Consider the following 54,245-nt stretch of genomic DNA (forward strand, 5'->3'; position numbering starts at 1 on the left):
TTTGCCGAAATCTCAAGCCTGTGCCATGGTGGCCAGGTCCAACTTGCCGCTGGATTTTAACGTCAGGGCCGGACCACCGATCCCAAGCGCGTCAATATAGTCTGGCGCAGGCTTCTTCGGCGGCTCGCCGAAGGACAGCAGATGCACCTCGCCAAGAGCCGCAGCGAATTCGAGGGTCTGCGCAATCATTCGCTGACGCCCCATTTCGACCGGCCACGGCCAGCGTGTCGCTATATAAAGTACCTTCAAAATTGTCCCCAAATTACCGGAGCGCGTCCCACCACAACTCCGCAAAGTCCCATCCTCTGAAGCCCGAAAACTGCGTGCTTCAGAACTGCGTTAACCCAGAAACACACACAAACACGGCGAAAAGGTGGTCATTCCGCCGCTTCGTCGAGCGGTCTGAGATCGGCTTCACTCGCGCGCGGCAGGATCACCTCTGCCTTGGTTCCCCGGCCCGGTTTCGAACTCAGGCGCAGCTCACCGCCGTGCAGCTCTGCAAACCGGCGCACGACCGACAGGCCGAGCCCGGTTCCGGCCTTGGCGCCGGTTGCCTGCATAAAAGGCTGGGTGAGGCGGGCAAGATCGCCGGCGGGAATGCCCGCGCCCCTGTCCTGGACGCTGAGGATCGCCGCCCCCCCTTCGATCCGGGCTTCCAGGGTAACGGTCTTGCCGTTGCCGGAATACTTGATCGCGTTGGAGACGAGGTTCTGCCAGATCTGGCGCACAGCGCGTGCATCAGCCTCGGCCCAGGCCTCGCCTTGCGACTTCAGCTTCAGCGTCACCCCGGCGCGGTCAGCATGGCCCTTCAACTGGCGCATGACGGATTCTGCCGACGCTGACAGATCCACAGGCTCAGGATCAAGGCGGGGCTGGCCAGCCTCGGCGCGGGCAAGGTCGAGTATGTCATCGACCAGCAGCAGCAGGTCCGTGCCGCTCTCATGGATGATTGCCGGATAATCCGCATACACCTCTGGCATCGGCCCCATGAGTTCGGCCTGCATGATCTCGGCATAGCCCAGAATGGCGTGCAGGGGCGTGCGCAGATCATGCCCCAGAGAGGCAAAGAAGGCCGTGCGCCGTTTCAGTTCTTCCTCGAAGTCCGCGCGCGCGTCCTCCTGAGGGCCGGGCAGCCCGGCCGGCAGCGCGAAGAGGAGAATGGCGGCGCCGCCAGAACTGGTCTCGGCGGCAAACAGAACCCGCTGACCCGAAATCAGCGTGGCCTCCCCGGTCACGCGCGCGCCCGGCTGAGCAATGTCGCGAAGGAACCCGCCTGGCTCGAAAAGCGAGGCCAGCGCCGCGCCCGGCCTCATCGCGCGCAGCCCGAACGTGTCCCCGGCCGCGCCGCGCAGGCGGCCTTCCGGCGTCACATCCAGCAGCGCGGCGCCATGACCGGGCAGAGGCGGCACCGGCGGGCGGGAGGGGGTGGTCGTATGGTTGGAGGTTTCCGGCAGCGCAGCGGCGTCTGGTTGGAGTTTCTGTTGGAGTTTTTCCGCCAAGCCGGAATGCACCAGCATCCACACCATCAGCGCGGAAACGACGAGCCCGGAGAAGGCGAACGGCACCGCCACGGCCCCTGCCCATCCGGCAGGCTGAGGCACCCAACCGAGCGCTGCGCCAACCAGCACCAGGAACAGGGCAAGGGTCGCAAACACGCCCGCTTCGGCGGCCATCCGGCGGGCGCCGGCCAGAAGCCCGGCCAGCGGCGCCGCCAGCAACAATATGGTTAAGGGAGAAGCGCCCCCACCGGTCAGAATCAGTCCGGCAAGGGCCACCGCCGTCCAGGCAATCACGACCAGTCCGCGCCAGGCCGAATCACCTGCCGGAACCAGGATTCCCGCAATTCCGGGCACGCTTGCGGTAACCATGATCGCAAGCACCGGCCACAGGGGCGCACCTGCGATCAGGCCCGCAAGCCCGCTGCCGCCGCACAATGCGAGCCAGGCAACGTGGACAAACTGTAATCGCTTCTGCGACATAAGGGGGTCCAAGCGTTAACACCCCAGAGAGATTTATTAGGCATTTTCTGCCAGAACGATCACCTGCTGTATTTGTAATGTTGCAAACAGACAAGGCGAGGTTCCCCCGTCAGGGAAGTTAAGGCATCACTATCGCGTGTCGCGTGAGGGAGAGAGAAACATGGCTGCATTGCGGGTTTTCGCAGCGGTTCTGGCAGTAGCTGGGCTTGCCGGCGTATCGATAGCTCAGGGGAATGACCCGGTCTCGGAAAAGGCCGCTGTCTATATGACCTACCAGTCCGACGCAGACAAAGTCGGCGGTAAACCTTTCAAATCTTCGGGCGACATTGATGCCGCCCTTGAAACGCTCGGCTCCTACAATGCCGACCAGCTGACTCGGGGCTGGATTTCCTACTCTGCTCTCGTCGCCTCGCAGGATCCCGATTTCCGCGCCAACGTGCGCGACATCGAGGCTTTTTACGGCCGTGACCGTGTGGTCAACAGCTTCGCCACCGGCGGGGGCTATGCCCGCTCGCTCAAAGGCGGTGACGATGCGGTCGGCTCCGCCATCGCGGTGACCGATGAAGACCTGGCGCGGCTTTATTCCAACGCTGCCATCGTCAAGGAGCAGGGTTATTCCCTTCAGGGCTATGGCTGGGCCAAGTCGCGCATCCGCGATGGCAGCCGGCGCGCGGAAAACGTCAAAGTGCTGCAAGGCAAAGGCCAGGCGGCGGACAATCTTATCCTCGCTGCCCTCGTCGCGCCCAGCGCCACACCGCTTTCCGACACCAATGCAGCCGGCGTGACCACAGCCGTTGCGACCGCATCTGATGTGGCAACGGCCGTCCGCCTGCCCACCTTCCTCACCGGTGGCTTCACCGGCGGCAAGAAGAAGGTGAAGTATGGCAAGGAGCCGGTGGCAAACCAGATCGCTTCGGTGGCTGCGCTGCGCATTCTGGGCGCCGACGCGGTTGAAGAAGCCAGGCTCAGCCGTGTGATGCTGGAGCCCAGCGTCCAGAGCTGCATGAAGATGCAGAACCTTCAACTGCAAGGCTGCGTCGCCGGCGTGGGTCAGGAATTTGAGGTTCCCCACTGCATCAGCCAGCACGCGCTGGCCGAAATCGCGGACTGCCTCGGCGCCGTTTACAAATAGGCGCGCGCTACAGATTTCCATTAAGCCCCGGCGCAGCGCCTGCGCCGGGGTTTATTTTTTGCCCCGCTTGCCCCAGATGACGCCGATGAGCATTCAAGACGCCGCCGCCGACATCCGTGAAGAATTCTCCTGGCTGGAGGATTGGGAGGCTCGCTACGCCCACATCATTGATTTGGGAAAGCAGAACCCGCCGCTAAACGCCGATGAACGCACCGAGGAAAACAAGGTGCGCGGCTGCGCCTCGCAGGTCTGGATGGTCACCGGTATCGAGAATGGCCAGATCACGGTGCGGGCCGAATCCGATGCGATGATCGTTTCCGGGCTGATTGCCCTGCTCGTCCGGCTGTATTCAGGATCGGACCTGAAGGAAGCGGCGGCCTTCGATGCCGAAAGCTTTCTCGACGAGATCGGCGTCAAAGGCGCGCTGACGGCGCAACGCTCGAACGGGCTCGCCTCGATGCTGGCGCGCATCCGGCGCGATGCCGGGGCCGCGCTGGCAGGCTAGCGCCTTCAGCGGGCCGCCCTGACTGCCAGATCATAAGCCTCCGTCAGCGCCATCAGCGCAGAGAGGGCCGTCTTGTAGGCCTCCGCCTCCGCCAGCCCCGCCTCCCGCGCAAAGGCTTTCGCCGTGCCTGGATGGACCAGCAGGCTTTCAAGCTGACGAAACCGGTCCAACCCGATGGCGGCTTCCAGAGCCGTCAGGCGCGAGAGGGCCGTCTCCGGCCCTGCGCCGGGCGGCCTGCGTTCCCCGGGCCGGGACGGACGCGCAGACGCCTGGCGCGTATCGGCCAGGAAACGCTGACTTGCGGCCTTGAGCCTTGCCAGGTCGCCGGGCTTGCTGATGAAATCAGCCATAATCGTCTCGAACAGGGAAACCGGTTTCTGAGCGCTGCGCGCCCCCTCCAGCAATCTGGCGGGCGGAGAAATGGCGGCGTGCGCAGGGGCGCGCCGCTGGATGGCAAGAAAGCGCCGCGGCTTTTGCGGATCAGCATGGACCACGCCTTCGGCCTGCAGCCGCCCGGCGATCAGCGGAGACAGGCTGCCAGCCGCCGACAGCCGGGCATCCTGGCTCCGATAGGCAAGCCACTGCCCGCCGCTCTCGATCAGCATGCCACCGGCCGCCAGCACGCGGCGAACCTGCGTTTCGCTCAAGGCGCGCAATCTGGCCCGGCTCATACCGCCGCCTCCGCAGCTCGCAGCAGGACAACCGACTGGATGCCGCTGGAAAGCTGGTCGATCCAGATGTCGAAATCGGCGTCTTCCCGGTAGTCCTCAATGATCCGGCAGGCATGGGAAATGGTGGAGCGGTCCCGGCCGAAGGCGCGGGCGACACGCGCCAGGCTCATTCCGCAGGCCGTGTGGGTCAGATACATGGCAATATGCCGGGCGCGCGCGTGCACCGGATTTCCACGCTCCTCCGACAGGACCGCTTCGGCCTTCAGGCCAAGGGCGTAGGCCACCAGCGCGCCTGCCAGATAGGCCCTGTCTTCATCTCTTTGGGGATTGAACTCCGCCATTCACCACTCCTCTTCGGTTATGAGAAGATCATACCCGAGATGGAGAGGTGTAGGATAACTTTCCTATTCCAGCAAGCAAGTGCCCGGAAAATGCTGGGGATCAGGCGGCAAAGCGTGATCTGGGATGTTGGATAAGCCGGTCATCCTTGGGGATGGTCCGGAGCAACCGGCGGCTTGGCAGCAGCTCATCATGGCACAGAACCTGGCTGAGCTCGCCCTCATCGCCGACCAGCGGCAGGCGGAGCCAGGCATGGATCCTTCCACCGGCCTCGATGATGCCGCCCACCGGCTCGCCCCGCTCCAGCGCGGCAGACAGTCCGAGGGCGTAACACTCGCCATGGGCACCGGCGATTTCCGTCAGGCGCATGCCCCGCACCTCGACACCAAAAATCTCGCGCAGCCTCGAGCCGGCGATCCGGAACCGGCATTCCCCGGCCTCATCCACTTCGACGATCGAAATACAGGCCAGCGCGCTGCGCAGGGCGCCGGGATCGATATTGTCCCTCGCGACCCGGCCCTTGCCATCACGGCGCGATTGCCAGTGCTGGATCAGCACTTCCTGAGCATCGGTGATGCCTGCAAAAACATTCTGTTGACGCATGACTGCCGCCCCCGCGGTGATTCGATAAGAATCACCTATCGCGCGAGTAGACTCCGGGATCAAGAGTCAATGAAGGAATTTGTTAACATAGATTAGCGAAATATTTCATTTCGATTTCGCAACGACCCATGTTTTCTTGCGCTATGCTTAGCGTTCTTGCCGGCCAAGGCCCATTTTCTTGGCCAGTTTTGAACGTTGCGCGGAATAACCTGGCGCCACCATGGGATAGTCCGCCGGCAGCCCCCATTTCTCGCGATACTCATCCGGCGACATGTCGTATTTTGACCGCAGGTGCCGCTTCAGAGATTTGAACTTCAGCCCGTCTTCCAGGCAGACCAGATAGTCGTGCTGGATGGATTTTTTCACTGAAACGGCTGGTTTCAGCCGCTCCGGTTCGCTTACAGGGTCGCCAAGCTCCACCAGGGAGCGGTGAACATTGCGAATCAAGTCCGGAAGTTCAGTCGTTTGCACCGCATTATTCCGGACATATGCAGCCACGATTTCTGTAGCATATACAACGAAATCGTTCGACCTGACCGATACGTTCTCTTCTTCCGGCATACCCAGCACCCCATCGATTACTTGGAAATCGTATGTCACCTCTGACAAACGTCAAATACAGAAATTCCGACACTGGCTGCCGGACCGCTTCCATTGAGGCTTTATTGCACCAGTGAGGGGGTAGGCTCAGGTGGAAAAAATCGGCCAGCAAGATGAACCGGCTGGCCGTTTTGCTATCCCGCTATGCCGACAGGAAAGACATCAGCAGTACGGCCGCCAGAATAACGGCGGTCCAGATTGATGCGCCGCCGGACAGACCGCCCCGTGCGATCTCGCCTCGCGGACTGAAGGCAGATTCCAGCCGCTTGTAGGCCCGCTCGGACAACCGCGTGAACAAAGTGGCCGTCGCCGGCCCCATCTTGCCCCAGACAGTGCCCGACCATTGGACAAAGCCATAGCCGGCCTTGCGGTAGAACCAGTCGGTATCAAGGATCGTACCGGGCTTCTCGGCCGGGTAGAGCGCGAAACGCTTGAGCAGGATGAAGGCAAAGGTGGCCAGCACCAGAAGCTGCATCTGTGTCAGGATATGTTCCAGCGTGAAGGGCTGGTAGCTCGACGCCTCGATCGGATATGGCAGCAGGCTGTAGAGCCATTGATAGCCAAAGCCCGGAATGATCGCCGGCAGGCCGACGGCGATACACAGGAACGCCGCCATACCCATGGCCAGAAGCATGTTGAACGGCGCTTCCTTCACCCGCTTGCCGCTGTCATGGCCGAAGAAGGCGAAATACGGGATCTTGATACCTGAATGCTCCAGCACACCGGCGGAGGCAAAGAGCAGCATCAGCCAGACAACCACCATGCCGGGATCCGACACGCCTTCATAGGCCACCGCGCTCATCGTCAGCGACTTGGCCACGAAGCCGGAGAAGAGCGGGAAGGCCGAGATCGACAAGCCGCCGATGATACAGAACAGCGTCGTCCACGGCATGGAGCGGTAAAGCCCGCCCAGTTCCGATGCTTTGGTCGTTCCGGTCCGGTAAAGCACCGCGCCCATGCTCATGAACAGCAGGGCCTTGTAGATGATGTGGGCAAACGCATGCGCGCTGGCGCCATTGAGGGCGAGGGCGTTGCCAACCCCGGCTGTGCCCACGCCGATGGCGCAGATCATGAAGCCCACCTGGTTGTTCAGCGAATAGGCCAGAACCCGGCGCAGATCGTTTTCGATGACCGCGAAGAAAACCGGGAAGACGGTCATGATCGCCCCGATCCAGATCAGCGCATCGAAACCAGGGAACAGCCGCGCGAAACCATAAACCGCAAGCTTCGTGGTGAAGGCAGACAGAACCACTGCGCCGACCACGGATGCCTTGGGATAGGAATCCTGCAGCCAGTTATGCATGAAGGGGAAGGCCGCCTTGATGCCGAGCGCGATGAAAATGTAGATCGCGCCAGGATCGCTGAAGCTCTGGAACGCCTCAAGCGACAGCGTGCCATTGTACCGCCAGACATAGGACAGGCCATCCAGAAGGATCACACCCGACAGGATCTGGATCACCAGATAGCGCATCGACGCGAAATAGGCCGCGCGCGTGCCTGCCTGCAGCACCAGGAACACCGATGTGATGGCGGTGATTTCCCAGAAGATGAACAGCGTCATCAGGTCGCCAGCGAAACTGGCCGAAACGGCCGCGCCGGCATAGGCAAGCGCCATACCGTCCTGACGGGGATTGTTCGTGTGCAGCGCATAGATGGCGTTCAGCAGCGACGCGATGAGGAAAGCGAGGCCGAAGATGAAGTTCAGGCTGTCGACGCGGTAGAAGCTGAAGGTGATGTCGAGCGCCTCGGCAGTCAGCAGATCCACTTCATGCGGCGCCATCACGAGCAGCGCAATCGCGGCGATGGGCGTGCCGACAGTGAGTACCTGACGGACCTGGCGGTATGGGATGAACAGGGCGGCGAGACCCACAAGGATCATCAGCCAGCCGGGATTGAGGGCAGCAAGCCAAGCCGGCATCATTCTTCTCCCTCAAAGGCTTTGGGTTCGCCCGCATTCAGGCGGTCCGCAATCGCCGGATCGATATCGGCGGGCGGGCCGCTGAGATCGCCATAATAGTTTTCGTCGCGGCGCAGCAGCTTGCCGAGCGGCCAGCCCATCAGCACAACGAAGGAAAAGGCCGCAAAGCCCCAGAGCGCGTAGAAGCCCACTGCATTTGCGATACCAATCTTCTCGTGCCGGTGCACAACCAGGTCCAGCAGAACCAGAATGATCGACAGGGCCGCCATGCCCCAGAAGATGATCCCGCCGATGCCCTTTTTCTCGGTCCATCCGAAAAGCACGCGCGACATCGGATGGATGCCGTTTTCCGGGGTCCGGCTCATGGCGTTGACCTTTTCGGCCGCCGTTTTCACGAAGCGGCCGGACGTATCCCGGACGGGAGGGGTCGTGTCGTTGCTCATGGCAGCGCGGCCTCCTGAACTGTTGTTGTGGCCGCATCGAGCGCAGGGGCCAGGAAGTCACCCATCGGATCGACCAGCAGGAAGAGGATGAGGCAGAGGAAGGCCGTGAACAGCGGCGCCGCCACCGTCAATGCGGGCGCCCCGCCCGGCCGCTTGAACTCCTTCGCCGGAGCTTCCGGCGGCGGCGGCATCAGCGCCAGGATCGGGATCGGCAGCAGATAGGCAATGTTGAGCACCGACGATGCGATCAGGATGAACGGCACCCAATCTGCCCCGCGGTCGACCGCGCCCTGCATCAGCTCATATTTCGGCCAGTCGCCAGCAAAGGGCGGCACCCCGATGATCGACAGGGACGCCATGAAGAAGGCGATGAAGATCAGCGGCATCTTCCGGCCCAGGCCGCGCATGTCGGAGATGTTGGTGAGCCCTGTGGCCACATAGATGGCCCCGGCGCACATGAAGAGTGTGATCTTGGCGGCGGCGTGAGCGGCAATCTGCAGCGAGCCGCCCATGAAGCCCGCCTTGTCTGCCAGCATGGCCCCGAGCGTGACATAGGCCAGCTGCGCCACCGTTGAATAGGCCAGGCGTGCCTTGAGATTGTCCTTGGTCAGCGCAATCAGCGACGCCACCACAATGGTGATACACGCCACATCCATCAGGAATTCGCGGGAGGGGGTCGCGTTCAGCAAATCTGCGCCGAAGATGTACATCGACACCTTCAGCACCGTGAACACCCCTGCCTTCACGACTGCCACCGCATGCAGCAGCGCCGAGACCGGCGTTGGCGCAACCATCGCGTTGGGCAGCCAGAAATGGAACGGCATCAGCGCCGCCTTGCCGATGCCGAACACGAACAGCAGCAGCAGCGCGCTGGCCACGGCCGGCGAGATCTGGACATTCGCCAGAAGGCCGCCATCGACAAAATCCAGGCGCTGGCCGGCCACGAACCAGGTCCACATGATCGCCGTCAGGAAGAAGCCGATAGAGGTGCCAAGCAGGGTCAGCAGGTAAATGCGGGCGCCGCGCTGGGCTGCGGCATCTCCCTTGTGCGCGACCAGCGGATAGGTCGACAGCGTCAGCACTTCATAGAAGATGAAGAGGGTGAACAGATTGCCCGCAGAGGCAACGCCCATCGCGCCGCAGATGGCGATGGCAAAGCAGATGTAGAAGCGCGTCTGGTTGCGCTCGCGGTTCCCGCGCATGTAGCCGATGGAATAGAACGAGTTCACGATCCAGAGACCGCTGGCCACGATCGCGAACAGGGCGCCGAGCGGCTCCAGCTTGAATGCAATCTCAAGCCCAGGCGCTGCCTGGCCGACGAACAGTTCCGGGCGCACGCCGGACGACACCAGCGCCGCCAGCTGGATCACCACCGCAAACAGGGCAATCGATCCAAGAATTGTGACGCCTTCCCGGATGTTCGGGAACTTGCCCATGGCGGCAATACCCGCCGCGATCAGCAGCGGCAGGATGATGACCGCCGCAATGAGGGTTTCCGGGTTCATCGGAACGCCTCCACACCAAGGGCAGCCACCGCCCCGTCGCGGGCAAGACCCAGCGGGAAGTCGGCGGCGATGCCGAAATAAAGATTGGCGAGCGCCAGTATCCAGAGCGGCACAAGGATAAGCAGCGGCGCCTCCTTATGGGTTTTGCGCGGGTTGATCGGCGGTTGGAAGAAGGCCGCCTGCAGAATACGGCCGACATAGAAGACAGCCAGGAAGCTGGAGAAAACGACGAGCAGCACAGCCCACCACCAGCCCTCGGCAAACAGTGCGTAGCCCAGTTGCAGCTTGGACATGAAGCCCGCCGTCAGCGGCACGCCGATCAGCGAAAGCCCGGCAATGGCAAAAGCCGTCATCGTCCACGGCGCCGTGCGGCCAAGGCCGGCAAAGTCCCGGATCGTCGTGCCCTGATTGGTCATCACGATCCCCGCAATGGCCATGAACAGCGCGCCCTTCATCAGGGCGTGATTGAAGAGGTGAAGCAGGCCCGACGCCACACCCGGCGCGGTGGCCAGCGACACGCCCAGAAGCATGTAGCCAACCTGCGCAACGGAAGAATAGGCCAGTACACGGCGCACATCGGTCTGGAACACAGCCTGGAAGCTGCAGATCACCATCGCAGCAATACCCAGCGGCGCGAGCAGCCAGGAGAAGCTTGCCAGTTCGAAACTGTATTCCGGGCGGAAGACGGTGAACAGGAACCGGATCAGCGCATAGAGCGCCACCTTGGTGGCCGTTGCCGACAGAAAGACGGTGACGAAGCTCGGGCTGTAGGAATAGGCGTTGGGCAGCCACTGGTGGAGCGGCCACATCGCCGCTTTCAGGCCGAGCCCCACAATGATGAAGGCAAAGCCGACCTGGACCGAACGATTGTCAGTCAGCGCGGGCAGACGATCTGCAATATCGGCCATGTTCAGCGTACCGGTGGCCGCATAGAGGAAGCCGATACCGATGATGTAGAAGCTGGCGCCCAGCGTCCCCATGATCAGATAGTTGAAGGCCGCCGGCAGCGCGCGCCGGTCACGCCGCGCGCCCATGGCAACCATCACATAGGTCGCCAGCGAACTGATCTCGAGGAAGACGAAGAGGTTGAAGGCGTCTCCCGTAGACGCCACGCCCAGCAGGCCGGCCATACAGAGCAGGAAGGCCGCATAGAACATGCCCAGCTTGTTGCGATTGCTGAGTTCGGAAGTGACCGTCGGCCAGGAAAATACCGATGCCAGGAAACCGATACCGGTCACCAGCAGAAGGATCATCGCATTCAGCGCATCGGTCCGGAATTCGATGCCGATGGGCGGCGGCCAGCGGCCGATTTCATAGGACAGGATGCCCGTCGGCGAGGATTGCACCAATCCCAGCGTGACGATGGCCAGATAGAAGGAAACGCCCGCCGTCAGCACGGATATAAGCCAGGCTGCGCGCCCGTTGGGCAAGATCGCCACGAGCGGCGCGATCAGCATCGGCACCGCGACGATCAGCACCGGCGCGTGCGCAAGCGCCCAGGCGGGCGCGGAGGTCAGCACGGATTCCAGCGTCATGCCGAAGCCTCTTTGATGTCTTTGTCTGCTTCGAGTTCCTGGGCGAGCGCGGTCTGCATGTCGATCTCGCGAACCTCATCGGCTTCGATGGTGCCGTAAGCTTCCCGGATACGGACGATCAGCGCGAGGCCAAGCGACAGCGTGGCGACCCCGACGACGATGGCTGTCAGCATCAGTACATGCGGCAACGGGTTGGAATAGACGTGATGCAGGTCTGCAAACCGCTCGCCAGTCGCCGCCAGCAGGGAGTCTGGGCCGTTCACACCGTCATGCACGGGGTCGGAATGATAAGGGGTGTCTTCGGGCAGAAGAATCGGCGCCGTTCCCCCGCTGACCTTGCCGAGCGACACATAGAAAAGGCAGATCGTCGTCTGGAAGATCGACAGACCGACAAGGCGCTTGATGAGGTTTTCTGCGGAAAAGGCAATGTAAAGGCCAATCATCATGAGACAGATGATTGCCCAGTAGCCTGCGCGTTCGAGAACAAATTCGACCATGGCTTACCAGTCCTCGTCGCGGATTTCAGCCACGCGGCCGGCCAGCGCGTAGAAGATGGTGATCATCGCGCCGGTGACCGCAAACAGCACACCCAGCTCGACGATGATGATGCCTGCATGCTGGCCGTCATGACCGCCCGGAGGCTCGCCAAACAGCGCCTGGTATTCGAGGAACAGGCCTCCCTGCATCATCGACCAGAAACCGACGCCGACATAGATCAGCACACCGACGGCCGCCAGCGTGCGGGCAAATACCGGCGGCACCGCCTGCATGGTATTGGTCAGGCCGAAGATCAGGGCGTTCAGGATGATGGCAACCGCCAGAACCACGCCGGCCTGGAAGGCGCCGCCCGGTCCCACTTCGCCGTGGAACTGGACATAGAACCCGTAGATCACAATCAGCGGGATGAAGCATTTTCCGATGACGCGCAAAATCACGTGATGATCACTCTTCATGATGCATCGCCCTCTTTACCCTTGCGCTTCTTGTTCCGCAGCGTTTCGGCGAGAGACCGCTCGCCAAAGCCCAGCAGCATGGCAACGGCCAGACCGGCAACAAAGACCACGACCGTCTCGCCCATCGTGTCAAAGCCACGATAGCTCGCCAGAACCGAGGTCACGACGTTCGGAACGCCGGTATCGAACCAGTTCACATGCACATAGGTCATGCCCGGTCCGGTATTGGCGGGAGAGTTGGGATCGCCGAGCCCCGGCAGATCGACGGTTGCGTAGATCAGCATGGCAGCGGTGGCGCCGCAGACCAGGAACGGGCCGAGTTTCGACAGTGGCTTCTCGGGCTTGGCAGTGCGCGCCGTCAGCAGCATCGCCCCCAGAAGCACCGCTGTGGACATGCCCGCCCCGACCGCCGCTTCGGTGTAGCCCACATCGACCGCATCCACCGCGATGTACCAGGCAGCAGAGACAAGCGAATAGACGCCCGACAGCATAACGATCGCAAACAGGCTGCGCAGCCTTGCGATGGCAAGCGCCACAATAAACAGGATGGCCAGAAGCGTGATGTTGATCAGCAGCGGGCCGGCATCTGCCGTAAACAGGTCCCTCATGCTTCGTCCTCCGGATTAGCGGCGCCCACTGGGCCAATCCGCGGCTGCAGGCCAGCGACATGCGCGGCATTCACCAGCGCATGCGAGGCTGCAGGGCTGGTGAGGAACAGGAAAATGAAGATGCAGAGCAGCTTGACCAGCACGAGCCAGTTGGGCGCCATCAGCGCCATGCCGATCAACAGCAGCGCAGCGCCGGATGTGTCGGTCACGCTGGCCGCGTGAAGGCGGGTGTAGAAGTCGGGAAAGCGCAGCACGCCGATGGCGCTGATAATGCAAAGAAACCCGCCGGCAAGGCATGCCAGCCCGCCGAGGGGATAGCGCAGGAACTCCCAGAAATTTCCAATGTTCGCAAGGAATTCGCCCATGTCATTCACCGCCTTTGGCAGGGTCAACCCGCCGGGCAAGAGGCACCTGGAAAGAACGGTAGCGGAAGAATTTCAAGATCGCGATCGTGGTGACGAAGTTGATCAGCGTGTAGATCATTGCGATGTCCAGGAAGTCGGGCCGGCCCATCACATAGCCGAGCAGCCCGATGACGAGCACGGTTTTAGTGCCGAAGGCGTTGACCGCCAGAATGCGGTCATAGAGCGTCGGCCCCATCAGCGCGCGCACGAGCAGCAACACCATTCCGATCAGAATGGCGATCAGAGCAGCAGCGGTCATGCGCGGCCCTCCTTGGGGTCGCAGGCGGCGGCACAACGTTTATCCATCTCGATGAACCCCTCCGGCTCCGTGCCGGACTCGTAGAGCCCGTGAACGAGGAGCTTGTCCCCTTCGATCTCCACGGTCACCGTGCCCGGCGTCATGGTGATCGAGTTGGCGAATGTCACTCTGGCGAGGTCGGTCTTGCAGGTGGTTTTGATCTTCGTGAGCGTCGGGGTGATGTCGAGATCAGCGCGCAGGCACGCGCGGATCACAACCCAGTTCGACTTCACGACTTCGACCGCCAGCCAGGGATAATACTTCATCAGCTGAGGCAGCCGCACATAGGGCGCGCCTTCGCGATCGATGATGTCCAGCCGGTAGGCTAGTATCATCGTCAGCAGCACCGAGGCGCCGCCAAATCCGAGCATCAGCGGCTTGTAGTGGCCCGAATTACCGAGCCAGAAAGCCACCAAGGCCGCCAGTAGTCCCAAGAAATACGCCACAGCGCCCCTCAGCTCCGACCGATCCCAATTTGGTGAACGACCCACCTAAAGGGCGCGGGCCCGCTTGAAAAGCCCGTTCGCCCCGAAAAAGACACTAACGCCCGAAGACGAGGCGGGCGGTGCGTTGTGCGGTAGAGAATTCAGCCTCTTCATTGGCGGGCTCTCCCAGGGATTGGGCGTGGCGTAGCGCCGCAGGCGAGTAAGCCGAGGACAAAGCCCAGTTCCAATAGCGCAGTGTTGTCTGCGCTTTGAGCACCGAAAGGACCTCGTATGTTTCCGCAACCAGCTGGAATTGCGGATGCGGCACGCCGGGGTCTAGCTCCAGCGGCCGGCGCAAGGCGGTCCAGAGCATGCCGAGATATTCCCGCTTGAGGCCGGTCGCCTTGCAAAGCACTGCCAGGGCTTCCCCGCCCGGATCAGACAGTATCTTGGCGGCCGTCACTGGCTTGATGCCCGAGAGATACCCGATCTCCTGGGCGATCTTTGCTTCCATGCCCTCGCTGGCCGCAGCATGGACCGCGTCTTCGAGGCTGTCATACGGGCTGCGCTCAATGGCGGCCCGGTTGCGCTGACGCCGTTCGATCAGTTGCAGCGCCTTGCGCGTGACGGGATCCTGCCACCCTTCGGCCGCCGCCATTTCGAACACGTCCGAGCAGAGGGAGATCATTTCCTGACGCTCGGCCGCATGGCGCGTCAGGATCTTCCGGCGCGTGGCGGCATCTGCCCACCAGAACATTGCCATCGCATGGGAAGGCTTGAGTTCAATCCGGTCGGCCAGCAGCGGGCAATAACCAGGCTCGTCCCGGGAAGCAGCGATCAGCCTGTCCATGGTCGTCTCGGCGAAGGCTGCCGTCCGGTTTGCCAACAGCTCCCGCACGACATGGGGCTCACCAACGTCTGAAAGGGCAGCGGTGACAGATACCGAAAGATTACGCCGCCGGGCGACCGTCAGCCGGTGTTCGGGTGTGGTCTGCCGGACGATCTCCGCAAGGTCGCAATCATCGAACGCCTCGCTTTCTTCCAGCAGAGGCCGGGCCACCGCATAGTTCGACTGGGCAAGATACCGCAGGAGACGCCGGGGCGCTTCGCGGCTGCCCGCCAGGCGCGCGGAACACATCACGCGCTCGCGCTCACCGGCATGAAACAGCATATCGAGCAGAATGTCCCCGGCCATCTGCCGGTCCTGAGGCGGAATGCGGGACGCCGGCATTGAGACAACATCCAGTATCCGGCGGAGAAGCGCTTCCTGAGCAGCTCCTGCCGGCAGATGTGTCCTGGATTCTGTGGCGTCAGCCATGCGCAAACCTCGGGCAGCGCCGGGCAGATTTGCATCAATTGATTAATGAGAAATGGAGCCAGGTTTACGCTTGCCGCCAGTATTGAGCAGGCGTCAGCACCCGGCTGGTGCGCGACCGCCCCGGATGCACGACCAGCAGCAACAGGCTCAGCGCCAGCAGGATGACCGCCACCAGAAAATGGGTTCCGCCGTCGAGCGTCCCATCCGCAAGGGCAATCTCCCGCCCCAGCCAGGGTGAAAGATGCAGCGCAACCCCAGTGCCATAAATCAGCACGGCAATCACGGCTCCCAGCCGGCGGCTGAAGGGCAAAAGGATCAGGATGGCTGCCACAAGCTCCAGCAACCCGGCAACAAACCGGCCTGCCGGCTCGAACAGCGTTATCCCTGATTTCTCGGCCAGCGCGGCAAACACCACGTGCTGGCCCGGCGGATCGAAGAATTTCACGTCCCCTGCAACCGGTGCCGGCCAGGGATGCAGCGTCAGATGGAGGAACATCGCCGCCAGGGCCAGGGCGATCCCCCAGCTGACCGCGTACCGGAACGTCCGCATCGGAAGAGACCTCACCCACATGGTTTTCAAGTCTTAAAAAACCTATCGGCACAGTCCTGGCTTTGCAACCATGCCCGGCTGCTGCTAGCGGTTCGGGTTCCATTATCGGCAGGTTTGTATGAGTATGCGCCGCGTGGGGACCAATCAGTGACAGAAGACGCCGGAAAAGACGCCGAAGAAACGCGCGCTCAGGAAACCAGCCCGGCCGCCGTCGATGCGACCGTGAACGTGACGTCACCGGTCAGCGGCGTCAGCGAAGCGATTACGGCCGGCGCGTCCTTTCTGGTAACCGCCACCAATTGGCGGGCGAGGAAACTGCGCCGCGGCGTGAGGATCGAACTGCCGGCCTATCTCAGCGTCCAGTGCAGCTGGTTCATGGCGTTCGGCCTCCAGCTTGTCCTTTTTCCGTATCTGATCACCGGGCGAAACCACCTGCATCTGGACGGCCTTGCGCTCGGGCTGGCCAACATGGCCCTGTCAGCCCCGTCGGTGGTGTTCCTTCTGATTGGCGGCGTGGTGGCCGAGCGCGCCGATGGCCGCCGCCTGCTCATCCTGCTTCATCTTCTGGCTTCGGTGCCGTCCCTCTTTCTCGCTTTCGCTGTGTCGCGCGGAGAGCTGAGCTATCTGGCTATGATCTTCTACGCGCTGGCCATCGGCACCATCGGCGCCTTCATAATGCCTGCGCGCGACGCCATCGTGAATGAAGTGGTCGAACGGCGGATGCGCGTCGGCTCAAGCGTGACCCTGCAGCTAGGGGTGACGCTCGCCACCATGGCGCAGTTTTTAGCCCAGATCGGAGGGCTCGTCCTGGCCGGCTATGCCGACAAGGCCACCCGGATGCCGCCCTGGCTTGGCGGCTTCTCGGTCGGCCCGATTTCGGCCAGCACCCTGCTGATTGTTCAGGGCGTTGCGCTCGCCTGCGGCGCAGGCTTTGCCCTCTTCATGGCCCGCGGGCGCCAGGTGCGCACCGGCCGCAAGGGGCTCGGCGCGGCCGTTGGAGACATCCTTGAGGGCGTGAAAGCCGTGCGCAGCGACGCAAAGCTCTCGGCCATGACGATGCTGATGTTCGGTGTCGGCGTGTTCGTGATCGGGTCTTTCCTGGTCGTGCTGCCGATCATCAACCGGGATGTCTACCATTTCGGCTCCTCCGGCATCCGGGACATGTTCGTCACCTTCTGGATGGGCGCCTTTGCCTCGTCCGTCGTGCTGGCGATCTTCCGCCGCATCAAGCGCCAGGGCCGCCTGCTGTTGACCGCCCAGTTCATCGCATCTGCCGGCATGATCCCGATGCTCTGGGTGGTGCCGCACTGGGCATTCCTGATGATCGTGTTCATCTGGGGCAATGCGGCGGGCATCTCCATCGCCATGAGCCGGTCGATCGTCCAGGACGCAGCCCCGAAAGAGAAACTCGCGCGCGTCCTTTCCATTTACCAGCTCGGCTTCATGGCAGGGGCCCCTTTCGGCGCCGCGCTGATGGGGCTGCTGGTGGACCTTTTCGGCCCCCAGAAGATCGCCGTGGTACCTGCCGGCGGCATGATCCTGTTGATTCTGTGGATGGTGTTCTTCACCCCTGTCTGGAACATGAAGGGGTCTGCCTGGGTCGCCCATCATGAAGGCGGCAAGTAGCAGGCGGGCAGGATGACAAGGCGCTGAAACTCGCCTAGCGATGGGCCCATGAGCCACATGCCCCGCGCCACAGTCCTGACCGGTAATATTGCCGACAATTGGAGGACGCTTGATGCCCTGCATCCGGGCGCAACCACGGCAGCTGTCGTCAAGGCAGACGCCTATGGCCTTGGCATCGCGCGGGTTGCGCGCGCCCTGCGGATTGCCGGTTGCCAGACGTTCTTTGTGGCCTATCCGGAAGAAGGCGCCGCTGTCCGCAAGGCGGCTGGCAAGGCGGCCCGCATCTTTGTGCTGAACGGGCCGATGCCCGGCCGGGAGCTCGCGCTTTACCGGGACGCAGATCTGACAGCCGTGCTTTCCAGCGAGGCCCATGTCCTCCTCTGGACCAATACCATGCAGGGCTCCTGCGCCTTGCAGTTCAATACCGGGATGAACCGCCTCGGCCTGCCGACAGATCTGGGCGAGAAGGAACTGGCCAGTCTGCGCCGGTTGCAGCCCGTGCTGGTGATGAGCCATCTTGCCTGCGCCGATGAGCCGGACCATCCGATGAACGCGCAGCAGCGCAAGGCCTTCAACGAGGTGGCTGACGCCTTCCCCGACACCCCTGCCAGCCTTGCCAATTCCAATGGCTGTTATCTGGGCAAGAAGTTCGCTTACGATCTGACCCGCCCCGGCCTCGCCCTTTATGGCGGCACCCAGCCCCCGGCCGGGATCGATCTGAAGACCGCCGTGATCCTTGAGGCCAGCATCCTCTCGGTCTTCACCGGGCGCGCCGGCGGGCATGTGGGCTATGGCGCCACCCATACGCTGACCGAAGACCGCCTTCTGGCCACCTGCAGCCTCGGCTATGCTGACGGCTTGCCCCGTTCCGGCGGCGGCCAGATGACCGCCTGGCTGGGCGATCTGCCCTGCCCGGTCCTGGGGCGTATTTCGATGGATCTGATTACGATCGACATCACGGGCTGCACCAAGCAACCGAAAATCGGCGAACGGGTTGAATTCCTGGGCGAGAACGCCAAACTCGAGGCGCAGGCATCTGCCTGTGGCACGCTGGGTTACGAACTGCTGACAGGCCTTGGCCCCAGAGTGCAACGTGTTTACCGCTGAGGCCTGACTATGCAGAATCCCTTTCAACTCATTGGCCGGGCTGTGCTTGGGCTGTTTGCCGAGGTGGGCCGCCTTGCGGTGTTTGCCGCGCAGGTCAAAGGCGCTGCCTTCACGCCCCGCTGGTATGGCGGCCAGATCCTCAGCCAGATGGTGAAGATCGGCTTCTACTCGCTGCCCGTGGTTGGCATGTCGGCCGTGTTCATCGGCGCGGCCCTCGCGCTCAACATCTATGAAGGCGGCAGCCGCTACGGCGCCGAGCAGTTTGTGCCCAGCATCGTGGTGCTGGGTATCACCCGCGAACTTGGCGTCGTGATCACCGGCCTGATGCTGGCCGGCCGCGTGACCGCCGGTATCGCCGCCGAAATCGGCGCCATGCGGGTCACCGAACAGATCGACGCGCTGGAAACGCTCTCCGCCTCCCGCTTCCGCTACCTCTATGCCCCGCGCTTCATCGCGGCGCTGATCACCCTGCCCATGCTGGTGGCGCTGGCTGACGTGATCGGCGTCATGGGCGGCTGGCTCGTCAGCGTCTACGGCCTCGGCTTTGATTCCACCGTCTACCTGCGCAACACGATCGATTTCATCACGATGAACGACATTTTCGCCGGTCTCATCAAGGCGGTCATCTTCGGCGGCGTGATCGCGGTCATGGGTTGCTATCAGGGCGACCGCAGCCAGGCAGGCGCCACCGGCGTTGGCCGCGCGGCCACGCTCTCGATGGTCGGCGCAGCGGTGCTGATCCTTGCCTTCAACTATGTCATGTCCACCCTCTTTGTGGAGATCGGCCTGTGACAGCTTCCCTGCTCAAACTTGAAGGCGTCGAGAAATCCTTCGGTCCGAAGAAGGTCCTGCGCGGCGTCGATATCGATGTGGCGCCGGGTCAGAGCCTCGTGATCATCGGCGGCTCGGGCTCAGGCAAATCCGTGATGCTGAAAAACGCGCTTGGCCTGATGACGCCGGACGCTGGCCGCATCGTTTTCGATGGGCAGGACGTGACGAACGCCAAGGGCAAGACGCGCGAGGCCATGCGCGCGCGCATCGGCATGCTGTTCCAGGCCGGCGCGCTCTTTGACTCGCTCACCGTTTGGGAAAACGTTGCCTTCCGCCTGATCAACTCCGAAGGCATGCGCCGCAAGGACGCCAAGGAACGCGCCATCGAGACATTGAAGAAAGTGCGCCTCGGCGCCGATGTCGGCGGGCTTTATCCGGCAGAGATTTCCGGCGGCATGCAGAAGCGCGTCTCGCTCGCCCGCTCGATCATCTCCGAACCCGATCTCATCTTCTTCGACGAGCCGACCACCGGCCTTGATCCGATCACGGCAGATGCCATCAACGACCTGATCCTCGAAATGGTCCGCGGCCTCGGCGCCGCCGCCGTGACGATCACCCATGACATGGCCAGCGCCACCAAGATCGCCGACGAAATCGCCATGCTGCTCGACGGCAAGATCATCTGGCGCGGCCCGGCGAAGGATGTCTACGCAAGCGGCAATGAGTACGTGGATCAGTTCGTCAACGGACGAGCTGAGGGGCCGATCCAGCCGGCGATATGACCACTTTGCGTTAGTTAGCCAAACTCTGCATTCTCTTTGCCGCTCTAGCAATCAAATCCACGACATCGTTCGGAATTTCGTTGGGTTTGGTGCGATAAGAATAAAATTGCGTAATCGCATCATCGACCAACTCTGCAAGAGGCAGCCCCATCATATCGTCCTGCCAAAGCAGATACACGTGCTCACGCAAGTCAGTCTTTCTCAAGCCCTGATATTTTCTTTTTCTGCGACCATCCGTAATCTGACCAATCAGCGCATCGACAGCTTGTCTTATCTGCCCAAAGGATGCAGAGGCCCTTGAGAACGCTCCCGCCTCTTTGCCTGCGTGAGCCTCAACTTCTTGAATTTCTTCTTCTGAGGGCGCATCTTTTGGAGAATCGCTATGACGCGCCAACTGCTCTTGTACAGCTGTCTTCTTCTGCTGCTCCGTTTGTTCAGCCACGCGCCGAACGATTCTTCCACCGACAACAGCACCCACTATAGTTGCTATTGCGGTAATTGATGTTCCGGTAGCCTGAGAATTTAAAAGCTCCCAAAGAGTTAAATCGGTTGGAATACCCCATTCCATTTTTTCTTATCCCCAACAGTTTTTTTATTAGCTAAACACTAATGAGATTCACATCAGCTTAAAAGAGGGCACTTTCCTTTATTCGGATCGCTGAAGTTTATTCAGCAATCCCCGGTCTTATAATTCTATTGAGGGCACGCTCCACGCCCTTGCATCTGTACGCAATCACGTACATATTCCCTGCATGCCCAATATCACCGACGCTATCTCCATCTCCGAAGCCCGCGCGAACCTGAAGAAGGTGATCGACAGCGTAATCGACGATCATGCGCCAGTTGCCATCACGCGGCGGGGCGCAGGCGCCGTTGTTGTCTTGAGCCTCGAGGATTACAACGCCCTGCAGGAGACCATCCACGTCCACTCCCAGCCGGGCCTTGCCGAATACATGAAGGACATCGACGCCGGAAAGATCAAAGGCGGCGTAACCGTACCTGAAGGCGTGCTTCAGAATTTCGACTCCCTCGAAGACCTTTTCCGCTGGATCGACCGTGAACACGCTCCTGACGCCAAAAGCGCTTGAGCATCTCGCCTGGTGGATGAACCATGATCCGCGCACCGGCCGAAAGGTGCTGCGCCTGATCGAGGAATGTGCCCGCTCCCCCTTTGAAGGAACGGCCAAACCGGAACCGCTAAAAGGCGATCTTTCCGGCTGGTGGTCCCGCCGAATTACGCAGGAACACCGCCTGATCTATAAGGTAGACGGCAGTGGCGAAGATCAAAAGCTCATCATCGCCGCTTGTCTCGGCCATTACGACGACTGAACTGCTACCGCCCCAACCGCCCGCCCCATCGCCAGACACGCTGTCAGCAGGTAGCCGCCCGTCGGCGCGTCCCAGGCCACCATTTCGCCCACACAATACGTGCCCGGAATATCTTTCAGCATCAGGCGCTCGTCCAGCGCGTTCCAGGCGACGCCGCCGGCGGTGGAGATGGCGGTGTCCATCGGCGCAGTGCCCGCAAGCGTGAGCGGCAACGCCTTGATCAGGCGGGCGAGCGCGTCTGGCTCTCTCGGCGGCGCCCCGCGCGTCACCTCATTCACCAGCGCGGCCTTCACGCCGTCGAGCTTTGCCGCCTTCCTCAGGCGGTTTGACGCGGACTCCTTCGGGTTCACGCTACCCAGTCTCGCCGCAAGCGCCCCTTCCTCCGTATCCGGCAGAAGATCGACCAGCAGCGTCGCCGCGCCCCGGCCCGCCAGTTCCTGCCGGAGCGCCGCCGAGAGCGGATAGACCGCGCCGCTCTCGATGCCTGCCCGCGTGATAACGAAATCGCCGCGCTGCGTCCGTCCGCCCGCAGTGAGCGCCACGCCCTTCACAGGCGCGCCTTCCTGCGCCGCCAGCATCCGCGCCGACCAGTCCACCGTGAACCCGCAATTGGATGGCGCAAAGGGTTCGATCTCCACCCCGCGCGCGGCCAGAATGTCCGTCCACGCCCCATCCGATCCAAGGCGCGGCCAGCTCGCCCCGCCCAGCGCCAGAATGGTTGCGTCTGCCTCCACCCTCGTTTCACCCTCGGGCGTATCGAAGACCAGCGCGCCGCAATCGTCCCAGCCTCTCCAGCGATGGCGCGTGTGCAGCGTCGCGCCGCCATGCCCCAGCCGCGCCAGCCAGGCGCGCAGCAGGGGAGATGCCTTCATGCCGACGGGAAACACGCGGCCGGAAGAGCCCACATAGGTTTCGACCCCGAGCCCCTTCATCCAGACGGCGATTTCTTCCGGGCCGAACGCCTCCACCATGGCAGCAAGCCGGCCGTCCGGCGCGGTATACCGGGAACGGAACACGCCCTCATCTTCGGAATGGGTGATGTTGAGGCCGCTCTTGCCCGCCATCAGGAATTTACGCGCGGGGCTTGGCATCGCGTCATAGATGGCAACGCGCGCGCCCCGTTCCAGCGCCGCTTCCGCCGCCATCAGGCCCGCCGGCCCCGCCCCGATGATTACCACGCTCTTCACGCGGCCTGTCTACCGGCAGCGCATCAAAGGCACAAACCCATAAAGCAAAGGCGCCAAAATGTTACGTTTCGCGCAATTCCCGTGCCCGGAATTAACGTACCGGAGTGACGGATGCCCCAAGGGTAGCACCTGCGGCTTGCTTCGACATCTCCTCGACTGCCGTGATCTTCTGCAGAATTGCCGGTGAGAGATCCGACTGCATGAAGGTGCGACCGTTGGACGTGCGCATTACCCAGCCTTCCGGCGCTTGGAACAAGACATAGTTCGGATTGCAGCCCATGACCTGTTCGACGGTTTCACGCATCGCGGCCTGAAACGGTAGCGCGACAAGCGCGTCCAGCGCACGGCGGGAACATGTAGGGCAAAAAAGACAATCCTGGCCCACAAAATGAGACAGCGTGAGGCGGTATAGCCGGATGGACAACACGACGACGGGTCTTACGACCGGTACGTAGCACCACCCACTGGAACTGGCACGGGCGGTTGTCTGAAGGACACCAACCAACATCAACCGTATTCGGAACTTCAGCGAATGCACCAGCCCCGTTAGGAAACTGCTCATCGAACGAGCTTCACCGCTGTACCCCAAGCATAAACCTCAAACGCCACTGTCGGGCCGCCGCAACCCGTGTTCGCAGTGGAGTAGCGATGCTCGAAACCCACATGGATAACCGCGTCTGCACCACGCGCCTGCGCGGTTGTCCGCAGCTGCGCCGCAGCATCTTCATATGTCTGGCCTAGTCCGAGAACCGGAGCCGAACACCCTTTCGATTCCGGAGTCCTGCTTGCCACGCCGAAAACCAGACCAATCACTTCATAGCGGTCATGAATATCACCTGCAGCCATAAGCATGAAAATGCTCCCCATCATTTGCCCTTGCAACTTTAGGCGCATTTTTCTTTCGACGGCAAGGTGCCACCCCGGGAAACCGGCCGAACTGCACAGGCCGCAAGCAGTCGCCCTTGCCACTGCGCACCAAACCCGCCTAACGCTGCGGGCATGGCCAAGTCTCCCACCTCTGCTTTTGTCTGCCAATCCTGCGGGGCGGTCGCCGCCAAGTGGGCGGGGCGATGTGAAGCGTGCGGGGAATGGAACACGCTGGTGGAAGAGGCCGTCTCCGCCCCGCCCGGCGCGCTGAAGGCAGAGAAAGCCGGCACAAAGCGCGGGCCGAAAGCCGAATTCATCGCCCTCGACGCGGAAACCGAAACGCCAAACCGCATCGTCATCGGCGTGGACGAACTCGACCGCGTGTTCGGCGGGGGCATCGTGCCGGCCTCTGCCACGCTGATCGGCGGCGACCCCGGTATCGGTAAATCCACGCTCCTCCTGCAAGCGGCCGCGCGCCTTGCCCGCAATGGCGTGAAGACCGTCTATGTCTCCGGCGAGGAAGCCGCCGCCCAGATCCAGGAACGGGCAAAGCGCCTGAAGGTCGCCAATTCCCCCGTCCAGCTCGCCACCGAGACAGACCTGCGCAAGATCCTCGCCGCGCTGAAGGAAGCCTCACCCGATTTCGTGGTGATCGACTCGATCCAGACGCTCTGGTCCGACAGCCTGGAAGCGGCCCCCGGTTCGGTCGCGCAGGTCCGCGCCTGCGCGCAGGAACTGGTGCGCTGGGCGAAAAAGTCCGGCGCCGCGCTCGTGCTCGTTGGCCATGTCACCAAGGAAGGCACCATCGCCGGCCCCCGCGTGGTGGAACACCTTGTCGATGCCGTCTTCTATTTCGAGGGCGAGCGCGGCCACCAGTTCCGCATCCTGCGCGCGGTAAAAAACCGCTTCGGCCCAACGGACGAAATCGGCATCTTCGAAATGCACCAGTACGGCCTTGCCCCGGCCAAAGAACCGTCTGCCCTCTTCCTCTCGGCCGAAGATGAAGGCAGCGGCGGCACAGCGGTGTTTGCCGCCATGGAGGGGTCCCGCCCCGTGCTGGCCGAGGTTCAGGCCCTCGTCGCCAAAAGCCCGTTCGGAACGCCGCGCCGCAGCGTGATCGGCTTTGATGCCGGCCGCCTCGCCATGCTGATGGCGGTGCTGGAGACGCGCTGCGGGGTGAGTTTCGCCGGAATGGATGTCTATCTCTCTGTCGCGGGTGGCTACCGGATCAACGAACCGGCAGGCGATCTTGCCGCCGCCGCTGCCCTGCTGTCGTCGCTCGCCGGAAACCCTGTTCCGAAGCGTTCGGTCTTCTTCGGCGAAATCGCGCTTTCTGGCGCCGTCAGGCCAGCGCCGCGCATGGACCAGCGCCTCAAGGAGGCCGCCCGGCTGGGCTTCCGCACCGCTTTTGTGCCTGAGGGGGTACCTTCAGCAGAGAGCGGCTTGACGGTGACGCCGATTGCAAGGCTTATCGCGCTCGTCGATTTACTCGCGCCGGACGCGCCTGATGCTTGAAAACATTTCAGCTTTTGACGGCATCGTCGTCGGTGTGATCATCGTTTCGGCGATCATGGCCTTTGCGCGCGGTTTTCTTCGGGAACTGGCCACGCTCGGCGCCTTCATCGGCGCGCTGGCTGCAGCCTATTATGCGCGCAAATTCTTCAGCACGACAGTCGCCGGCCTTCTGCCGGAAGGCAGCCATCCGCTCGCGCCCGACATCATCCTCGTCGTCTCCGCCTTCCTGATCGTCTATGTGATCGTGGCCTGGTTTGGTCAAAGCCTGTCAAAATCCATCATGACCAATGGCGAAATCGGCCTGTTCGATCATATCGCCGGCCTCGTCTTCGGCATTTTCCGGGGCTTCATTGCGCTGGTCTTTTTTGCCGTGCTGCTCAACGTCGCCGTCGAGCATGACCGCGTGCCCCCCTTCATCTCCGAAAGCTTCAGCTATCCCTATCTTGAGCAGATTGCCGACAGGGTGACCGGAGAGGCCGAAGAAGCCAGCCGCGCAATCAGTGCCCAGCGCCAGCCATAATCGCGCTGCTTGCCAGGCGGGCCGGGCCAGCTAGTCTCTGCTCCAGCACTTTTTCGGGGGACACGATATGAAGCCGTTCTGCATGCCGGCCCTTGCCCGCCACCTGCTCCTTGCCGGCGCTGCGTCCGCCCTGCTCGCCGCCTGCGCGACCCAGCCAGCCCCGCCCCGGCCGGCAGATACCCCGGCGCAGCAGCAAAGCGTGACCGACACGCTGAAAGCCCATGCCGTCCCGGTCGCGGCGCTGAGGCCCGAGGATCCCGGGATCACCGCGCTCGCACGCGCGGTGTCAGATGCCCAACTCGTCAGCTTTGCGAGCGGCTGGTCAGCGTCGCAGGAAGACCAGGACCTCAAAGGCGCGCTCACCGAGGCTCTTGTCATGTCAGGCCGCCTGGGGCTGCTGGTGCTGGATGTGCCCTGCGACGGCGCCGAGGTGCTGAACGGCTACGCCAGCGGCAACGCCACAAACATGCTGGCTGCAGACGTGGTCAGGTCCGCGCCGATTGAGCAGAGCCAGAAAACTGCAGCTCTGGCAGACATCCTCACTGTGCTGCGCGGATGGAACGCCGTAAACCCTGACCGCCCTGCGCAGGTGTCGGGCAAGCATTGCAAGACCGCGGCCAGCGCCGATCCGGAACGGGTATCAGTCTTCTGGGGCCTCGACCAATTGCCGGCCCATACCGGAGAGAAAGATCTCGCCGCCGCCGCCCTGCAATATGGTGAGCCATCCGGAAACCATGTCTGGCTGGTGCAGACGGATGATGAAGGGCTCTCCGATATCTTTACGGCTTCGGGCTGGATTGACCTGCGCGCCCTTCCGGACACTGCAGACGTAGTGAGCTGGCGGCAGGACCGGGCAACCACAGAGCCGCTTCTCCGGCCGCAACATCCCTCGTCTGCGGACATCCTTTTCCGGCATGCCCGGCGCACCCCGTCAGACCCGCTCTGAGACACGCGCTGTGATTTGATGACAAGAATGTCACTGACGGGCTTTCGCCCGCAGAAGAACCGGCCTATATCCCGGCCTTAGGCATAGGCCCCCACCAGCAAAGCCGGAACGTCCGATGGTCTTTTTCGATCATGATGACGATAAACCCCGCGAAGAATGCGGCGTTTTCGGAGTCTTTGGCAGCCTTGAAGCAAGTCTGCTGACAGCCCTGGGGCTTCACGCCCTGCAACACCGAGGACAGGAAGCGGCCGGCATCGTCAGCTTTGACGGCAAGCGCTTTTCCTCCGAGCGCCATATGGGCCTCGTCGGTGAGAGCTTCGGCGGCGACCTTCGGCAGCGCCTTCCCGGCCATGCTGCCATCGGCCACAACCGCTACTCCACGCAGGGCCGCCCGATGGCCCGCAATATCCAACCTATCTTTGCAGACCTTGATACCGGCGGTTTCGCCGTGGCGCATAACGGCAACCTGACCAATGCCCGCATCCTGCGTCAGGAACTCGTCCGCAATGGCGCGATCTTCCAGTCCACGATGGACACCGAAGTCATCCTGCATCTTGTCGCCCGCAGCCCGAAGAAACGCTTCGTCGAGCGCCTCGTCGATGCGATGCACCAGATCGAAGGCGGCTACGCCCTTGTCGGCATCACCGGCAAGAAACTGATCGGCGCGCGCGATCCCATCGGCCTGCGCCCGCTGATCCTCGGCCGTCACGGCAAATCCTATGTGCTCGCTTCGGAAACCTGCGCACTCGACATCATTGGCGCCGAATTCGTCCGCGAGATCGAGAACGGCGAAATGGTTGTCATCAGCGAGGAAGGCATCGAATCGATCCGCGCCTTCCCGCCGCGCCCGCCCAGCCCGTGCATTTTCGAATATGTCTACTTCGCCCGCCCGGACAGCTTTATCCAGGGCCGCTCGGTCTATGAAGTGCGCCGCCGCATGGGCCAGCAGCTGGCCGCCGAAACGCCCGCCGATGCCGATGTGATCGTGCCGGTGCCCGATTCCGGCGTTCCGGCTGCCCTCGGCTTCTCGGAAGCTTCCGGCATCCCGTTCCAGATGGGCATCATCCGGAACCATTATGTCGGGCGTACTTTCATCCAGCCGACACAGACCGGCCGCCAGACCGCTATCTCGAAAAAGCACAGCCCCAACCGCGCCGTGCTTGAAGGCAAGCGCGTTATCCTCGTCGATGACTCCATCGTGCGTGGCAACACGTCGAAAAAGATCGTCCAGATGGTGCGCGAAGCCGGCGCCCGCGAGATCCACTTCCGCTCGGCCAGCCCGCCGATCGTGAACCCGGATTTCTACGGCATCGATATGGCCGCCAAATCCGAGCTCTTCGCGGCGATCCACACCCATGAGGAAATGGTCCGTGAGCTGAAGGTGGAAAGCCTTGGCTTCCTCTCGGTGCCCGGCCTCTACAAGGCGATCGGCGAGCCCGTGCGCGACAGTATGCAGCCGCAATTTGCAGACCACTGCTTCACCGGCGAATATCCAACCCCGCTGGCCGACCATCAGCGCGACCAGGCGGACAAAGAGCGTCAGCTCTCCCTGCTGGACGATGTGTAAGCCTCGCGCTAAAGCCGCGCGATGACCACCAAACCCCGTCTCGTTCTCGTCACCGGCGCCTCGCGCGGCATCGGCCGCGCCGTCAGCCTTGAGCTTGCCCGCCAGGGCAACATCGTCATCGCCATCGCCCGCTCCAAAGCGGCGCTGGAAAAGCTCGACGATGAAATCCGGAAGCTCGGTTCCGAAGCCGTTCTGGTGCCGATGGACCTGAAAGACACCAAAGGTATCGAGACGCTCGGCAAGATCATCGCCGAGAAGTTCGGCACGCTGGACGGCTTCATCGCCAATGCCGGCCTTCTGGGCACGCTCGGCCCGCTGGAAACCTGCGGCCCGCGCAGCTTTGAGGAAACCATCCAGGTGAACCTCACGGCCAATGCCCATCTCATCCGCGCGCTGGGCCCCTCTCTTCACCGCTCGGAAACGCCGCGCGCCGTCTTCATCACATCGGGCGTTGTCCCGCGTCCGCGCGCTTTCTGGGGCCCCTATCAGGCATCCAAGGCGGGCCTGGAAGCGCTCGTCAAAGCCTGGGCCGATGAGAGCGAAAAGATGCCGCTGCGGGTAAACCTGTTCGACCCCGGCGCCGTGCGCACCGGCATGCGCGCCGAAGCGATGCCGGGCGAAGACCCGATGACCCTGCCCACACCGGAAGATGTGGCGAAGGAACTCGTGAAACTGGTGGCCCCGGCAGAAACCCGCACGGGTGCCCGCATCGTCTATCGCGAAGTCGCCGCCAGCTGAGTCTATTTCGCCGGGGCGCCGGCCAGCGCTTTGGCCTCGGCCGCTTCTGCCATTGCCACGGCCGCCACCGCGCCATGCGCGGGCACAGGGCTGCGCGCAAGGCCAAGGCAGGCAGCGTAGAAGCCTTCATCCGCCGCGCCCAGGGGGTCTGGCAGGTCAGCGGCAATGTCTACGCGCACTTCATAAGGCGTCGTGTTCTTCAGGCGCCGCGTCAGGAAGTCGATGTCAATTTCACCGGACGGATAGACAACGCGCATCGTGCGCTCGCGGAATTCGGCAGCGCGGCTGGCGCGCAGTTTCGCTTTGCCGCCGCTGGCATAATCGAACACCGCTTCGGCCTCGTCGATATGGGCCGAATGCACCTTGCGGCCGGTCGCCTCGACATGGGTGAACTCCCGGCCGAGCATCATGGCGGCAAGATCAAGGTCATGGATCATGAGATCCCAGATCACCGACACATCTCCCGCACGGCCCCCCGGCGCGGGCGGGCCGGAGCGGACAGACTCGATCAGCAGCGGCGTTTCCTTGATGGCGAGCACGCCCATGGCCATCGCCACGAAGCGCTCCTGATGGCCCACCTGCAGGATGCGGCCCCGGGCGGCGGCTTCATCGGCCAGGTCACGCGCGGCCAGTCCTGTCAGCGCGAGAGGTTTCTCCACCAGCACATGACAATGGGCCTCAATGGCCTGGCGGGTGAGCGGCTCATGCCAGACGGCGGGCACGGCGATCACCACAGCGTCGCACTGGCCGAGGAATTCAGCATAATCGGAATAGCCCTTTGTGCCGAAGGTATCGGCCAGTTTCTGGGCACGGGAAAGGTCCACATCGAAGATGCCGACAAGGTCCGCACGCGCCGAAGCTGCGGCTTTCTGTGCGTGATAGTTTCCGAAGACACCGGCGCCTGCAACGCCCACCTTGAGCCTGGTCATTCCTGCCCTGATCCTTTTTTCTTGGCCGACATGACATGTGCCGGGGCGCCTCGGCAACCCTTGGCCTCAGGCCGGGGCTGCTGCGCAGGCGCGGGAATCTTCAAGCCACCCCCTTCACATACCGGGTCTGCCGGGTCATCTGGAGGGGACTATGCCGGACACATCCGGGACAAACCCGGACAATTCCGGACACAAAAATCACAAGGGAAGGAACCGCCATGTCCAAGCTCACCTCCACCGATTGGAGCCTCGCCGCCCGCCCCGTGGGCATGCCGAAGCTGTCCGACTTTACCAGCCGTCAGGTGGAGGTCGCCGACCCGCAGCCGGGTGAGATCCAGGTGGTGAATACATGGATGTCGGTCGATCCCTACATGCGCGGCCGGATGTATGAACGGGAAAGCTATGTGCCGCCCTTCCAGATCGGCGAGACGCTGCAGGGCGGCGCGGTCGGCCGGGTCACGGCGTCCGCCCATCCGGATTTCAAGACGGGCGATCTTGTCTCTTCCATGCTCGGCTGGCGCACCGCCTGGGTGGCCGCGCCCCAGGCCGCCATGGTGCAGAAGCTCCCGAACACCGGCCTGCCCGAAAGCGCCTATCTGGGCGTTGCCGGCATGCCGGGCCTGACGGCCTATGCCGGCCTCTTGCGCGTGGGTGAACTCAAGGAAGGCGACACCGTATTCGTGTCCGGCGCGGCGGGCGCTGTGGGCTCCACCGTTGTCCAGATCGCCAAGATCAAGGGCTGTACCGTCATCGGCTCTGCCGGCGGGGCGGAGAAGTGCGCCTTCGTCAAATCGCTCGGCGCCGATCATGTGATCGATTACAAACAGGCGCAAGGCTTCGAGGGGCTGACCGCCGCGCTGAAGACTGCCGCGCCTAAGGGTATCGACGTCTATTTCGACAATGTCGGCGGCGGCCATCTTACGGCAGCGATCGAGGCTGCCCGCCCCTTTGCGCGCCTCGCTCTTTGCGGAATGATCGCGCAGTATAACGAGACCGGCAAACCCGAAGGCCCGCACAACATCATTCAGGCTGTCGGCAAGCAGCTGAAGCTTCAGGGCTTTATCGTCTCGTCACATGCGGATATGACCCCCGCCTTCCACGCCGACATGGCCAAATGGATTGCCGGCGGGAAAATGAAATATGAGGAAACCGTGATGAACGGGATCGAGAAAGCGCCGGACGCTTTCCTCGGCCTCTTCACCGGCGCAAACACCGGCAAGATGCTGGTAAAACTGGGATAGACATGGCTGCTCTTTTTGACGCCTACATCATGGTTGACTGGAGCGCGGCGGCCAAGCCGTCGCTCGGCGCCAATTCGATCTGGATCGGCATTCTGGCGAAGGATGCGCGTCTCAAGCTGCAATATCGCGGCGTGAACATCGACACGCGCCTGAAGGCCCGCGCCTTTCTCGAGGACATGGTCGCCAAGCTGACCAAGCGCGGCGACAAGGTGCTGATCGGCTTCGACTTTGCCCTCGGCTTCCCGGCGGGCACGGCGGCGGCGCTGGGCCTCGACACGTCGGCCCAGCCCCCCTGGCAGGCGACCTATGCCCATCTTGCCAGCAAGTTGAAGGACAAGCCGGACAATTCCAATGCCCGCTATGCCATCGCGGCGGGCCTCAACTATGCGATCTCCAAAGGCGCCTTCCCCTTCTGGGGCGCCCCGGCACGCGATGTCGTCTCCACCCTTTCGGCCACCCGGCCCGATTATGAGGGCGGCCTGCTGCCGGAATACCGGCTCTGCGAAACCTACCTTAAAGAGAAAAAGATCGGCCAGCCAAAACCCGTCTGGCAGTTGGCCTATACCGGCTCCGTGGGCAGCCAGACGCTGACAGGCATCCCGCATGTCCATGCCCTGCGTCAGGCCTGGCCGGCATCTCGCATCTGGCCATTCGAGCTGGGTACAGAGCCCCTTACCGCAGAGGCGCTCGAGGGAATCGATGTGGTTATGGCGGAGGTCTACCCCTCCCTGGTGAAGGCCAAACCGGAAAAAGGAGAGGTTGCTGACGAGGCGCAGGTTCGCGGAATCGCCCGCCACTACGCTGATCTGGACGAAAAAGGCCTCCTCGGCGCGGCTTTTTCCACAGGCAAATCATTTTCCCCTGAACAAAACCGGCACATCACCGAAGAAGAGGGCTGGATTCTCGGCGTTTAGCCCGTGTTTATAGGGCGCTCGGCATATTCACGGGCTACGAATCGTGGGTAAGTCGGCCCAATGGCGTGCAAACGTCATTTAACCTAGAGGAGAACCCCTATGAACAAGGGTGAACTGACCAAAGCGGTGGCAGCAGCTTCCGGCCTGTCGCAGAGCGACGCTGGCAAAGCCGTCGACGCTCTTTTTGACACCGTCGCTTCGGCAGTGAAGTCACGCCAGCAGGTTGCAATTGCCGGCTTTGGCACTTTCTCGGCCAAGACCCGGAATGCGCGCGAAGGCCGCAACCCGGCAACCAAAGAAACCATCAAGATCCCCGAGAAAACCTCTCTTGCTTTCAAACCCGCTTCGGCGCTGAAAGACATCTAAGGTTCCGGCCCCCAAGGGGGCCTTTCCGGATCAGGCGGCGCGTTCCACACCGGGGCGCGCCGCTTTCCATTCCAGTAGGATCACCTGCGCCGTGCCGGCCGCGAAGACGCCGATGAACGCCCCCTCCAGCACGCCTGAAGCGCCCCGCCCCAGCGGAATGGCCAACCAGTAGCAGACCGGGATCATCACCACGAAGAATGAACCAAGATGGATGGCGCTGGGCAGCCACACCATGCCCTGCGCGCGCAAGGCAAAGGAGGCCGTGGCCTGCAGCCCGTCAAACACCGTGGCCGCCGCCGCCAGCCACAGCAGCGCGGCAATGGCCGGCGCAATCGCAATGCCGCCGATAATAGCGTCCTCGCGCACCAGCAGCCGCGAGATCGGCCCGGCCAGGCTGATCAGCAGCACACCGAGCAGCACCCCCATTACCAGCGTGGCGACCACGCCCAACCGGCCGGCATTGCGCACCTCTTCCGGATTGCCCCGGCCGATGGCCTCTGCCACACGCACCGAGGTGGCCGTGGCGATGCCGAGATAGAACATGAAGCACACGCCCATCACCTGCACCGAATAGCCATAGACGGCGTTGGCCGCGATGGAGACCCAGGTGGCGATGATGAAGGTGACGTTGAAGCCGCCCCATTCGGCGATGTTGGAAATGGCTGTGCCCGAGCCCACCGAGAGCTGGCGGCGGGCTTCGCCCTTGTCCGCCTCCGGCGAGCGGCGGAAGCCGGGGGTGAGCGCGGCCACGAAGATCAGCATGACAACGGCGATCAGCCAGCGCGTGGTGGTGGTGGCCCAGGCCACGCCTTCAGCCCCCATCTGCGGGAAGCCCCACCAGCCGGCAACCAGCGCCAGGTTGGCCACAAGGTTTATCGCCACGCCCGCATACATCACGATGGTGACGAGCAGCGGACGGCGCAGCGCCTCAAGATAATACGAACAGGCCTGCGAGATCATGTGCCCGGCAAGCCCCAAAGCGAGGATGCGGGTGACCGCCGCAGTGGAGGCGGCAACCACTTCGGGCGAGGCGGTCGCAGCCGCTTCCTCGCTGGCCGGGGCAATGGTGACGAAGACCCAATGGAAGAAGGGATCGGCAAAGGGTACCAGCGCCGCCGTCAGTACCACACCCATCAGGATGGCCCACCACAGCCCGCGCCGGAAGATGCGGCCCGACCCGGCCGCCCGGCCCGTTCCCAGCATTTCGGAGGTAAGCACCTGAACACCCAGCAGGATGCCGATGCCAAAGCCCAGCGACACCCCGATCGGCAGCCAGGCAGAGAGCACATACGCCAGCTCGCCCGGCGCATACTGGCCGAGCACGATGGCATCTGTCAGGCCCATGAGCATCATGGCCATGCGGCTGACGGCGATAGGCACCGACAGCCGGATCAGATCTGCAATATCCTTTGCCCGCGCCCAGGCGGGCAGGCGCGACGTCGCCGCCATGACTGCCCTCCCTTTGATCTTTTCCAGGCCTCTGCCTGATTTCTGAGCAGCCGGGCGTGATGCCCGAAAGACAGTCAGAGAGCAAGCCGTCCGGACAAGGATTTTTCCGGCGATGCCTGAGAGCAACAGGCAGGGCGAAGGCGCGCCCCCATCGGGGGGGCTTTCCGTCAGAACAGCGTCGAGGCGCCGTTGGCGATGTTGTGGGCGATCACTGGCAGCAGCAAGCTGCCGGTGCGCTCGCGCAGCCATAGCAGGAGGAAGGCCGGCAGGCCCGTCATCGCAAAGGTCATCAGGTCCAAATCCACCGCGCCCGCCTTGTAGCTCAGCGCATGGGTGATGCCGAAAAGAAGGCTGGTCAGCACGCCGCCATAGCCGATGGGCGCGCCGGCAATACCGATCCGCCCACGGAAGGCCTCGTTGAGAGCAAGCAGCAGCGTGCCGCGATAGAAGAGCTCTTCATCCAGCCCCGGCATGGTCCATTGGAAAGCGATCGTTTCAAGGCTGTCCGGTTTCCCGTCTGCCCCGCTGAGCGCCAGCCAGAAGAACAGGCCGGCGAGCGCGCAGAACACCCCCAGTGCCCCGCCCCAGCGCGGGCCCTGATCCAGCGTCATGCCACAACGCTTCCAGCCGAAAGCGGGCAAAGACATGACGATCAGCGTGCCGGCAATCGCCGCCAGCTTGCCGGCCCAGTTCCAGTCTGCCTGAGGGAACGGGTCCGGGATCATCCAGAAACCGCGTGTCAGCAGCGCCTGATACACCAGGTTGAGCACCAGCGCCGCCACCAGCCACCGCCACCGGAACCCGCTGTGGAAAACAGCCGCGCCCAGCAGGCCAAGCCCCGCCAGAAATCCCGTCTCGATCAATGTCCGGATAAGTTCATCCATGTATCCCGTCTCCTCTGCCGATGCTCAGATGCAGCGGCAGAGGAGTTTGGATGCATTTCAGGCCGGACTTATCCCGCCTTGCGCGCGCCGGCGGCGTCGGCTTCGGCGGCCTGCAGCTTCTCGGCGATGAGGAAGGCCAGTTCCAGCGCCTGCTCGCCATTGAGGCGGGGGTCGCAATGGGTGTGGTAGCGGCTGGAGAGGTCTTCTTCCGAAATCGCCTGCGCGCCGCCGATACATTCGGTCACGTTCTGGCCGGTCATCTCGAAATGCACCCCGCCCGGATAGCAGCCCTCGGCCGACAGCACATCGATGAACTGGCGCACTTCGGACAGGACGCGGTCAACAGGCCGCGTCTTGAAGCCGGTGCCGGTTTTCAGCGTGTTGCCGTGCATCGGATCACACGACCAGACGACCGTGCGGCCGGATTTCTTCACCGCGCGGGCGAGCGGCGGCAGGCCAGCCTTCACGCCTTCCGAGCCGAAGCGCGAGATCAGCGTGATGCGGCCAGGCTCGTCCTTCGGGTTCAGCGTGTCGATCAGGCGGAGCAACTCGTCGGTCTCCATGCCGGGGCCACACTTGATGCCGATGGGGTTCTTGATGCCCTTGCAGAAATTGACATGGGCATGATCCACCTGCCGCGTGCGGTGGCCGATCCACAGCATGTGGGCGGAAGTGTCATACCAGTCGCCGCTGGTGGAATCGATGCGCGTCATCGCTTCCTCATAGCCCAGCAGCAGCGCCTCATGGCTGGTGTAGAACTCCACCTGCGACATCTGCGGAACGCTTTCGGCATTGAGGCCGACCGCTTCCATGAAGCGCAGGGAGGCAGAGATCTGATCGGCCAGCTTCTGATAGCGTTCGCCCTGCGAGGAGCGGTCGACGAAGCCGAGCATCCAGCGCTGCACGTTGGCAAGGCTGGCATAGCCGCCCTGGCTGAAGGCGCGCAGCAGGTTCAGCGTAGCGGCCGATTGCGAATAGGCCTGGATCAGGCGCTCTGGGTCCGGAATACGGGACTCAGGGGTGAATTCCATGCCGTTGATATTGTCGCCCCGGTAAGAAGGCAGCGTCACGCCATTGATCGTCTCTGTCGGCTCCGAACGCGGCTTGCCGAACTGGCCGGCAATACGGCCCACCTTCACGACGGGCTTGGCCGCGGCAAAGGTCAGCACCACCGCCATCTGCAGGATCACGCGGAACGTGTCGCGGATGTTGTCCGGGTGGAATTCCTTGAAGCTCTCCGCGCAGTCCCCGCCCTGCAGCAGGAACGCCTTGCCGGCGGCCACATCGGCCAGCCGCGCTTTCAGGCGCCGGGCCTCGCCGGCAAATACCAGCGGCGGAAAGCTCCGGAGGCGGCCTTCAACAGCTGCCAGGGCGGCCGCGTCAGGATAATCCTGCGGGATGTGCTTGGCAGGCAGGTTGCGCCAGTCGGAAGGATGCCAGGTCATTGCTCGGGTCTCACTCAGTTTTCGCCGCGATAAACCATATGAGCGCCCATTGCTCAAGTTTCACCATAATTTCACTGCAAGAAGATGGCGGAATCGCGGGCGGGCCCGTTAAAAGGCCGGTTCAGACAGAAGATTCATGCGCCGCGGGGCCACATGTCGCACGTATATATCAGCCATTCGGGCAAAGACCCGGACGCCCTGCTCGCATTGCATGAGGCGCTGCGGGCCGCTTCGGTGACGGTATTCTACCCCGGCGAGGACACGTCCCGCGCAGAAGCCGACGCCGCTATCGACCGGGCCTTTGCCATCATCGTGCTGGTGTCCGCCGAGGGCGTGCGCTCCCGCCGTGTGCGCCAGGATGTGGAGGCCGCCAAGGCGATGGGCCTGAAGCTCATTCCCTACCAGGTCGACAAGGCGCGCCTCAACGGCTTCTTCAAGCAGGAAGTCCAGCCCCATCTGCGCCTCTCCTCCGCCATGCCGGACGGGCTCGGCCAGCTCGTGGCCGAAGCCCAGGATGCCTACCGGAAGAAATGCCCGGTCATCGCGGTGATGAACCTCAAAGGCGGGGTTGGCAAAACCACCGTCACCGCGCAGGTCTTCGGCGCCTGGCAGGAAGCCTTTGGGGGCCGCGTGCTGCTGATTGACCTCGATCCGCAATACAATCTCACCCAGACCTTCTACCCGATGGATCTCGCCGACGGTTCCTCCGCGCAGGACCGGTCGGTGATCTCCCTGTTCGAGCGCTCGCGCCTGCATGCGCGTGACGCGGCCTCGCCTGCCGAAAACTGGCTCGGCCTCACAATCCAGCCCTTCACGCCCGCCCCGCGCGATCAGTTCGTACACCCCGTTCTGGGCGTGGACGGCCCGCCGGGACGCCTCGACATCATCTCCGGCCAGTTCGAGATTTCCAAATACGCTTTCTCGGGCGACCCGGACGCTCTGGCCGCCGTGAAGCAGCATTTCCTGCGCAGCGTGGAGCATTACCGCAGCGAATATGACCTCATCGTCTTCGATACCAACCCCAACGCCACCTTCCTGACGCGCTGCGCGCTGGAGGCGGCAGACCGGGTGATCGCGCCGATGCATGCCGACATCTATTCCCTGCGCGGCGTGCGCCTGCTCGCGCAGGTGATCCGCAATCAGATCGAAGAAGCAAGACGCCCTGCGCTGTCGATCCTCTTCAACGCCGTGAACCGGAACGAACAATCCACCTTCGAAGCTGATGCGCGCAATGGGGTGTTTGACGAGATTGCGGGTTTCCCGCTGTCAGAAGCGCTGCTGACCGCTGCCCTGCCCCGCTCGGCGCATTTTGCCGTCAAGGCCCCGCAGGAAGGCCAGCCCGCCTGGCGCCAGTTGGTCACCCATGCCGGGCGCGGCGGGGGCCTCAAGCCCGTCCGCGAAAGCCTGAAACAGGTGGCGCTGGAAATCCGTGATCTGAATGAGGGAAAGAAAGGGCACTGATACCTCTCCTTGCCGCTAGCCGGTCGTCTGAAACGCTTCCCGGAAAAACTCGGCGGGCCAATAGCCATGCTCAACAATCGCAGCCAGCTCGTTGATCGACATGTCGGGTATTTCCCCGAACTCATAAGCCCAAACCTTTCGAGGCGGCAGGAATTTCAACATCGTCCGTGGAAAGAATTTATAGCTCGCAAGGATGCCTTCGGGAACCTTGACGCCCAGTTCGCCCTCAAACTCACCCAGCATTCTGAGAAAGGCCGACCGGGACAACCCAAGTTCCGCCATCAGCTTTTTGTCCCGATCCTTCACCAATTCGTCTCGACGGAAGAATTGGTGAAGCGGCAATGCCTCTTTGACGACGGAGATGAGATCGAATGTCTTGTCTTCCATTTTTGACCACTACCACGTCTAGCCGAAGAATAATTAAACCCCTTCCGGCACCCATTTCGTCCGCATCGTGACAAGTTCTTCCGCCGCGGATGGGTGAAGGGCGCAGGTCTGGTCGAAATCCTGCTTGGTGGCGCCCATCTTCACGGCAATCGCGGCGGTCTGGATCATCTCGGCAGCGTCATCGCCCACCACATGCACGCCCAGAACGCGCTGGTCTGAGGCGCGCACGACCAGCTTCATGAAGGTGCGCGTCTGGTCACCATTCAGCATATTCTTCATCGGGCGGAACTTCGTCTTGTAGATGTCGATCTCGCCATAGGTCTTGCGGGCTTCGGCCTCGGAGATACCCACCGTGCCCACTTCCGGCTGGGTAAACACCGCCGTCGGAATATTGGCATGATCCATCTTCCAGGGGCTGCCGCCAAACTCTGTATCGGCAAAGGCGTGGCCTTCGCGGATCGCCACAGGCGTCAGCGCCACACGGCCCGTCACATCGCCGACGGCCCAGATATTCTCTACATTCGTGCGCGACCATTCATCGACGATCACATCGCCATTCTCGGCCAGCTTCACGCCCGCCTTGTCACAGCCGAGATCATCCGTATTCGCCCGCCGGCCCACAGCCATCAGCACAACATCGGTCTCAATCTCTGTGCCGCTGCTGAGCGTCACGGTCAGGCCGGCATCAGTCTTCGCGATGGATTTGAACACGCATTTCGTCACCACGCGCACGCCGGCCTCTTTGAGGCCTTCATGCACAGCGAGGCGGATCTCGTCGTCAAAGCCGCGCAGCACGGTGTCTCCGCGATAAACAAGGCAAACCTCTGTGCCGAGCCCGGAAAACACATGCGCAAACTCCACCGCAATATAGCCGCCACCCGCAATCACCATGCGTTTGGGCAGCTCTGTCATCTCGAACACGCCATTGGAATCGATCACATGCTCAACACCGGGAAGTTCCTCCGCAGACGGAAGCCAGGGACGCCCGCCCACGGCGATCAGGATCTTCTTCGCGGTGATCGTCTTGCCGGATTTTTTGAGGCGCAGCGTATGTTTGTCCACAAACTCAGCCCGGTCATCGAACACGTCCACGCCGGCATTCTTCAGGTTACGGTCATAGATCGCTGACAGGCGGTCCACTTCGGCATGCAGACCCACCATGAACTTCTCATGATCGTAGGACACCTCGCCCACAGACCATCCGTACCCGGCAGAAAATTCGATGTCCTTTCCATACTTGCTGGAATACACCATGAACTTCTTCGGCACGCAGCCGCGCACAACGCAGGTGCCGCCCATCCGGTATTCCTCGGCCAGGCCCACCTTCGCGCCCGCCTGCGCCGCGATCCTTCCGGCGCGCACCCCGCCCGATCCGCCGCCAATCACGAACAGGTCATAGTCATAGGCGGCGTCGGTCATGGGATATTCCTTGGATTTCTAATGAGTTACCGGCAGCAGATGTGAGGCGCCCGCCTCAGTATTCAATGATATGGGCGCCATTTTCCTCACCGATGATCACGGTACGCGCGAGGCCGATGAAAAGCCCATGCTCCACCACGCCTGGCACGCCTGAGAGGAAAGCGGCGGTCTTTGCCGGGTCGGGAATGCGCCCGCAATGGCAGTCGAGGATATGATTGCCGCCATCGGTCACTAGCAAGGCAGCGCTTCCAGGCGTCTTGCGCAGTTCGATGCGCGGACGCTCCACGCCAGACGCCACCAGCGCGTCATGCACCTTTTTCGCGGTGATCGTGTAGCCGAACGGCGTGACTTCCACCGGCAGCGGAAACGCCCCGATATGCGGCACTTCTTTGGAGCTATCTGCGATCACAACCATATGATCGGAAGCATTGGCGATGATCTTCTCGCGCAGCAGCGCCGCCCCGCCGCCCTTGATCAGCACGCCGCCGGGGCCAATCTCGTCGGCGCCATCGACGGTGAGGTGAATGCGGTCCACCTGCTCGAACGGGATCAGCGGAATGCCGAGGCTCCGGGCGAGGTCCCGCGTCTGCACACTGGTTTCGATACAGCGCACCAAAAGGCCATCGGCAATCTCGTCGGCCAGCATCTCGATGAAGAACTTCGCCGTCGATCCGGTGCCGAGGCCAATCGTCATGCCCTCTTCGACGAAATCCAACGCGGCGGCGGCGGCGTTCTGCTTTTCGGTATCGCTGGCCATGAGAGGCTATCCGTTCTGCTTGTCCTTGCCTTTGGTGCGGGCGGCCTTTTCGGCGGCCTTCTTTGCCCGGTAATTCTTCGCCCAGCCTTCGCGGGTCACCTGCTGGCCCCGGCCCACGGCCAGCGCGTCGTCGGGCACATCCTTGGTGATCACGCTGCCGGAGCCGACATAGGCGCCATTCCCGATGCGCACCGGCGCAACGAGGGCGGAGTTGGAGCCGACAAACGCCCCCTCGCCCACATCGGTCTGATGTTTGAGATAGCCATCATAATTGCAGAAAATCGTGCCCGCGCCGATATTGGCACCCGCCCCGATGGCGCCGTCGCCCAGATAGGCGAGGTGATTTGCCTTGGCGCCCTCGCCCATGGCAGTGTTCTTGGTCTCGACGAAATTGCCGATATGGACATTGTCCGCCAGCACCGTGCCCGGCCGCAGACGGGCATAGGGGCCAACGCTGCAACCTTCGCCAACAACCGCGCCTTCCAGATGGCTGAACGCACGGATCTGCGCCCCGCCCGCCACCTTCACGCCGGGGCCGAACACCACATTCGGCTCAATCACCGCATCGGGGCCAATCTCGGTATCATGAGAGAAGAATACGGTGTCCGGGGCTACCAGGGTGACGCCCGCCTCCATCAGCGCGCGGCGGCGGCGGCTCTGGAAGATCGCTTCGGCCTCGGCGAGGTCGGCCTTGGAATCGCAGCCGATCAGATCATCCTCACCGGAAACAGCCACGGCGCAGCCGATGCCTTCGGCGCGCGCAAGGCCCACAAGGTCGGTCAGGTAATACTCGCCCTTGGCATTATTGTTGGTCACCTTTGCCAGCAGGCGGAACATGTCGCCCGCGCGGCCTGCCATGACACCTGAGTTGCAGAGGCGCACCCTGAGCTGGTGCGGCGTGGCTTCACGCGCTTCGACAATGGCCTCCAGGCTGCCATCTTCGGCAGTGATCAGGCGGCCATAAAGGCCGGGATCTTCCGCCTCAAAGCCGAGTACGCCGAGACCGGTCTTGCCGGAAAGTGTGCCGAAAAGCGCTTCGATGGTCGCCGCTGGCACCAGCGGGCTGTCGCCATAGAGCACGGCCAGATCGCCCTCAAACCCGGCCAGCGCGCCCTCAGCGCAGCGCACCGCATGGCCTGTGCCCTGCGGCGGGTCCTGATAGGCAATGGCAATGTCGGGATGGTGTTTTCCCAGATGCGCGATCAGCACATCCTGAGACGGATGCACCACTGCGACGATCTTCTCCGCGCCAACTTTCCGCGCCAGCGCGATCGACCAGTCGACCATCGGCCGCCCGGCGACGGCATGCATCACCTTGGGCAGGGGCGACTTCATCCGGGTTCCCTTGCCGGCAGCAAGGATGACGGCGGCGCGCTGTTTGGGCGTGTCAGTCAAGTGCGGGCTCCCTCTCGCTTTCCTCTGCCCCATCGCCTAGACGAAACCCCGCATCTTGGCGAGGGCGAAGGAGGGTCTGGCATGGCGGAAATGGGCAGCTTCGAGGGCTGGACTGTCGCTTTCGATCTCGACGGCACGCTGGTGGATACCGCGCCAGACCTGCTGGGCGCGCTCAATCATGTGCTTATCGATGCCGGCCTTGCCCCGGTGGACCTGCCGACGATTGCCACGCTGATCGGCAATGGCGCCCGCGCGATGATGGAGCGTGGATTTGGCGTGCACGGGGTCACCCTGCCCGCACCGGACATGGACGCCGCCTTTGATCGCTTCATCAGTTATTATGTGGAAAACATCGCGGTCGGCTCGCGCCCGTTTGAGGGCTGCATCAACGCGCTGGATGCTCTGCTGGATGCGGGCGCCACACTCTGCGTCTGCACCAACAAGCGCCAGGATCTCAGTGAGCGGCTGATCAGCGAGCTTGGCCTGACCACCCGCTTCGCCGCCATTCTCGGCGCCGACCGGGCGACCAATCGCAAGCCGCATCAGGATCATGTGTTTGAAGCCGTCCGCGCGGCGGGCGGCACACCGGCCCGCGCCTTGTTCGTGGGCGACAGCCGGACAGATGAAAGGGCAGCCCGGAATGCCGGGCTGCCCTTCCTGTTTGTGACCTTTGGCTACGAAGCTGAAACAGTCGAAAATCTCGCGCCCGATGCAGTCATCGGCCACTATTCCGAATTGGTGCCAGCCTTGTCAGTCCTGAGGGATCAAGCCGTCGCTTCGTTGCGCGGACGGTAAGTCGGGCGCGACGACCCAACCTCACCGGCAGCGCGGCGGCGCGGCATGCCATTGACCATATTGGAACGCACGTCGCAGCGGGCGCTCCGCATCGCGGGGACAAAACCTGCGTCCACGAGGTCGACATCGACTTCGTAACCACGTTCTGCCCAATACGAATTGATTTTTTCACGGAGGCGCTTTGCGCCTTCTTCGTCACACCAGTCTTTCACTCTGCTCTCTCCAGGCGATCTTATCGTTCTTGAAGTTGAGACAGCCCTATGGGGGGCCATCTGTGCCTGTCCTTCTTAAGGTTCATCACGCGGACCTTGCCGGCCCATCTGTGTATGTCCGGTAGATGACAATGTTTGCCGGGTTTCTCAAGAGTAATTCTATATAACTTTTTCTTAAACTAAGAATATGAACAAATGTTCAGCATGAACGGCCATTCATCTTGCGTTCATCTTGTGATCTTGATTGGAGTGTTGCCCGTTTAATTGCAACCGTTTGCAGTTGCGCTGCACAATTTCGGCGCCTACTGCGATCTACCCTTATAAGAAGTATAACTTACTTGCCCGCTCGCGCATCATGCAATTTCGCATGGCTCTCCCGACGACCCATGCGTCCACTTTTCCGTACTTAACCACGAAAAGCCGTCTTCGCCTATCTCGCAGCTGCCTTGCGATATGTGCTTGACCTCATCCTGAAGCAAGATTACCCACCCCGCTCGCGGTCGGGCGATTAGCTCAGCGGTAGAGCACTGCCTTCACACGGCAGGGGTCACAAGTTCGAACCTTGTATCGCCCACCATTCTCCTTTCCGTCCGCGTTCTTGCCGGTTCCCCACCCTTTCTGAACTGTTCAATGGCGCAGGGCGCGAAGCGCAGTATAAGCCGCCCGATGAAAGCGTTTTTCCGCTCTGCCCCTGTTGTTGCCGTGCTCGGATTCCTCATCTGGGCCTGGATGGCGCTGGTTGGCCGCACGGTGCGCTGGACGATCGAAGGCGAAGCCGAGGCGCGCGCCGCCCTGGCCGCTGAAAAGCCCGGCCTCATCGTGGCGTGCTGGCATGAGACCATCCTGCTGATGCCGTCGGGCTGGAACCGGGCGGTGCGCCACTGGCCGGAAAAGCGGGGCCGCGCCGCCATGATGATCTCCCTTTCGCCCGATGGCGAGGCCGTCGCCCGCGCCCTCAAACACCTCGATCTGGATGTCGTACGCGGCTCCACGGGTAACAAGAAGAAGACGAACAAGGACAAAGGCGGCATGCGCGCCATCGCCGAAGCCGCCAGCCGCCTGCGCAGCGGCGGCTATGTCTGCATGACGCCGGACGGCCCACGCGGCCCCCGCCGCATCGCCAGCCAGGGCGCCGTTACCCTCGCCCAGCGCAGCGGCGCCGCCGTTCTGCCCTATGCCATCTCCACCCGGCCCGCCCCGCGCCTGAAAAGCTGGGACCGCTTCATCATCCCCCTGCCCTTCACGCGCGGCGCCATCGTCTTCGGCCCGCTGATCGTCTGCCCCCGGGAGGCATCGCCCGAGGCGTTGCAAGAAGCGCTGCAACGCGGCATGGATGAAGCAACCCGCCGCGCCGAAACGCTTGCCGGCTATCCCGAACAACCCGCCAGGCCGGAGCTTATGACAGAATGACGCCTGCGTTATTCGCCTACCGGCTCACCACCTATGCCGCCTCGCCCTTCCTCGGCCTTGTGCTGAGCGACCGGGCGCGCAAGGGCAAGGAAGACTATCTGCGCCTGCATGAGCGCTACGCCAAACGCCTGCCGCCGCGCCGGCCCGGCCCGCTGGTCTGGCTGCATGGCGCCAGTGTCGGCGAAAGCGGCCTGCTTCTGGAGCTGGGCCGCCGCATGATTGCCGAGCGTCCCGGCCTGATGCTGGTCTTCACCAGCCAGACGGTCACCTCCGCCCGCGTGCTGGGCCCCCTGCTGCCCGATAACGCCATCCATGCCATGGCCCCGCTGGACACGCCCCAGGCCGCCCGCCGCTTCATCCGGCACTGGAAGCCGGATCTCTGCGTCTTCGCCGAGGGCGAGATCTGGCCCAACCTGATCCATGAGGCCCGCGCGTCCGGCGCGCGCACCGCGCTCGTCAATGCGCGGATGACGCAGAAATCCGCCGAAGGCTGGCAGAAGGTGCGCAGCCTGTTCCGCCAGCTTGTCGGGAATTTCGACATTGTTCTGGCCGCAGATCTGGATACCGGCCAGCGCCTGGAAAATCTGCTGGGCCGCCCGGTGCGCGCGGCCGGCAACCTCAAATCCGCCCTGCCTCCGCCTGGCGCCAATGAGGTGGAGATGACGCGCATCGCCGCCAATTTCATCGCCGGGCGCCGCTGCCTCCTGGCCGCCTCCACCCATCCGGGTGAGGAGGAACTCTTCCTCGATGCCGCCGCCGCGCTGCACGAAGATGTCGCCCTCATCATCGCCCCGCGCCATCCCGAGCGCGGCGACGAGATCGAAGCCCTGCTGAAACAGCGCGGCCTGCGCCATGCCCGCCGCAGCAAAGGCGTCCAACCCGACAAGCGCGACCGCGTGCTGCTGGCCGACACGATGGGCGAAATGGGCACCTGGCTGCGCCTGGCCACAGCGGTCTATCTCGGCGGCGGTCATGCCGAAGGCATTGGCGGGCACAACCCGCTGGAGCCGATCCGCCTCAGCCGCCCCGTCGCCACCGGCCCGCGCGTCCATAATTTCGCAGACCTGATGGCAAGCCTCGAGGCGAGCGGCCTCGTCCACACGGTCGATGGCCCGGCTGCCCTGCACACTTTCCTGCAAGCGCCCCCGCCGGTGCCGGAAGATGCGCTGGCCAAACTCGCCGCCGAAGCGGACGAGCCGATGCTGCTGACGCTGGGCGTGCTGCTGCCGCTGGTGCCGAGGCCCCTGCTGGAAGGCAATGATGGCGCCTGGGAGAACCGGCGGTGAGAGCGCCGCATTTCTGGTCGGCCGGCCTTGATCCGCGATCCCGTGAAGCTGCCCCGCTCACCCGCCTGCTGCTGACACCCTTCTCGATGCTCTATCTCTGGGGCCTCAGGCGGAAGCTGGCGCGCGCCGTGCCCGAAACCGCCCCCGTGCCGGTCATCTGTATCGGAAACCTCACCGCCGGCGGCGCCGGCAAGACGCCGGTAACCGAAGCCATCCGTAACCGGATCACTGCGCGCGGCCTGCGCGCCGCCAGCCTTTCCCGCGGCCATGGCGGCAGGGAGCGAGGCCCCCTGAGGGTTGACGCCGCCGCGCACACTTACCGCGATGTGGGCGACGAGCCGCTGCTCCTGGCCGCCACCGGCGAGGCCTGGATCGGGCGCGGCCGCCCGGAAGCGGCCCGCGCCATGGCGGCGGCAGGCGCAGACGTGATCATCATGGATGATGGCCATCAGAACCCGTCCCTGAAGAAAGACCTCACCTTTATCGTGATTGATGCGGGCGCGCCCTTCGGCAATGGCCAGGTGCTGCCCAAGGGGCCGCTGCGGGAAAAGGTGCCTGAAGGGCTCGCCCGCGCCGATGCCGTTGTCCTGATGGGCGAAGGCCCGATGCCGGGCGAAGTTGCCGCCAGCGGCCTGCCCGTGCTGCGCGCGCGGCTCGCCCCGGCGGAGGCCCCGCCGCCCGGCCCGCTCGTCGCCTTTGCCGGCATCGGGCGCCCGCAGAAATTCTTCGACAGCCTGGCCGAGGCGGGCGGCCATGTCTCCGACGCGGTGCCCTTCGGGGATCATCATCCCTATGCCAAAGGCGACATCCAGTTCCTCCGCAGCCTGGCGCGCGATCATGGCGCGCGCCTCGTCACCACCACCAAGGACCATGTCCGCCTGCCCCCGGAAGTGCGGCAGGAAATCCACGCCTGGCCGGTAACCGCAGTGTTCGAGGATACCGCAGCGCTTGACGCGGTGCTCGCGCCGCTCTTCAAAAGCTGACGGAAAGCTGACGCAGCCCATGAACGACCAGACCCCCACCGCCTATGTCCGCCCGAAGGACATCGATAACCGCGCCAGCTTCGGCCAGCGGCTGCAATGGCGGCTGGAGACCATCGCCTGGGATCTCATCTATTGGGGCCCGATGAAGATGCTGGGGCCGGACAAGGCCTCCGATTTCGGCGGCTGGCTGGTGAAGAAGGTCGGCCCGCTTCTCTCCCAGCACAAGACAACCCGGCGCAACCTCCGCCTCGCCTTTCCGGGCTGGAGCGAGGAACAGGTGGAAGCCACCGCGCTCGCCGCCTGGGAAAGCGCCGGGCGCACGGCTGGCGAGTTGCCCCACCTGCCAAGCATTGATCCCTATACGTCCGGACGGGTCGAGATTATCGGCCTCGACGTACTTGATCGCATACGCGACAGCGGCAAGGGCGCCGTCTTCATCTCCGGCCATTTCGCCAATTGGGAAATCATGCCGGCGGCGATCACCAAACGCATTCCCCATGCGGTGATGACCTACCGTGCCCTGAACAATCCGCATATCGACAAGCGCATTGCAGAGCTGCGCCATGATTACGGCACTGCCGTCAACGCGCCCAAGGGCATCGGTACACGTGAACTCATGCGGGCCCTCGCCCGGGGCGCGCCTGTCGCGCTGATGAATGATCAGAAGTTCAATGAGGGCATCCCGGTGCCCTTCTTCGGCCATTCCGCGATGACCGCGCCCGGCCCCTCGCGCCTGGCCCTCAAATATCAGGTGCCGATCGTTCCGGTATCGACCACGCGCACCGGCCCGGCCCGTTTCCGGATCGAGTTCCACACGCCGTTCATCCCGGAAGATACCGGCGACCAGGACGCCGATGTCCGCCGCTCGGTTCAGCGCATCACCGATTTCATCGAAGCCCAGGTCCGGGCCCATCCCGGCCAATGGTTCTGGCAACACCGCCGCTGGCCGAAGGAAGCGTGGAAAGAAGCGGGCGTGCTGTAAGGCACAAAAAAACTCCAACGCGGTTGGAGTTTTTTGGCCCGTCGTTGGAGTTTTTTTGGAGTTCCCTTGGAGCTTTTTGCGGACTTATCCCCGCTTTTCAGCGCCCTCAAACCTCGCCGGAATTGATCGCCTTCATGATCGAAAACCGCTTGGTGAAGGGGTTGGGCCGCTTCCCTTCGCAATAGAGTTTGCGCAGCCGGTAATGGGCAATCGCCGGGCGCATCTGCTTGGGCGCGGGCGAGACGATCGGGCCGAACGCCTTGGACGCATGACGGCGCGCGGCGGCATAGGCAGCGGCGACGGCCTGCAGATCGCCTGCCCAGTTATGCGCCGGGATCAGGATATTGGCCGCCGTCAGGCCAAGCCAGCCTTCGGGTTCGCGCGAGCGGTCATTCTCCAGAAATGCGGTCTGATAGCCATCGACCAGCTTCTGCAGCGCGCCGGGTTTCAGGCGGCCTGCTGCAATCTCTTCAGCAAGCGCCAGGCACACATCATGCCCGCGCGGGGGCTTTCCCTCGGCAATCTCCTGGATCGCCTCGCGCCACCACTGAAACCGGATCAGCCCCAGCGTCTCTTCCGAAACCGCCTCGCGCACCCTGACAAGCTCGTAAGCCAGGGCGTAGAGCGCGATCAGCGCCCGGCGCTCTGCGGCGGGAGCAAACCGGCTGGAAATCCAGCGGTCCTCGTCCACACGCCGGACTCTTTTGTCAATTTCTTCCCAAGGGGTTTGGGTCAGGGGTCTGGTCTCGTTTGACATGGCCCCCATATGTGCGAAACCGCTCCCGAGCGAAAGAGACCAAAACCTGCGCAAAGAGGACACCGCCATGGCCTTCACCCTCCCCGACCTGCCCTACCCCCGCAACGCCCTTGCCCCCCATATCTCGGAAGAAACCCTGAACTTCCACTACGGCAAGCACCATCAGGCCTATGTGACCAACCTCAACGGCCTTGTCGAAGGCACCGACCTTGCCGGCAAATCCCTTGAGGAAGTCATCAAGATTTCGGCTGCCGACAAATCCAAGGCCGGCATCTTCAACAACTCCGCCCAGGTGTGGAACCACACTTTCTACTGGCACTCGATGAGACCGGACGGCGGCGGCAAGCCCCACGGCAAGGTGGCCGAGCTGATTGAGCGCGACCTTGGCGGCTATGACAACTTCGTCAAAGAGTTCAAACAGGCGGGCGCAACCCAGTTCGGGTCTGGCTGGGCCTGGCTCTCCTACAAGGGCGGCAAGCTGGTGATCTCCAAGACGCCGAACGCCGAAACGCCCCTAACCGAAGAGGGCACCACGCCCCTGATGACGATGGATGTGTGGGAGCACGCCTACTATCTGGACTACCAGAACCGCCGCCCCGATTACATCGATACCTTCCTGAATAGCCTCGTGAACTGGGACTTCGTGAACCAGAATCTGGCCGATGCCGGCGCGTAAAGCCTTCTGAGACTGCACAAAAAGCGAACGCCCGCCCTTCCCCGGCGGGCGTTTTTGCATTATGTGCACCGCATCAAACGCTCCGGGCATGGGATTCGCCCGGCTGTGACTGGCCAGACATAGGGTCTGGCAGACGCAGGACGAGAGCCGCCAATCCGGGCGGCCAGGCAAATCAACCAGACATCCCGGAGACTGAACTTGACCGACACCCAGACTGTAACATTCGCCGACCTTGGCCTGGCCGAGAATATTCTCAAGGCCGTGACCGAAGCCGGTTACACCATCCCCACCCCGATCCAGGCCGAAGCCATTCCGCATATCGCGATGGGCGGCGACGTGACCGGCATTGCCCAGACGGGCACCGGCAAGACGGCCGCCTTCGTGCTGCCGATGATCCAGCGCCTGTCCACCGGCCGGGCTCGCGCGCGGATGCCGCGCTGCCTGATCCTCTGCCCGACGCGCGAACTGGCCGCGCAGGTTGCCGAGAACTTTGAGAAGTATGGCAAATACCTGAAGCTCACGATGGCGCTGCTGATCGGCGGCGTGTCGTTCAAGGATCAGGAAACCCTGCTTCAGCGCGGCGTGGACGTGCTGATCGCGACGCCGGGCCGCCTGATGGACCAGTTCGACCGCGGCAAGCTGCTGCTGATGGGCGTGGAAACGCTGATCATCGACGAAGCTGACCGGATGCTCGACATGGGCTTCATTCCGGATATCGAGAAGATCTGCACCAAGCTGCCGCCCAACCGCCAGACGCTGCTTTTCTCCGCCACCTTCCCGGCCGACATTCAGCGCCTTGCCAAGACCTTCCAGAAAGATCCGAAGAAGATCGAAGTGGCCCGCCCTGCGCAGACCGCCGAGACGATCTCGCAATTCGTGGTCAAGCTGCCGACCAATGACGGCAAAGCCCGCCGCACGGCGCTGCGCCGCGTGATCGAAGCGACCAATGTGAAGAACGGCATCGTCTTCTGTAACCGCAAGGTCGAAGTGGATATCGTCGCCGCCTCGCTGACCAAGCATGGCCATGACGCTGCGCCGATCCATGGCGACCTGCCGCAAAGCGTGCGTTCCGAAACGCTCCAGCGCTTCCGGGATGGCAAGCTGAAACTACTCGTGGCCTCTGATGTGGCCGCGCGCGGGCTCGATATTCCCGATGTTGGCCACGTCTTCAATTTCGGCCCGCCGCCGAAGGATGAAGATTATGTCCACCGTATCGGCCGCACGGGCCGCGCCGGGCGCACCGGTGAAAGCTATACGGTTGTGACGCCTGCGGACGATAAGTCCTGGGGCTTCGTGCTGAAGATGATCAAGAAGGACGTTCCGGAATTCATGCCGGAAGGCCTGCTCGAGGAACTTGAAACCCTTCCCCCCGAAGAAAAGCGCGACCGCAAGGGCGGACGTGACCGCGACCGGGGCGAGCGGGGTGGGCGCAGCGCCCGTGGCCGCAATAGCGAGCGTAGTGACCGCGCTGAGCGCAGCCCGCGCCGCCGCGAGCAGGAAGACGGCGATGTGGCCGTTGCCGAAGCACCCGTGGCCATCGAAGCGGTGGAAGCGCCAGAAAGGGCTGAAGCCCCCGCCATTCCGGAAAAACCCCGCCGCGAGCGCCCCGCCCGCAATGAAAAACGCCGTGAACGGAATGACGACCAGCCGCGCGGCGAAAAGCGCGAGCGTGACCGCGACCGCCCGCAGCGCGATTACAAGCGCAAGGATGATGACCTGATCCTGGAGCCGGCACCTGACCGCGTGGTCGGCTTCGGCAAGGACATTCCCGCCTTCCTGAAACGCTAAGGCGTTTCCCACGAACTCTTCCGGCCGGCCGCGCTCTCTGGGCGCGGCCGGTCTGCGTTTGGGGGAAGCGTATAACTCTGCCTGCGGAGGGGGCGGCGAGCGCAGCAGTATTGCAAGTTTCCCAGGAATGCCCCAACGCCGCTCCAGAGACTTCCAGGACCAGAATTTGGACAAATCCGAACAGTTCCGGACACTTCCCGGGCGCCCCCTTCCCCCTGGCGTCATTCCTGACTAGGCTTGGGGCCGTTGAGGGAAATCTGTTTCAAGGGGTGCATGCCATGATGATTCGCCGGAGTTTGCTTGTTGCCGTGATGGCGCTGGGCCTGGCCGCGTGCGGCGGGGACAAGCCGGAAGATGGCGGCGCGCCCAGGGAGCTGCGCCCGGACAATGGCGCGGCCGTATCCACCGCAAGCGCCGTGAGCGGCATGCCAGTGGGCGAGCTGCGCTCAGCCGAGCCCAGCCTGGTGGAGCTTTACAAGAAGCTGCACGCCAATCCCGAGCTTTCCTTCCGCGAGGTGGAAACATCCAAGCTGATGGCGGGCGAGTTGCGCGCGCTGGGCTTCACGGTGACCGAGGGCCTTGGTGACGCCTGGGTGCGCGAGAAGGCAATGAAAGACATTGGCGAGGTGAAGGCCGGCGTTGGCGGCTATGGCGTGGTCGGCGTGTTCGAGAATGGCAAGGGGCCAACGATCCTCATCCGCGCGGATATGGACGGCCTGCCCGTGCCCGATCAGACAGGCTTTGACTTTGCCTCCAAGGTGATCTCGCAGACCTGGACCGGCGTGGAAAGCCCGGTGATGCATGCCTGCGCGCATGATATTCACATGACCGTCTGGGTCGGCACGGCGCGGGAGCTGATCAAGAACAAGGACAAATGGAAGGGCACCTTGGTGATGATTGCTCAGCCGGCTGAGGAGATTGGCCTTGGCGCGCAGGCGATGCTGGCTGACGGGCTCTACACGAAATTTCCGCTCCCGGATTATAATCTGGCGCTGCATGTCTCGGCCAGCGCGCCGGCGGGTGTGATCAACTATTCTTCGGGCTTTGCACTGGCCAATGTCGACAGCGTCGACATTACCGTGAAAGGCGCGGGCGGGCACGGCGCCTATCCGCATACGACGCGCGACCCGATCCTGATCGGCAGTCATATTGTCACGGCCCTGCAGAGCCTTGTTTCCCGCAACACCAATCCGCTGGACTCTGCCGTGGTGACCGTCGGCTCGTTCAAGGCAGGGGCCAAGCACAACATCATTCCGGATGAAGCCGAGCTTCTGGTCACCGTGCGCTCTTACGATGACAAGACGCGCGAGATGCTGCTGGACGGCATCAAGCGCATTGCCGAAGGCCAGGCCGCCGCCTTTGGCGCGCCCGCGCCGGAGATCAAGATCGAGAGCGACTATACGCCCGCCACCTATAACGATCCCGACCTGACCGAGCGGGCGATGAAGGCGGTGGCCAAGAAGCTGGGCGCGGAGAATGTGCGCGCGGTGCCGCCGGTGATGGGCGGGGAAGACTTCAGCCAGTTTGCCCGCACGGATGAAAAGATCCCTGGTCTGATCTTCTGGCTGGGCGCGGTGTCGCCCGACCGGTTTGCTGCCTCGCAGATGGACGGCATGCCCCTGCCCTCGCTGCATTCGCCGCTGTTCGGGCCGGACTATGATCCGGCGATCGCCACCGGCGTGGAAGCGATGACCACGGCGGCGATGGACCTGTTCAAGGATTGAGGGCGGCCCTCCCCTGGCCGGGGAGGACCACCCAGGCCCCCTGCGGAAGCAGACCGTTACCAGCTGATCTTCAGCGGTGGCATGTCTGACGGCTGGAGAATATTCCAGACGCCGGTATCGCCTTCAATCTGCGGCTGCCGCGCGATAAAGAAAACCAGCAATGCCTGAAGTGTGGCGCGCACCAGAGCATGGCCGAGGCAGGCATGCCGGCCCATGCCGAACATCAGGGGCCGCGCCTGCTGACGCGCCGGATCGAACCTCTCGGGCCGGGGAAAGGCCAACGGGTCGTGATTGCCCGCAGCCCAGAGCATGGAGAGCGCCGTTCCGGCAGCGATTTCGGTCTCGTCCAGCCGGAGGGGCGCGGTGGTGAGCCGCATGGTCATGGGAGCGGGGCTGGCAAGGCGAAGCAGCTCGTTCGCACACTGAGGGGTGGCGGCGAGGGCATCCCGGTTTTCTGCAGCGATGCGCAGGCAGGCGGCAAGACCGGTGGTGGAGGTTTCGATGGCCTCGAAGACCATACCCGCGATAAGATCCGCAGCGTTCCCCGCCCCGACCGCTGCCTGCAGCGCACGGCTGAAGGGAGCGTCATTCGCGAGCGCAGCGAGGGAAAGCGCCCGCGCCTCAAGGGCGCCGGCCTCGGCCAGCGCGGCCTTTGAAAGGTCCGGCGCCATCGAGAGGACATGGGCCATATCGGCGACGGCCTGCTCCAGAGCAAGCGCAGCCTTCTCATCATAGCCGATCACCGAGGCCCAGACAGCGCGCACAACCGGCGCAATTACCTCCGCCCTCAGATCAAGCCCGGTGGCCAGACGGGGAAGCCCCGCCACGGCCGCCTCAGCGATGGCAGGAATATCCACACGGCTCAGGGCAGCGATGAGGGCGGCGCGGTCTGCCCGGTGGGCCGGGCCGGATTTGGTGAAGACCGAGCGCACCAGCAGGTTATATATGGCCGGGGTATCGGCCATCGCCTCAGCATCGGGCGCCATGCCATCTGCGGCGGGGTTGCGGGCCAGCGCCGAAAGCTGGGCATGGCCCAGAACCGCGAGGCCGCCCCAGGGGGCCTTCTGTATACGGTCACCGGCGGCCAGATCGGCCTGGAAGGCAGCAGCAAGGGAGGGCCAGCCCGTGGGCCGGTCAAAGGTGGTGAAGGTTTTCATGTGAGTAGGTCCTGAAAAGCACAGCCAAGCGCCCTGCACAGCGGCAGGGGCAATGAAACGGATGTTTCAGGGCTTAGCGTTTCCGGACGGACTGCATGGCGGGGCTTCCTGTTGAGCGGCAAGCTTAAACGGGCGGCGGCGGGCGGGTCCAGACTCAGTTTCAATAAAGGCAGGATTTAGGCAACGGCCTTGCTTTGGGGGGGCGTCTGCGCTAGATACCCTTTTGCTCAGACTGCGTATAAGGTTCACGCCTCCGTCGCAAACGAGCCCTGAAAGCCAGAGCGTTTTTGAGGAAACCCTTGAAACGCTTCTTTTCAGGCCTAACTTATACTCAAATCGAGCATAATAAGCTCGATTGGTTGAAGGAGGTTCACCATGGCGCGTCTGATCGATGCCGGTCCCGGCTGCCCTACCCCCACCCCGCTGCGCGGCAAATCCGGCGCCGAAGCGCGCGGCCTTGCCTATGACGCCGCCGTGAAAGCGGAAACCGATCCGCTTTATCCGCTGGTGCAGGATTTCGTGACGCCGATGGAATGGCCCGCGATTGCCCCGCTGGTGGCCGGCATCAACCGGCTGAAGCGGGAAAAGAATGCGGTGATCCTGGCGCACAACTACATGACACCGGATATTTTCAGCCTGGTGGGCGACTTCCGCGGCGACAGCCTGCAGCTGGCGCGTGAAGCCGCGAAGGTGGACGCGAAGGTGATCGTGCAGGCCGGCGTGCATTTCATGGCCGAAACCTCGAAAATCCTTGCGCCGGAAAAGACCGTGCTGATCCCCTCGCTGGAAGCGGGCTGCTCGCTGGCAAGCTCGATCACGGGCGCCGATGTGCGCCTGATCAAGCAGAAATTCCCCGATTACCCGATCGTGACCTATGTGAACTGCACCGCCGAGGTGAAGGCGGAGTGCCACATCACCTGCACCAGTTCCAACGCGGCGCAGGTAGTGGAAGCCATCGCAAAGGAATGGAATTCGGACACTGTGATCCTGGTGCCGGACCAGTATCTGGCGAAGAATGTGGCCGCCCAGACCGGCATCCGCATCCTCACCTGGCCTGGCGCCTGCGAAGTGCATGAGCAGTTCTCGG

Annotated in this window: 59 protein-coding genes and 1 tRNA gene (1 of these 60 running past the window's edge); 27 read left to right on the forward strand and 33 right to left on the reverse strand. The window is 63.0% G+C overall.

What is annotated here, in order from left to right:
* Positions 1 to 12 precede the first annotated feature (12 nt).
* The gene (locus tag ACQKI2_RS09880; protein WP_427379537.1) at positions 13 to 189 is read right to left on the reverse strand and encodes a hypothetical protein; all 177 of its coding nucleotides are present in this window, start codon (positions 187 to 189) and stop codon (positions 13 to 15) included.
* 188 nt (positions 190 to 377) lie between these two features.
* Positions 378 to 1,979 carry a sensor histidine kinase gene (locus ACQKI2_RS09885; RefSeq protein ID WP_427379538.1) on the reverse strand — a complete coding sequence of 534 codons (1,602 nt, stop codon included), beginning with the start codon at positions 1,977 to 1,979 and terminating at the stop codon, positions 378 to 380.
* A 160-nt stretch (positions 1,980 to 2,139) separates the two neighbouring features.
* On the opposite strand from ACQKI2_RS09885, the gene ACQKI2_RS09890 reads away from it, so the two are divergent.
* Together ACQKI2_RS09890 and ACQKI2_RS09895 are read left to right on the forward strand one after the other, a co-directional pair.
* Positions 2,140 to 3,111, forward strand: coding sequence for a hypothetical protein (locus tag ACQKI2_RS09890; RefSeq protein WP_427379539.1), 972 nt, complete (start codon positions 2,140 to 2,142; stop codon positions 3,109 to 3,111).
* A gap of 85 nt (positions 3,112 to 3,196) precedes the next feature.
* Entirely contained in the window at positions 3,197 to 3,616 is a 420-nt protein-coding gene (locus ACQKI2_RS09895) for a SufE family protein (protein ID WP_427379540.1), read from the forward strand.
* 5 nt (positions 3,617 to 3,621) lie between these two features.
* Here ACQKI2_RS09895 and ACQKI2_RS09900 read toward each other — a convergent pair whose 3' ends face one another.
* The 16 genes from ACQKI2_RS09900 to ACQKI2_RS09975 form a co-directional block, all read right to left on the reverse strand.
* Entirely contained in the window at positions 3,622 to 4,287 is a 666-nt protein-coding gene (locus ACQKI2_RS09900; RefSeq protein ID WP_427379541.1) for a hypothetical protein, read from the reverse strand.
* Positions 4,284 to 4,628 carry a helix-turn-helix domain-containing protein gene (locus ACQKI2_RS09905; protein WP_427379542.1) on the reverse strand — a complete coding sequence of 115 codons (345 nt, stop codon included), beginning with the start codon at positions 4,626 to 4,628 and terminating at the stop codon, positions 4,284 to 4,286. The genes ACQKI2_RS09900 and ACQKI2_RS09905 overlap by 4 nt, the downstream gene beginning before the upstream one ends.
* 100 nt (positions 4,629 to 4,728) lie before the next feature.
* Entirely contained in the window at positions 4,729 to 5,229 is a 501-nt protein-coding gene (locus ACQKI2_RS09910) for a PAS domain-containing protein (RefSeq protein ID WP_427379543.1), read from the reverse strand.
* Between the two features lie 147 nt (positions 5,230 to 5,376).
* Entirely contained in the window at positions 5,377 to 5,790 is a 414-nt protein-coding gene (locus tag ACQKI2_RS09915) for a MucR family transcriptional regulator (RefSeq protein WP_427379544.1), read from the reverse strand.
* Between the two features lie 181 nt (positions 5,791 to 5,971).
* Positions 5,972 to 7,747 carry a Na(+)/H(+) antiporter subunit D gene (locus tag ACQKI2_RS09920; protein WP_427379545.1) on the reverse strand — a complete coding sequence of 592 codons (1,776 nt, stop codon included), beginning with the start codon at positions 7,745 to 7,747 and terminating at the stop codon, positions 5,972 to 5,974.
* Positions 7,747 to 8,190 (reverse strand): hypothetical protein, encoded by a 444-nt coding sequence (locus ACQKI2_RS09925; RefSeq protein WP_427379546.1) that lies wholly within the window; start codon positions 8,188 to 8,190, stop codon positions 7,747 to 7,749. The genes ACQKI2_RS09920 and ACQKI2_RS09925 overlap by 1 nt, the downstream gene beginning before the upstream one ends.
* Positions 8,187 to 9,695, reverse strand: coding sequence for a proton-conducting transporter membrane subunit (locus ACQKI2_RS09930; RefSeq protein WP_427379547.1), 1,509 nt, complete (start codon positions 9,693 to 9,695; stop codon positions 8,187 to 8,189). The genes ACQKI2_RS09925 and ACQKI2_RS09930 overlap by 4 nt, the downstream gene beginning before the upstream one ends.
* The gene (locus ACQKI2_RS09935; RefSeq protein WP_427379548.1) at positions 9,692 to 11,230 is read right to left on the reverse strand and encodes a monovalent cation/H+ antiporter subunit D family protein; all 1,539 of its coding nucleotides are present in this window, start codon (positions 11,228 to 11,230) and stop codon (positions 9,692 to 9,694) included. Before ACQKI2_RS09935 ends, ACQKI2_RS09930 begins: the two co-directional genes overlap by 4 nt.
* The gene (locus ACQKI2_RS09940) at positions 11,227 to 11,727 is read right to left on the reverse strand and encodes a cation:proton antiporter subunit C (protein ID WP_427379549.1); all 501 of its coding nucleotides are present in this window, start codon (positions 11,725 to 11,727) and stop codon (positions 11,227 to 11,229) included. Before ACQKI2_RS09940 ends, ACQKI2_RS09935 begins: the two co-directional genes overlap by 4 nt.
* 3 nt (positions 11,728 to 11,730) lie before the next feature.
* Entirely contained in the window at positions 11,731 to 12,183 is a 453-nt protein-coding gene (locus ACQKI2_RS09945; protein ID WP_427379550.1) for a Na(+)/H(+) antiporter subunit B, read from the reverse strand.
* Positions 12,180 to 12,791, reverse strand: a complete 612-nt coding sequence (locus ACQKI2_RS09950; protein WP_427379551.1) for a DUF4040 domain-containing protein — start codon at positions 12,789 to 12,791, stop codon at positions 12,180 to 12,182. The genes ACQKI2_RS09945 and ACQKI2_RS09950 overlap by 4 nt, the downstream gene beginning before the upstream one ends.
* On the reverse strand, positions 12,788 to 13,156 hold the full coding sequence (gene mnhG, locus ACQKI2_RS09955) for a monovalent cation/H(+) antiporter subunit G (RefSeq protein ID WP_427379552.1): 369 nt from the start codon (positions 13,154 to 13,156) through the stop codon (positions 12,788 to 12,790). The genes ACQKI2_RS09950 and mnhG overlap by 4 nt, the downstream gene beginning before the upstream one ends.
* A gap of 1 nt (position 13,157) precedes the next feature.
* Entirely contained in the window at positions 13,158 to 13,454 is a 297-nt protein-coding gene (locus ACQKI2_RS09960; protein WP_035593356.1) for a monovalent cation/H+ antiporter complex subunit F, read from the reverse strand.
* On the reverse strand, positions 13,451 to 13,906 hold the full coding sequence (locus ACQKI2_RS09965; protein ID WP_427379553.1) for a Na+/H+ antiporter subunit E: 456 nt from the start codon (positions 13,904 to 13,906) through the stop codon (positions 13,451 to 13,453). Before ACQKI2_RS09965 ends, ACQKI2_RS09960 begins: the two co-directional genes overlap by 4 nt.
* A gap of 127 nt (positions 13,907 to 14,033) precedes the next feature.
* On the reverse strand, positions 14,034 to 15,236 hold the full coding sequence (locus tag ACQKI2_RS09970) for a DUF2336 domain-containing protein (protein WP_427379554.1): 1,203 nt from the start codon (positions 15,234 to 15,236) through the stop codon (positions 14,034 to 14,036).
* Positions 15,237 to 15,300: 64 nt separating this feature from the next.
* Positions 15,301 to 15,786, reverse strand: coding sequence for a hypothetical protein (locus ACQKI2_RS09975; RefSeq protein WP_427379555.1), 486 nt, complete (start codon positions 15,784 to 15,786; stop codon positions 15,301 to 15,303).
* A 147-nt stretch (positions 15,787 to 15,933) separates the two neighbouring features.
* On the opposite strand from ACQKI2_RS09975, the gene ACQKI2_RS09980 reads away from it, so the two are divergent.
* Genes ACQKI2_RS09980 through ACQKI2_RS09995 form a run of 4 tightly spaced genes read left to right on the forward strand, consistent with a single transcriptional unit; the run spans position 15,934 to position 20,072 of the window.
* The gene (locus ACQKI2_RS09980; RefSeq protein ID WP_427379556.1) at positions 15,934 to 17,412 is read left to right on the forward strand and encodes an MFS transporter; all 1,479 of its coding nucleotides are present in this window, start codon (positions 15,934 to 15,936) and stop codon (positions 17,410 to 17,412) included.
* A 48-nt stretch (positions 17,413 to 17,460) separates the two neighbouring features.
* Entirely contained in the window at positions 17,461 to 18,519 is a 1,059-nt protein-coding gene (gene alr, locus ACQKI2_RS09985; protein WP_427379557.1) for an alanine racemase, read from the forward strand.
* Between the two features lie 9 nt (positions 18,520 to 18,528).
* On the forward strand, positions 18,529 to 19,311 hold the full coding sequence (locus ACQKI2_RS09990; protein WP_427379558.1) for an MlaE family ABC transporter permease: 783 nt from the start codon (positions 18,529 to 18,531) through the stop codon (positions 19,309 to 19,311).
* Positions 19,308 to 20,072 carry an ABC transporter ATP-binding protein gene (locus ACQKI2_RS09995; RefSeq protein ID WP_427379559.1) on the forward strand — a complete coding sequence of 255 codons (765 nt, stop codon included), beginning with the start codon at positions 19,308 to 19,310 and terminating at the stop codon, positions 20,070 to 20,072. The genes ACQKI2_RS09990 and ACQKI2_RS09995 overlap by 4 nt, the downstream gene beginning before the upstream one ends.
* Positions 20,073 to 20,082: 10 nt before the next feature.
* Here ACQKI2_RS09995 and ACQKI2_RS10000 read toward each other — a convergent pair whose 3' ends face one another.
* A complete protein-coding gene (locus ACQKI2_RS10000) occupies positions 20,083 to 20,640 on the reverse strand; it encodes a hypothetical protein (protein WP_162786381.1) in 558 nt (185 codons plus the stop codon).
* A 184-nt stretch (positions 20,641 to 20,824) separates the two neighbouring features.
* Here ACQKI2_RS10000 and ACQKI2_RS10005 point away from each other — a divergent pair, with 184 nt between their 5' ends.
* Positions 20,825 to 21,160 carry a type II toxin-antitoxin system Phd/YefM family antitoxin gene (locus ACQKI2_RS10005; RefSeq protein ID WP_427379560.1) on the forward strand — a complete coding sequence of 112 codons (336 nt, stop codon included), beginning with the start codon at positions 20,825 to 20,827 and terminating at the stop codon, positions 21,158 to 21,160.
* The gene (locus tag ACQKI2_RS10010) at positions 21,129 to 21,401 is read left to right on the forward strand and encodes a Txe/YoeB family addiction module toxin (RefSeq protein WP_114104927.1); all 273 of its coding nucleotides are present in this window, start codon (positions 21,129 to 21,131) and stop codon (positions 21,399 to 21,401) included. The genes ACQKI2_RS10005 and ACQKI2_RS10010 overlap by 32 nt, the downstream gene beginning before the upstream one ends.
* On the opposite strand, the gene ACQKI2_RS10015 is transcribed toward ACQKI2_RS10010, so the two are convergent.
* The 3 genes from ACQKI2_RS10015 to ACQKI2_RS10025 all read right to left on the reverse strand — a co-directional run bounded on the left by ACQKI2_RS10015 (position 21,389) and on the right by ACQKI2_RS10025 (position 23,440).
* A complete protein-coding gene (locus ACQKI2_RS10015) occupies positions 21,389 to 22,588 on the reverse strand; it encodes a TIGR03862 family flavoprotein (protein WP_427379561.1) in 1,200 nt (399 codons plus the stop codon). The two genes, ACQKI2_RS10010 and ACQKI2_RS10015, sit on opposite strands and share 13 nt — an antisense overlap.
* Before the next feature lie 91 nt (positions 22,589 to 22,679).
* Positions 22,680 to 23,150, reverse strand: coding sequence for a membrane protein insertion efficiency factor YidD (gene yidD, locus ACQKI2_RS10020; protein WP_427379562.1), 471 nt, complete (start codon positions 23,148 to 23,150; stop codon positions 22,680 to 22,682).
* A complete protein-coding gene (locus tag ACQKI2_RS10025) occupies positions 23,147 to 23,440 on the reverse strand; it encodes a heavy metal-binding domain-containing protein (protein ID WP_427379563.1) in 294 nt (97 codons plus the stop codon). Before ACQKI2_RS10025 ends, yidD begins: the two co-directional genes overlap by 4 nt.
* Positions 23,441 to 23,587: 147 nt before the next feature.
* Here ACQKI2_RS10025 and radA point away from each other — a divergent pair, with 147 nt between their 5' ends.
* The 5 genes from radA (at position 23,588) to ACQKI2_RS10050 (ending at position 28,741) form a co-directional block, all read left to right on the forward strand.
* Complete coding sequence (gene radA / locus ACQKI2_RS10030; protein ID WP_427379564.1) at positions 23,588 to 24,970, forward strand: DNA repair protein RadA; 1,383 nt, start codon at positions 23,588 to 23,590, stop codon at positions 24,968 to 24,970.
* Entirely contained in the window at positions 24,963 to 25,490 is a 528-nt protein-coding gene (locus ACQKI2_RS10035; RefSeq protein WP_427379565.1) for a CvpA family protein, read from the forward strand. Before radA ends, ACQKI2_RS10035 begins: the two co-directional genes overlap by 8 nt.
* 67 nt (positions 25,491 to 25,557) lie before the next feature.
* A complete protein-coding gene (locus ACQKI2_RS10040) occupies positions 25,558 to 26,436 on the forward strand; it encodes a hypothetical protein (protein ID WP_427379566.1) in 879 nt (292 codons plus the stop codon).
* Between the two features lie 115 nt (positions 26,437 to 26,551).
* Positions 26,552 to 28,003, forward strand: coding sequence for an amidophosphoribosyltransferase (gene purF / locus ACQKI2_RS10045; protein WP_427379567.1), 1,452 nt, complete (start codon positions 26,552 to 26,554; stop codon positions 28,001 to 28,003).
* Positions 28,004 to 28,024: 21 nt separating this feature from the next.
* A complete protein-coding gene (locus ACQKI2_RS10050) occupies positions 28,025 to 28,741 on the forward strand; it encodes an SDR family NAD(P)-dependent oxidoreductase (RefSeq protein ID WP_427379568.1) in 717 nt (238 codons plus the stop codon).
* Between the two features lie 2 nt (positions 28,742 to 28,743).
* Here ACQKI2_RS10050 and ACQKI2_RS10055 read toward each other — a convergent pair whose 3' ends face one another.
* Entirely contained in the window at positions 28,744 to 29,670 is a 927-nt protein-coding gene (locus tag ACQKI2_RS10055) for a Gfo/Idh/MocA family protein (protein ID WP_427379569.1), read from the reverse strand.
* 218 nt (positions 29,671 to 29,888) lie between these two features.
* On the opposite strand from ACQKI2_RS10055, the gene ACQKI2_RS10060 reads away from it, so the two are divergent.
* The 3 genes from ACQKI2_RS10060 (at position 29,889) to ACQKI2_RS10070 (ending at position 32,191) form a co-directional block, all read left to right on the forward strand.
* A complete protein-coding gene (locus ACQKI2_RS10060; protein ID WP_427379570.1) occupies positions 29,889 to 30,911 on the forward strand; it encodes an NADP-dependent oxidoreductase in 1,023 nt (340 codons plus the stop codon).
* A 2-nt stretch (positions 30,912 to 30,913) separates the two neighbouring features.
* Positions 30,914 to 31,825: a hypothetical protein gene (locus ACQKI2_RS10065; RefSeq protein WP_427379571.1), complete on the forward strand. Its 912-nt coding sequence runs from the start codon at positions 30,914 to 30,916 to the stop codon at positions 31,823 to 31,825.
* 99 nt (positions 31,826 to 31,924) lie between these two features.
* The gene (locus tag ACQKI2_RS10070; protein WP_035593325.1) at positions 31,925 to 32,191 is read left to right on the forward strand and encodes an HU family DNA-binding protein; all 267 of its coding nucleotides are present in this window, start codon (positions 31,925 to 31,927) and stop codon (positions 32,189 to 32,191) included.
* Positions 32,192 to 32,221: 30 nt separating this feature from the next.
* Here the strand turns inward: ACQKI2_RS10070 and ACQKI2_RS10075 are convergent, their stop codons facing one another.
* From ACQKI2_RS10075 to ACQKI2_RS10085, 3 genes are all read right to left on the reverse strand, one after another.
* Complete coding sequence (locus tag ACQKI2_RS10075; RefSeq protein ID WP_427379572.1) at positions 32,222 to 33,640, reverse strand: MATE family efflux transporter; 1,419 nt, start codon at positions 33,638 to 33,640, stop codon at positions 32,222 to 32,224.
* Between the two features lie 167 nt (positions 33,641 to 33,807).
* A complete protein-coding gene (locus ACQKI2_RS10080; protein ID WP_427379573.1) occupies positions 33,808 to 34,524 on the reverse strand; it encodes a CPBP family intramembrane glutamic endopeptidase, BDIM_20840 family in 717 nt (238 codons plus the stop codon).
* A gap of 68 nt (positions 34,525 to 34,592) precedes the next feature.
* Positions 34,593 to 35,969, reverse strand: coding sequence for a class II 3-deoxy-7-phosphoheptulonate synthase (locus tag ACQKI2_RS10085; RefSeq protein ID WP_427379574.1), 1,377 nt, complete (start codon positions 35,967 to 35,969; stop codon positions 34,593 to 34,595).
* Positions 35,970 to 36,122: 153 nt separating this feature from the next.
* Between ACQKI2_RS10085 and ACQKI2_RS10090 the strand changes: the two genes are divergently transcribed.
* Positions 36,123 to 37,430: an AAA family ATPase gene (locus ACQKI2_RS10090; protein ID WP_427379575.1), complete on the forward strand. Its 1,308-nt coding sequence runs from the start codon at positions 36,123 to 36,125 to the stop codon at positions 37,428 to 37,430.
* A 15-nt stretch (positions 37,431 to 37,445) separates the two neighbouring features.
* Here ACQKI2_RS10090 and ACQKI2_RS10095 read toward each other — a convergent pair whose 3' ends face one another.
* From ACQKI2_RS10095 to glmU, 4 genes are read right to left on the reverse strand one after another with little or no spacing between them, the layout of a single operon-like run.
* Positions 37,446 to 37,817 (reverse strand): hypothetical protein, encoded by a 372-nt coding sequence (locus ACQKI2_RS10095; protein WP_427379576.1) that lies wholly within the window; start codon positions 37,815 to 37,817, stop codon positions 37,446 to 37,448.
* Between the two features lie 33 nt (positions 37,818 to 37,850).
* Complete coding sequence (gor, locus tag ACQKI2_RS10100) at positions 37,851 to 39,236, reverse strand: glutathione-disulfide reductase (protein ID WP_427379577.1); 1,386 nt, start codon at positions 39,234 to 39,236, stop codon at positions 37,851 to 37,853.
* 55 nt (positions 39,237 to 39,291) lie between these two features.
* A complete protein-coding gene (rpiA, locus tag ACQKI2_RS10105) occupies positions 39,292 to 39,993 on the reverse strand; it encodes a ribose-5-phosphate isomerase RpiA (protein ID WP_427379578.1) in 702 nt (233 codons plus the stop codon).
* A 6-nt stretch (positions 39,994 to 39,999) separates the two neighbouring features.
* The gene (glmU, locus tag ACQKI2_RS10110) at positions 40,000 to 41,388 is read right to left on the reverse strand and encodes a bifunctional UDP-N-acetylglucosamine diphosphorylase/glucosamine-1-phosphate N-acetyltransferase GlmU (protein WP_427379579.1); all 1,389 of its coding nucleotides are present in this window, start codon (positions 41,386 to 41,388) and stop codon (positions 40,000 to 40,002) included.
* Positions 41,389 to 41,469: 81 nt separating this feature from the next.
* On the opposite strand from glmU, the gene ACQKI2_RS10115 reads away from it, so the two are divergent.
* A complete protein-coding gene (locus tag ACQKI2_RS10115; protein WP_427379580.1) occupies positions 41,470 to 42,183 on the forward strand; it encodes an HAD family hydrolase in 714 nt (237 codons plus the stop codon).
* On the opposite strand, the gene ACQKI2_RS10120 is transcribed toward ACQKI2_RS10115, so the two are convergent.
* Entirely contained in the window at positions 42,153 to 42,395 is a 243-nt protein-coding gene (locus ACQKI2_RS10120; RefSeq protein ID WP_035593304.1) for a hypothetical protein, read from the reverse strand. The genes ACQKI2_RS10115 and ACQKI2_RS10120 overlap by 31 nt on opposite strands.
* A 502-nt stretch (positions 42,396 to 42,897) precedes the next feature.
* Here ACQKI2_RS10120 and ACQKI2_RS10125 point away from each other — a divergent pair.
* The 5 genes from ACQKI2_RS10125 (at position 42,898) to ACQKI2_RS10145 (ending at position 47,056) form a co-directional block, all read left to right on the forward strand.
* Positions 42,898 to 42,972 (forward strand) — tRNA-Val (locus ACQKI2_RS10125).
* An 89-nt stretch (positions 42,973 to 43,061) separates the two neighbouring features.
* Entirely contained in the window at positions 43,062 to 43,805 is a 744-nt protein-coding gene (locus ACQKI2_RS10130; protein WP_427379581.1) for a lysophospholipid acyltransferase family protein, read from the forward strand.
* Positions 43,802 to 45,091, forward strand: coding sequence for a 3-deoxy-D-manno-octulosonic acid transferase (locus ACQKI2_RS10135; RefSeq protein ID WP_427379582.1), 1,290 nt, complete (start codon positions 43,802 to 43,804; stop codon positions 45,089 to 45,091). Before ACQKI2_RS10130 ends, ACQKI2_RS10135 begins: the two co-directional genes overlap by 4 nt.
* The gene (gene lpxK / locus ACQKI2_RS10140) at positions 45,088 to 46,074 is read left to right on the forward strand and encodes a tetraacyldisaccharide 4'-kinase (RefSeq protein ID WP_427379583.1); all 987 of its coding nucleotides are present in this window, start codon (positions 45,088 to 45,090) and stop codon (positions 46,072 to 46,074) included. The genes ACQKI2_RS10135 and lpxK overlap by 4 nt, the downstream gene beginning before the upstream one ends.
* A gap of 19 nt (positions 46,075 to 46,093) precedes the next feature.
* Entirely contained in the window at positions 46,094 to 47,056 is a 963-nt protein-coding gene (locus ACQKI2_RS10145) for a lysophospholipid acyltransferase family protein (protein WP_427379584.1), read from the forward strand.
* A gap of 106 nt (positions 47,057 to 47,162) precedes the next feature.
* On the opposite strand, the gene ACQKI2_RS10150 is transcribed toward ACQKI2_RS10145, so the two are convergent.
* Positions 47,163 to 47,747, reverse strand: a complete 585-nt coding sequence (locus tag ACQKI2_RS10150) for a squalene/phytoene synthase family protein (protein WP_427379585.1) — start codon at positions 47,745 to 47,747, stop codon at positions 47,163 to 47,165.
* Between the two features lie 133 nt (positions 47,748 to 47,880).
* Between ACQKI2_RS10150 and ACQKI2_RS10155 the strand changes: the two genes are divergently transcribed.
* From ACQKI2_RS10155 to ACQKI2_RS10165, 3 genes are all read left to right on the forward strand, one after another.
* Positions 47,881 to 48,489 (forward strand): superoxide dismutase, encoded by a 609-nt coding sequence (locus ACQKI2_RS10155; RefSeq protein WP_427379586.1) that lies wholly within the window; start codon positions 47,881 to 47,883, stop codon positions 48,487 to 48,489.
* A 198-nt stretch (positions 48,490 to 48,687) separates the two neighbouring features.
* Positions 48,688 to 50,277 carry a DEAD/DEAH box helicase gene (locus ACQKI2_RS10160; RefSeq protein WP_427379587.1) on the forward strand — a complete coding sequence of 530 codons (1,590 nt, stop codon included), beginning with the start codon at positions 48,688 to 48,690 and terminating at the stop codon, positions 50,275 to 50,277.
* Between the two features lie 425 nt (positions 50,278 to 50,702).
* The gene (locus tag ACQKI2_RS10165; protein WP_427379719.1) at positions 50,703 to 52,001 is read left to right on the forward strand and encodes a M20 metallopeptidase family protein; all 1,299 of its coding nucleotides are present in this window, start codon (positions 50,703 to 50,705) and stop codon (positions 51,999 to 52,001) included.
* Between the two features lie 56 nt (positions 52,002 to 52,057).
* Here the strand turns inward: ACQKI2_RS10165 and ACQKI2_RS10170 are convergent, their stop codons facing one another.
* Positions 52,058 to 53,158, reverse strand: coding sequence for a cytochrome P450 (locus ACQKI2_RS10170; protein ID WP_427379588.1), 1,101 nt, complete (start codon positions 53,156 to 53,158; stop codon positions 52,058 to 52,060).
* A gap of 375 nt (positions 53,159 to 53,533) precedes the next feature.
* On the opposite strand from ACQKI2_RS10170, the gene nadA reads away from it, so the two are divergent.
* Positions 53,534 to 54,245 carry the 5' portion of a quinolinate synthase NadA gene (gene nadA, locus ACQKI2_RS10175; protein WP_427379589.1) on the forward strand. It continues 431 nt past the right edge of the window, so only the first 712 of its 1,143 coding nucleotides appear in the window; the start codon lies at positions 53,534 to 53,536; its stop codon lies beyond the right edge, outside the window.

The organism is Hyphomonas sp. NPDC076881, assembly GCF_050269995.1.
In the GTDB taxonomy this organism is placed as follows: Bacteria; Pseudomonadota; Alphaproteobacteria; order Caulobacterales; family Hyphomonadaceae; genus Hyphomonas.

What these genes read in the sequence shown, in the direction of transcription:
- ACQKI2_RS09880 (WP_427379537.1), bottom strand. Translation starts at nt 189, where the DNA reads ATGATTGCGCAGACCCTCGAATTCGCTGCGGCTCTTGGCGAGGTGCAT.
- ACQKI2_RS09885 (WP_427379538.1), bottom strand. Translation starts at nt 1,979, where the DNA reads ATGTCGCAGAAGCGATTACAGTTTGTCCACGTTGCCTGGCTCGCATTG.
- ACQKI2_RS09890 (WP_427379539.1), top strand. Translation starts at nt 2,140, where the DNA reads ATGGCTGCATTGCGGGTTTTCGCAGCGGTTCTGGCAGTAGCTGGGCTT.
- ACQKI2_RS09895 (WP_427379540.1), top strand. Translation starts at nt 3,197, where the DNA reads ATGAGCATTCAAGACGCCGCCGCCGACATCCGTGAAGAATTCTCCTGG.
- ACQKI2_RS09900 (WP_427379541.1), bottom strand. Translation starts at nt 4,287, where the DNA reads ATGAGCCGGGCCAGATTGCGCGCCTTGAGCGAAACGCAGGTTCGCCGC.
- ACQKI2_RS09905 (WP_427379542.1), bottom strand. Translation starts at nt 4,628, where the DNA reads ATGGCGGAGTTCAATCCCCAAAGAGATGAAGACAGGGCCTATCTGGCA.
- ACQKI2_RS09910 (WP_427379543.1), bottom strand. Translation starts at nt 5,229, where the DNA reads ATGCGTCAACAGAATGTTTTTGCAGGCATCACCGATGCTCAGGAAGTG.
- ACQKI2_RS09915 (WP_427379544.1), bottom strand. Translation starts at nt 5,790, where the DNA reads ATGCCGGAAGAAGAGAACGTATCGGTCAGGTCGAACGATTTCGTTGTA.
- ACQKI2_RS09920 (WP_427379545.1), bottom strand. Translation starts at nt 7,747, where the DNA reads ATGCCGGCTTGGCTTGCTGCCCTCAATCCCGGCTGGCTGATGATCCTT.
- ACQKI2_RS09925 (WP_427379546.1), bottom strand. Translation starts at nt 8,190, where the DNA reads ATGAGCAACGACACGACCCCTCCCGTCCGGGATACGTCCGGCCGCTTC.
- ACQKI2_RS09930 (WP_427379547.1), bottom strand. Translation starts at nt 9,695, where the DNA reads ATGAACCCGGAAACCCTCATTGCGGCGGTCATCATCCTGCCGCTGCTG.
- ACQKI2_RS09935 (WP_427379548.1), bottom strand. Translation starts at nt 11,230, where the DNA reads ATGACGCTGGAATCCGTGCTGACCTCCGCGCCCGCCTGGGCGCTTGCG.
- ACQKI2_RS09940 (WP_427379549.1), bottom strand. Translation starts at nt 11,727, where the DNA reads ATGGTCGAATTTGTTCTCGAACGCGCAGGCTACTGGGCAATCATCTGT.
- ACQKI2_RS09945 (WP_427379550.1), bottom strand. Translation starts at nt 12,183, where the DNA reads ATGAAGAGTGATCATCACGTGATTTTGCGCGTCATCGGAAAATGCTTC.
- ACQKI2_RS09950 (WP_427379551.1), bottom strand. Translation starts at nt 12,791, where the DNA reads ATGAGGGACCTGTTTACGGCAGATGCCGGCCCGCTGCTGATCAACATC.
- mnhG (WP_427379552.1), bottom strand. Translation starts at nt 13,156, where the DNA reads ATGGGCGAATTCCTTGCGAACATTGGAAATTTCTGGGAGTTCCTGCGC.
- ACQKI2_RS09960 (WP_035593356.1), bottom strand. Translation starts at nt 13,454, where the DNA reads ATGACCGCTGCTGCTCTGATCGCCATTCTGATCGGAATGGTGTTGCTG.
- ACQKI2_RS09970 (WP_427379554.1), bottom strand. Translation starts at nt 15,236, where the DNA reads ATGGCTGACGCCACAGAATCCAGGACACATCTGCCGGCAGGAGCTGCT.
- ACQKI2_RS09975 (WP_427379555.1), bottom strand. Translation starts at nt 15,786, where the DNA reads ATGCGGACGTTCCGGTACGCGGTCAGCTGGGGGATCGCCCTGGCCCTG.
- alr (WP_427379557.1), top strand. Translation starts at nt 17,461, where the DNA reads ATGAGCCACATGCCCCGCGCCACAGTCCTGACCGGTAATATTGCCGAC.
- ACQKI2_RS09990 (WP_427379558.1), top strand. Translation starts at nt 18,529, where the DNA reads ATGCAGAATCCCTTTCAACTCATTGGCCGGGCTGTGCTTGGGCTGTTT.
- ACQKI2_RS10000 (WP_162786381.1), bottom strand. Translation starts at nt 20,640, where the DNA reads ATGGAATGGGGTATTCCAACCGATTTAACTCTTTGGGAGCTTTTAAAT.
- ACQKI2_RS10005 (WP_427379560.1), top strand. Translation starts at nt 20,825, where the DNA reads ATGCCCAATATCACCGACGCTATCTCCATCTCCGAAGCCCGCGCGAAC.
- yidD (WP_427379562.1), bottom strand. Translation starts at nt 23,150, where the DNA reads ATGAGCAGTTTCCTAACGGGGCTGGTGCATTCGCTGAAGTTCCGAATA.
- ACQKI2_RS10025 (WP_427379563.1), bottom strand. Translation starts at nt 23,440, where the DNA reads ATGCTTATGGCTGCAGGTGATATTCATGACCGCTATGAAGTGATTGGT.
- radA (WP_427379564.1), top strand. Translation starts at nt 23,588, where the DNA reads ATGGCCAAGTCTCCCACCTCTGCTTTTGTCTGCCAATCCTGCGGGGCG.
- ACQKI2_RS10035 (WP_427379565.1), top strand. Translation starts at nt 24,963, where the DNA reads ATGCTTGAAAACATTTCAGCTTTTGACGGCATCGTCGTCGGTGTGATC.
- ACQKI2_RS10040 (WP_427379566.1), top strand. Translation starts at nt 25,558, where the DNA reads ATGAAGCCGTTCTGCATGCCGGCCCTTGCCCGCCACCTGCTCCTTGCC.
- purF (WP_427379567.1), top strand. Translation starts at nt 26,552, where the DNA reads ATGGTCTTTTTCGATCATGATGACGATAAACCCCGCGAAGAATGCGGC.
- ACQKI2_RS10050 (WP_427379568.1), top strand. Translation starts at nt 28,025, where the DNA reads ATGACCACCAAACCCCGTCTCGTTCTCGTCACCGGCGCCTCGCGCGGC.
- ACQKI2_RS10055 (WP_427379569.1), bottom strand. Translation starts at nt 29,670, where the DNA reads ATGACCAGGCTCAAGGTGGGCGTTGCAGGCGCCGGTGTCTTCGGAAAC.
- ACQKI2_RS10060 (WP_427379570.1), top strand. Translation starts at nt 29,889, where the DNA reads ATGTCCAAGCTCACCTCCACCGATTGGAGCCTCGCCGCCCGCCCCGTG.
- ACQKI2_RS10065 (WP_427379571.1), top strand. Translation starts at nt 30,914, where the DNA reads ATGGCTGCTCTTTTTGACGCCTACATCATGGTTGACTGGAGCGCGGCG.
- ACQKI2_RS10070 (WP_035593325.1), top strand. Translation starts at nt 31,925, where the DNA reads ATGAACAAGGGTGAACTGACCAAAGCGGTGGCAGCAGCTTCCGGCCTG.
- ACQKI2_RS10075 (WP_427379572.1), bottom strand. Translation starts at nt 33,640, where the DNA reads ATGGCGGCGACGTCGCGCCTGCCCGCCTGGGCGCGGGCAAAGGATATT.
- ACQKI2_RS10080 (WP_427379573.1), bottom strand. Translation starts at nt 34,524, where the DNA reads ATGGATGAACTTATCCGGACATTGATCGAGACGGGATTTCTGGCGGGG.
- ACQKI2_RS10085 (WP_427379574.1), bottom strand. Translation starts at nt 35,969, where the DNA reads ATGACCTGGCATCCTTCCGACTGGCGCAACCTGCCTGCCAAGCACATC.
- ACQKI2_RS10090 (WP_427379575.1), top strand. Translation starts at nt 36,123, where the DNA reads ATGTCGCACGTATATATCAGCCATTCGGGCAAAGACCCGGACGCCCTG.
- ACQKI2_RS10095 (WP_427379576.1), bottom strand. Translation starts at nt 37,817, where the DNA reads ATGGAAGACAAGACATTCGATCTCATCTCCGTCGTCAAAGAGGCATTG.
- gor (WP_427379577.1), bottom strand. Translation starts at nt 39,236, where the DNA reads ATGACCGACGCCGCCTATGACTATGACCTGTTCGTGATTGGCGGCGGA.
- rpiA (WP_427379578.1), bottom strand. Translation starts at nt 39,993, where the DNA reads ATGGCCAGCGATACCGAAAAGCAGAACGCCGCCGCCGCCGCGTTGGAT.
- ACQKI2_RS10115 (WP_427379580.1), top strand. Translation starts at nt 41,470, where the DNA reads ATGGCGGAAATGGGCAGCTTCGAGGGCTGGACTGTCGCTTTCGATCTC.
- ACQKI2_RS10130 (WP_427379581.1), top strand. Translation starts at nt 43,062, where the DNA reads ATGAAAGCGTTTTTCCGCTCTGCCCCTGTTGTTGCCGTGCTCGGATTC.
- ACQKI2_RS10135 (WP_427379582.1), top strand. Translation starts at nt 43,802, where the DNA reads ATGACGCCTGCGTTATTCGCCTACCGGCTCACCACCTATGCCGCCTCG.
- ACQKI2_RS10145 (WP_427379584.1), top strand. Translation starts at nt 46,094, where the DNA reads ATGAACGACCAGACCCCCACCGCCTATGTCCGCCCGAAGGACATCGAT.
- ACQKI2_RS10155 (WP_427379586.1), top strand. Translation starts at nt 47,881, where the DNA reads ATGGCCTTCACCCTCCCCGACCTGCCCTACCCCCGCAACGCCCTTGCC.
- ACQKI2_RS10165 (WP_427379719.1), top strand. Translation starts at nt 50,703, where the DNA reads ATGCCAGTGGGCGAGCTGCGCTCAGCCGAGCCCAGCCTGGTGGAGCTT.
- ACQKI2_RS10170 (WP_427379588.1), bottom strand. Translation starts at nt 53,158, where the DNA reads ATGAAAACCTTCACCACCTTTGACCGGCCCACGGGCTGGCCCTCCCTT.